Genomic DNA, 57105 nt, shown 5'->3' with positions numbered 1-57105 from the left:
CTCAGGCTGCTGCGTCGCGGGGTCGTAGGCCAGGTGGAACGACCAGCGGGTGGCGTTGTTCATCGCCAGGAACAGTCCGCTGACCACTTCGTTGTGCACCTCGCACTGGCTGAAGGTGCGGTCGGCGACCTGGCGGGTCAGGTCGGCTTCGAAGAACACGTTCAGGTAGTGGCGGTTGGCGTCGATGCCCTGGCGTTCGATGCCCAGGCGCCGGCGGATGTCGCTGCGGCCGCCGTCCGCGGCGAACAGGTAGTCGGCATGCAGGGTGTGTTCCGTGTGGCTGGCGATATCGCGGACCGTTGCGGAGACGCCGTCTGCCTGTTGTTCGAAACGCAGCAATTCCCAGCCGAAGCGCACGTCGCCGCCACGCGCTTGCAGGGCCTGGCGCAGCACGGGTTCGACCAGCGTCTGCGGGCAGGCGGTCAGTTCGCATGGCGACGGATCGGCCAGGGCGTGCAGCTTGGCGATGTCTGCCAGCGGCAGCGATTCGGCTTCCAGCATTGACCGGCCGCGCCGTGCGCCGCCGAATTTGCCTTGCTTCCAGGCGGTCTTGGCGACGGCTTCGATGGCGTCCTGCAGACCAACCGAGCGATAGAGCTCAAGCGTCCTGGCCGAAAAGCCGCGGGCGCGCGGCAGGGGCGAACCCGTCTGGCTGCGTTCGAGGAGGATGAAGGGGACGCGATGGCGTTGCAGGAACAGGGCGGCGGACAAGCCGACGATGCCGCCGCCGACGATCAGGACCGGAACCGTATCAATGCGTTGTGATGTCATGCCGATGGCTCTCAAGCGGGCGTGGGCCCGATGAGCGGCACTATAATTTATCAATGATAAATTTTCAACAATGCAGGGTTGAGGCGGGGCTATCCCGTCATGGCGGCATCCTGTCTATCTCTGGATCGCGACGTTTCTCTCATTCCCGCCGTTCGGCCATATAGCGCCCTGGCGACGTTCCCAGCGCCTTGCGGAACATGGTGACGAAACTGCCCGCGCTTTCGTACCCCAGGTCATTGGCCACGCGCTGGACTGACGCGCCGCTGCCCAGCCATCTCACCGCCAGCATCAGGTGCAGCTGCTGACGCCAGCGGCCAAAGCTCATGCCGGTTTCCTGCGTGAGCAGGCGGGCCAGGGTGCGTTCGCTCAGGCCGACGCGCCGGGCCCAGGTTTGCAGGGTGCCGCGGTCGGCGGGATCGTCCAGAATCAGGTCGACGATCTTGCGCAGCCGGGCATCGGCGGGCATGGGCAGGTGCAGGGTGCCGATGGGGGCAATCGCGATTTCATCGAGCAGCAGCGTGGCCAGGTGCGCCTCGATGCCGTCGTCGGGATACAGCATGGGCAGGTTGGCGGACCGGACCATCAGCTCGCGCAGCAGCGGCGTGGTGACCAGCGCGCAGGCGTGTTGCGGCAGCGCTGTGGCGGCGTCGGGGTCGATGAAGACCACATAGCATTCGATGGTGCCGGCGCCGCTGAACTTGTGCGGCATGCCGCCAGGCACCCAGATGGCACCCTGCGGCGGCACCAGCCAGAAACCGCCCTCGACCTCGCAGGTCAGCACGCCGCGCAGCGCCAGCAGCAGTTCGCCCTTGCGGTGCTGGTGGAAATCCACGGTGTGGCGATGGCGTTGCAGGCGCGGGTCATCGTCATCCATGGCGTCCATGACGATGCCGGCGGCGCCGTAGGTGACGACGGGGCGGGGAACCAGGTCCGGGTCCGTCCAGTCCTCGGCGGACGAGCGATCACTGAAGACAGGCATGAAGGGCAGCCAGGAAAAGGGCGCGGCGTGATTTGGCAGGAATTCCAACTATTTTGGCTAACTTTCCCAATGCCGCCAAATAGCGCGCTCTCTACCATGCCTGGACACGGCGCGCGGAATGTCCCGCCGCCGTGTTTTTCAGTGGTGAGGCTATGGATTCATTGAGCACGGGGCGCATCGCCCAAACCCTGCAACGGCTGTTCCAGGAAGCGGAAGCAGCGGATCGGCCGTTGATGGCGCAGTTCGACGGCGCCGATCTGTCGGAACAAGTGATGACCGACATGGTCGCCCATCACTTCGAGGAAGAACGCCGCGACATCCGCGGGTTCTATCGCGGCTACGCCGATAACTTCCTGAACGTGGCGCCGGAATACGGCCGCTTTCTTTACCAATGCGCGCGGGCCCGCCGGGCGACGCGCATCGTCGAGTTCGGCACGTCGATGGGAATTTCCACGATCCACCTGGCCGCGGCGTTGCGCGACATGGGCGGCGGCCAGGTGATCGGTTCCGAACTGGAGCCCGTCAAGGCGCTGCGCGCGCGCGCCAACCTGGATGCGGCGGGGCTGGCAGACCTGGTGGACGTGCGGGTAGGCGATGCGCGCGAGACGCTGGCCGACATCGAGGGCGAGATCGACCTGGTGCTGCTGGACGGCGCGTTCAGCCTGTACTTGCCGATCCTGAAGCTGCTTGAGCCGCGCCTGAAAACCGGCGCGCTCATCCTGGCCGAAAACGCGTTTGACCACGACAACGAATATCTGGCCTACGTGCGCGACCCGGCCAACGGATATGTGTCGCAGCCGATTCCGATCAGCCCGGGCCGGGGCAATGAGTTCACGGTGGTGACGCGGTGACGTAGCCCGGCGCCGGAATGGCAAGCCGGGCGGTTTCACATCAATTGGGTTGCACTTCAATCGGGTTGCGCGGCGCCGATGGCGTCGCGCGCGCCGGCATCCTTGGACACCAGCTTGCGCCACCACGGCGATCCCGCTTGCGGGGCGGCGATATCCAGGCGTTCGCCCATTTCGGGTGTGGTCAGCGCCACGCCTTGCGCGGCGGCCAGGGCCGTGATGCGTTCGAAGGGTTCCTGCCAGGCATGCATGGCCAGGTCGAAGGTGCCGTTGTGTATCGGCAGCAGCACGCGGCCGCGCAAGTCCAGGTGGGCCTGCAGGGTTTCTTCGGGCTGCATGTGCACGAAGGCCCAGCGCTTGTCGTAGGCGCCGGTTTCCATCAGCGTCAGGTCGAAGGGGCCATAGGCATCGCCGATGGCCTTGAAGCCGTTGAAGTAGCCCGAGTCGCCGCTGAAGAACACGCGCAGGTCGTCATCCTGGATGACCCACGACGCCCACAGGCTGCGGTCGCTGTCGGTCAGGCCGCGGCCCGAGAAATGCTGGGCCGGGGTGGCGGTCAGGCGCAGGTCGTCGACCACGGTGGATTGCCACCAGTCCAACTGTTCGACCTGCTTGGGGTCGATGCCCCAGGCGATCAGCTGGTCGCCCACGCCCAGGGGCGTGATGAAGCGCCCGGTCTTGCCGGCCAGCTGCAGGACGGCGGCATGGTCGAGATGGTCGTAGTGGTTGTGCGAGAGGATCACGCCGGCCAGCGGGGGCAGGTCGTCCAGGCTGATGGGCGGCGCATGAAAGCGCGCCGGCCCGGCCCATTGCACCGGCGACGCCCGCTCGGAAAACACCGGGTCGGTGATCCAGTAACGGCCGCGCAGTTTCATGAGGATGGTGGAATGCCCCAGCCGGTACAGGCTGCGGTCGGGGGCGGCATCCAGGTCGGCGCGGGTCAGGGCGCGCACCGGCACCGGCTGGTCGGGCACCGTGCCGGTGGGCTTGTCGAACAGGAAGGCCCACGTCAGTTTCAGGCCGTTCCACCAGCCCATGGGCGGGCGCGGCGACGGGTTGGTGAAGCGGCCGTCACGGTGCTGAGGGGAATCGGGGTAGCTGGGGTTGCGGCTGCTGCACAAGGCAAGGCTGGTCAGGGCGGTCACGGCAAGAATTCCTAGCAGGAGAGCGGCGAAAGTGCGCTTCATGGATGGCGTCCAAAATTACACTGCACAGTGTAGTTTCGTTTTTCTGAAAAGTACACTGACCGGTGTAAAATCGTTTACATGCCAGCAACCCGTTCATCCCCGCCCCAGACTCCCCGACGCCTGACCGACCGCAAACGCGAAGCCATCCTGCGCGCGGCGGTCGAGGAATTTCGCAGCGCCGGGTTCGACGCCACCAGCATGGACCGCATTGCCGCGGCGGCGGGCGTGTCCAAGCGCACGGTCTACAACCACTTTCCCAGCAAAGACGAATTGTTCGGGCTGACGCTGGAGCATCTATGGGCAAGCAGCGCCGAAAGCGAAGACATGGCTTATCGGGCGGACCTGCCGCTGGACCAGCAACTGCGCCAGTTGCTGATGCAAAAGCTGGCGTTGCTGGGCGACGCCAGCTTCATTGACCTGGCGCGCGTGGCGATCGCCGAGGTCATTCATTCGCCCGAGCGGGCGCAGGCAATGATCTGCCGCATCGGCGAAAAGGAAACCGGCGTCACCGCCTGGATCCGCGCGGCCATGGCCGACGGACGGCTGGTCGAGGTGGATGTGGATTTTGCCGGGCATCAGCTGCAAGGGCTGGTGAAAAGCTTTGCGTTCTGGCCGCAGGTCACGCTGGGCCAGCCGCCGCTGGCGTTGGCCGAGCGGCAGCGGGTGGCGGATTCGGCGGTGGCGATGTTCTTGGGGTGTTATGCGGTGAAAGCGGGCGCGGCCAATGACCCGACCGCGATCGCGATTTTTCCCTGAAGGCCATTGTTGGGACTTTCCAGCCGTGCGTGCGCTTGCGGAATATCGGCCAGCGAATAAACGGCACCGACGTGCGGCCGCAGTTGGCCGCGTTCCACCAACGCCCGCAATTCATCCAGCTTGCCCCGGTTCTGGCGGGTGAAAACGAAGTGATAGCTCGCGTTCTTGCCCCAGGCCTGGATGAGGTTTTGCGGCTGGGCGATATCCACAATGCTGACCACGCGGCCAAGCTGTGCCAGGACGTCGGGACTGCGCGCCAAGGTGCTGCCGCCGATGGTGTCGAATACGACATCGACGCCTTGGCCGTCGGTCAGTCGCGTGATGGCGTCGACATAATCTTCCTTTTCATAGTCGATGACCTCATCGGCTCCCATGCGGCGAACGAATTCGAAGTTGGCTTCGCGTGCGGTGGTGTACACCTTGGCGCCGATGGCCTTGGCCAGTTGAATCGCGACGTGGCCGACACCGCCGGCGCCGCCGTGAATCAGGATGCTTTCGCCCACTCGCAGCCCGGCGCGCACGACCAGCGCTTCCCACGCGGTGCCGCCCACCAGGGTCAGGCTTGCCGCCTCAAGATGGCTGAGCCCCGCGGGTTTCCTGGCGACGATGCTTTCGGCCGCGACGTGATATTCGGCGTAGCTGCCCGGACCATCGAAGATCTGGGGGGTGTACCAGACTTCGTCTCCGGGTGAGAAGGCCGTCACGCCCGGTCCGATCGCTTCGACGATGCCGGATACATCGTGGCCGGTAATGGCGGGCAAGGGCACCAGATCGGGATAGTCCCCGCGGCGGACCTGATAATCCAGCGGATTGATCGATGTGGCCTGAGCCTGGACCAGCACTTGTCCCGCCTGCGGGGCTGGTTTGGGCACATCGCACAGCTCGAACGATTCCGGGCCGCCAAAGGATTTGAGTATCAATGCTTTCATTGCAATTCCTTATTTCTGGAAAAAGGGATATCGAGAATTCTCGATGTTTAGTTATAAAAAGAGATATCGGGATTTATCGATATCAAGGGGCAAAAAAATACGAACCGAAAAATCAAAGCTCTTTGCCGATGGCGTTGGCCAGCGCACGGATGGTGGCTTCGTTGCGCTTGTAATAGGTCCATTGACCGATACGTTTGACTTCGACCAGGCCGGCGCGTTGCAGCGTGGCCAGGTAATCGGACACGGTGGATTGCGACAGCCCGACACCTTCCTGGATGCTGCTGACGCAAACGCCGACCACATCGACGTCCCCTTCGTCCTGCGCGGGGAAGTGCTTGGCAGGGTCTTTCAAGCCTTTCAGGATTTCAAGGCGAGTGCGGTTCGAGAGGGCTTTGAAGATGTCGAGCAGATCCATGGCGTGATGATATCGGGATTTACCGATATGTCAATACAGCATGTTCCGACGAACTTCTGTGGGCGCCAGCATTTTCCCCGCCGAGGCCGTCCGGCCGTGCTATCGCTTCAGAATGCCCGTCGCCAGCAAGTCCTGGTTCCATCTGTTCACTGTCGCGGTGGCGGCTTTGATTCGGTACTGCATGTCGGGGCCGCAAAAGTCAGCAGTTTGCATGGGCACTAGCGCGGACTCCTCGAACGAGTTGGCGTCGCGGCCGTTTTTTTCGTTCATGGTGTTCAGACCGAAGGGGGCAAAGGCCACGTTGCGCTGGGAGGTCTCGCCTTTGTCGTTCTGAAACTCGATGGTGATCCGCAGATTGGCGATTTCACCCATCTGATTGGTGCTGACCGAAAAATGGGGCTCGCATGCCAGGGTGCCCTCGTTGCCGCCGCGAAAGGTTGATTTGTGCTGCAGCGTCAGTATGGGCTGCGTTTGAGCGGCGCGCTTGCGGGATGCCTGATCGAGCTTGCAGGTGCTCAGAAATCGGGGGTCTTTGGAAGGGTTTGCGCCATACCGCATCTGGCGATACTGCAAGGCCTTGTCGCAATCGGCCTGGACTCCCTGGCCGTTGTAGTACATCCAGCTCAGCGGGCTGGCCGCTCTGGGGGAGCCGAGTGTTGCCGCCTGTTGAAACAGCGTGTGTGCTTTGGCGTAATCGACCCGGACGCTTTCACCCTGGTAGTAGATGTTGCCAAGATTGACGATGGCGTCCAGGTTGCCTTGTGCCGCGGACAACTCGAACCAATGCATACCCGATTGCGGATCGGCCTGGATACCCCACTCTCCGTTCGAGTAGAGCTGACCAAGGAGATTCTGCGAGTCAGCATCACCGGCCTGCGCAGCGCGGCGGAACCATTTCAGTGCCTCGACGTCTTTTTTGTCGACGTAGGACCAGCCGAAGTTGTAGAAGTGGCCGACCAGGTAGTTGAGGGTGGGGTCGCCCCCCTGGGCCCAAAGCCTCGCGAGCCATAACGTATGGCTTTTGCCGAAGCCGCTGCGATCGGCCATCACACGCATTTCACTATCGGCCGAGCCGGCCAGGCGATCTGCATACTCGATCAGCGTTGGGCGACTGGTCGCGTCGGCTTCGGCCCTTGCCTTGATGCCGTAAGCCAGACGAATGTCGTTCCTGAGTTCGGCGGCGTAGGCCTTGTCGATGCCGTCCATGTTGAGCAGGCGGTGATAGTGTCTGGCCTGGTCCGGGTCTTTCGCCACGCCGATGCCGTAGTCGTAGAAATATGCGGCATTGCCGCAGCCATAGTAGCCGCCGAGCTCGCAAGCTTGCGCGTAGTAGCGGATGGCTGCTGCGATGTTCTTGGGCACGGTCACGCCGTGTTCCTGGATGAAGCCCAACGCGGCCAGCGCTTGGGCATCCTGTTTTTTCCCCAGCGCCACTAGGGAGTCATATGCCTTGGCATCCTGCTGTTCGATGCGGTCGTAGAGAACGTCGACCTCGCGGTCATTCTGGTCAGCCGCACACAGGGGCATCCAAAGCAGCAGGGCAATGGCCAGGTATTTGGAGGATGAGCGCATGATCGTTGTCCGGGCTAGGGCAGGCACCACCGGGGTCGGTATGCCTGGAAACCGGCGCAACGTATCACGCGAGCGTATGGGGCAGGGGAGCGTCATCGCGCCCGCAACGGCGGCGGGAGGCGTCGTGGATGGCGTTGGAACCAGCTGCCGACCGCCGCGTCATAGGGAGGCGGCATGCCCGGCATTGGGGTCGTGGTTGGTTGTTTTCTGTCGTTTTTTATAACAAAAACGTTTGTGGCCATGAGATGGGTGAGCCGGGCAAGCGCGTGTGCGCCTCAACCCGAGCCTTGATCGTGGAGCAACACCTGGGTCGCTTGGGCAAAACGCTCGATCAGAAAATCCAGCAGCCGTCTCACCCGTGGCGCCATGTAGCGGCTGCCGTGAAACACGGCGTGCACACCCGCTTCGGCGACGCGGTATTCCGGCAGCACGGCGTGCAGGCGCCCGGTGCGCAGGTCTTCGGCGGCGTCCCAGATGGTTTTGCGGGCAATGCCGCGGCCGGCCAGCGCCCAGTTGCGGGCCAGCGCGCCATCGTTGGTTTCCCAGGCGCGTTCCAGCGGCACGGTAATGCTCTGGCGCTGGCCGTCGTGGGCGAAGTGGAACTGGTTCAGGGGGCCTGCGGCGGTGACGAGCACGATGAAGTCGTGGTCGGCCAGGTCGACGGGCGTGCGGGGTTGGCCTCGCTTGGCCAGGTACTCGGGCGATGCGCACAGCACGCGCCAGTTGGGCGCCAGGTAGCGGGCGACCAGCGAGCCATCCTGGGGCTGCCCGAAGCGGATGGCCAGGTCGATGTCGTCCTGCAGCAGGTTGGACAGCGAGTCGGACAGGGTCAGCGCGATCTTCAGGTCGGGGTGGGCGGCGCTGAATTCGTCGAGCCAAGAGCTGAGCAGGTGGCGGCCGAAGTCGGCGGAGGCCGACAGCCGCAGCTTGCCGCGCACGCTGTGCTGGCCGGCCTGCAGCGCGGCTTCGGCGTCATCGATGGCGCGCAGCGCGACTTCGCAATGGGCCAGGTAGACGCGGCCTTCTTCGGTCAGGCGCAGTTGGCGCGTGCTGCGGTGAAACAGCTTGGCGTGCAGTGCGGTTTCCAGCTTGATGAGGCGGGCGCTGGCCGCGGCCGCCGACAAGCCGAGCTTGCGGCCGGCGGCAGACAGGCTGCCCAGGGCCGCTGCCTGCGCGAACAAACGAATGTCACCGAGTCGATCCGTTGCCATCTTGAATCTGGATTTGAAAGTTATTCAAATTCTAGGCCAATTATCAAATTCAATAATGGGTAGCAGACTGGCGTCTTTTCAATCCAGGGCCTTGGCCCACGATGCAAGGGAAGCCAACAATGCGTCAAACCTCTTCTTCGGCGGCGGTGTCTGCTCGCCTGCCGGATGCCCATACGCCGGGCGGTCGTATGCCGGGCGCACGTACGCCGGAAGCCGTTATGCCGGAGGCCCGTACTCCGGAGGCTCGTACGCCGGACGCCCGTATACCGGCTGCCCTCATATCGGCTGCCCATGTACCAACTGCGGCGACTCCTACCTACAGGCAACCCGTCGCGTCACCCAGCCTGCCCATGGCGGCGCTGCTGGCACTCACGATGTGCAGTTTCATCGCGACCGCCAACGAGACCGTGCCGGCCGGCCTGTTGCCGCAGATTGCAGACGGCTTCGGGGTGTCCGAGGCCTGGGCCGGACAGCTGGTGACGCTGTGCGCGCTGGGGTCGGGTCTTGCTGCGATTCCGCTGACGCTGCTGTTGCGGGGCTGTCGGCGGCGCGTGGCGCTGTTGCTGGCGATAGGCGGGTTCTTTGCCTGCAATGCGGTGACGGCGTGGTCGCCCTTTTACGGTTTGACGCTGGCGGCGCGTTTCCTGGTGGGCGTGGCGACGGGCCTGGCATGGAGTCTTCTGGCCGGTTATGCGCGGCGCATGGTGCCGCCCGCGCAGCAGGGGCGGGCCATGGCGGTGGCGATGGTGGGGATTCCGTTGGCGCTGTCGCTGGGGGTGCCGCTGGCGGCGTGGCTGGGCGGCATCGTGGGGTGGCGTGGCATCTTCGGCATCTTGTCGGGCCTGAGTCTGGCGCTGATGGCGTGGGTGTGGTTGAAGGTGCCCGATTACCCCGGCCAGGCCGAGGCGCGGCGCGTGCCGATGCGGCAGGTCTGGACGACGCCGGGCGTGCGGCCCGTGCTGTTCGTGATCCTGGCGTGGATTCTGGCGCACTACACGCTGTACACGTATGTCGCGCCGTTCATGGCGTCGCTGGGAATGGCGGGGCAGGTGGACGTGGCGTTGCTGGTGTTCGGCGTGGCGTCGTTGGCGGGCATCTGGCTCACCGGGTTGATGGTGGACCGCTGGCTGCGCGCGCTGGTGCTGGCTAGTCTGGCCGCGTTTGCCGTGGTGGCTCTGGCTCTGGCGCTGGGACAGGGCCAGGCGCAGGCGCCCTGGGTGTTTGTGGGCGTGGCCGTGTGGGGCCTGAGTTTCAGCGGTGCGCCGACGCTGCTCCAGACGGCCTTGGCCGACGCGGCGGGCGAGGGGGCAGAGGTGGCGCAGTCGATGCTGGTGACGGTGTTCAACCTGGCGTTCGCGGCCAGCGGGGTGCTGGGCGGCGTGCTGTTGGAAACGACAGGGGCGGGCGCGTTGCCGCGGGTGGTAGCAGCGTTGTTGGCGGTGGGGCTGCTGGCGGCGGGGGCGGCGCGGACGCATGGGTTCAAGCCGGGGCGGCGCGCCCCGGGGCAGTGAAGTGGGGGCAATGAATCGGGATCAATGAATCGGGAGCAATGAATCCGAGGCAATGAAGGGATGGCAGTGAATCTGCGACATTGGCTTGCGGCAATCACGGACAGCGCAGATGGGGGCGTCGCGGTACAGTGACCACCTTGGGCGGCAACGAGGCCGCCGGTGCTTTTTCCGGATGATTGCCGTGAATGCTTCGTTTGCCTTGTCCCGATTCGTTGCGGTCTGTGCGACCGGTTTGGCGTTGACGTTACCGTTGCCCGCGCAGGCGCAGGCCAAGCCCGCGGTGCCTGCAACGGCTGGCACGGGCGCAACAGGCGCCAACGCCGCGCCCGCAGCACCCATTTCCGTGCCCGCCGCCGGCACGATCGAAGTCGGTTTTTCCCCCGACCAAGGGGCCGAAACGCTGGTGCTGCGCGTGATCGACTCGGCCAAGACCGAGCTCAATGTGATGGCCTACAGCTTTTCCAGCAAAAGCGTCACCGAAGCACTGGTGCGCGCGGCCAAGCGCGGTGTCATGGTGTCGTTGCTGGCCGACCATAAACGGAACCTGGTCACAGACCGCAGCGGCAAATCCCGCAATGCGCTGGAAACGCTGGCCGAGGCCGGCGTGAATGTGCGCATCGTGTCGGCCTTCAAGCTGCATCACGACAAGGTGCTGATCGCCGACAAGCAGACCGTGGAACTGGGCAGTTTCAATTTCGCCTATTCCGCGGCGCACGAGAATTCCGAGAACGCGCTGGTGAACTGGAACAACCCGGCTTTGGCCAAGGCGTACCTGGCGCACTTCGAGCGCAATTGGGCGCTGTCGCAGCCGTTCCGTTCGGCGGATTGACCGGCGGCGCGACGCCTGTGCAAGCGGTCGATCCAGGTCGGCGCTCAGCCCGGCGTGGCCGGCATGTCCAAGGCGGTGAAGGTTTCGCGCACGCATTCGGCCATGCGCCGGGCCAGCGTGTTGACCGGATGGTGGTCCGACGTGACCGCGTAGCTGTGGAATTCGACCTTCTCTGAAAACGGGATCTCGCGCAGGTCCGGGATGGCGAGCGCGCGCGGCACGACCGGATTGACGATAGAGATGCCCAGGCCTTTGCTGACCATGGTGCAGATGGTGGTGGCGTAGGGCGTTTCGATCGACAGGATGCGGGCGTCGTCGGGAAAGTAGCGGTCGATGGCAGCGCGGTTGAAGCTGCCCGCGGGCAACGAGATGAAGTTCTCGTCGTGAAAGTCGGCCGGGGTCAGCAGGGCTTTGGCGGCCAGCGGATGCGCGGCGGGCACGATGCCGGCGCCGTGGGCGGTGTTGATGCGTTCGTAATGCAGGCCGGGCAGGTCGGTGTGCAGCGAGCAAAAGCCAATGTCGCAAACGCCCGTGGCCAGCCATTTGGCGACGACGTCTGAGCCGCCCGTGTTGACCACGACGGGGATGTCGGAAAACTTCTGGCGAAACAGCCGGATGGCGTCGGGCAGCACGCATTGGGTGATGGACCCCACGGCGCCCACGCGCAGCAAGCCGGTGCCGCGGCGGCGGATCGAACTGGCGCTGTCGTTCAGCGATTCCAGGCCGATGAAGGCGCGCTCGACGTCGGCATAGAAGGCCTCGGCTTCGGGGGTGGGAATGATGCGGGTGCCCACGCGCTGGAACAGCACGAAACCCAGCGTTTTCTCGAGCAGGGCGATCCAGCGGCTGACGTTGGGCTGCGAGGTGTGCAACAGGCCGGCCGCGGTGGTCATCGAGCGCGTCATCATGACGGCGCGAAAGGCCTCGACTTGCTTGAAATTCATGGACGGAAATCCTGGCGGGGCGAAACGGAAACACGCCGCTTGCGCCAGACGGGGCCGGGCGCATGGGCATCTGCCGACCCCGGGGCGGCAAGCGGTTCAAATCATATCATTTTTGTATGAGAAGCCGTAAGAATCTGATTTGACGTATGAATTGGCCCGGCGAGAGACTACGGTTTTCCCTGTTTCCTCCGGACCCGATATGGAATCGAAAGTCAGTACGCGCTTGAAGCAACCCCTGGCCAAAGAGGTGCTGCAGCACCTTTTCCTGCCGCGCCTGAACCGGGAGTTCTTCGCCAATTTCGAGATGCTGACCCAGGTGAACCTGGCGCATCTGCTGATGCTGCACGAGCAGGGCATCCTGGACCACGACGCCTCGCAGCGCCTGGCGCAGGCGCTGCTGGTGATGCAGGCCGAAGGCCCCCATGTGGTCGAGCTGGACGCGGCGCGCGAAGAGGCCTATTTCAACTACGAGGCGCACCTGATCAAGGCGGTGGGGCAGGAATTGGGCGGCCGCCTGCACACGGCCCGCAGCCGCAACGACATCGGCGCCACCATCGACCGCATCCGCGCACGAGATTTCGCGGCCCGCATCGGCGCCGCCCTGATCGGCGTGTCGCAGGCGGCCTTGGCGCAGGCCGAGCGTTATGCGGACTGTGTCATGCCCGGCTACACGCACATGCAGGCGGCGCAGCCGATCACCTATGGCTATTACCTGTCGGCGCTGGTGGACGCCTGGTCGCGCGATATCGGCCGGTTGGCGCACGCGCTGGAAACGGCGGATGCCTCGCCGCTGGGCGCCTGCGCGCTGGCGGGCACGTCGTTTCCCATCGACCGCGACACGACAAGCGCGCTGCTGGGGTTCAGCGGCCCGCTGGCCAACGCGCTGGACAGCGTGGCGTCGCGCGATTTCGCGTTGGAACTGAGCGCGACGCTGTCGATCATGATGATCACGTGCAGCCGCATGGTGCAGGACTTCTATATCTGGTCCACGCCGGAATTTGGCTACCTGACCTTCCCGGACAGCATTGCCAGCACGTCCAGCATCATGCCGCAGAAGAAGAACCCGGCGGTGCTGGAATACCTGCGCGGCAAGACGGGCCACCTGATCGGGCTGACCTCGGCGGCGCTGTCGACGGTGAAGTCGACCCATTTCACGCATTCGGGCGACAGCAGCCGCGAAAGCACGCGCACGTGCTGGGAGTCTTGCGAGGAAGCGCTGAAGGCGCTGGAACTGATGCAGCTGCTGGTCGAGCAGGTGGCGCCCAACCGCGACCGCATGGCCGCACGTGCGGCGGACGACTTTTCCACGGTGACGGACCTGGCCGACCTGCTGGTACGGCGCGCGGATGCGTCGTTTCGAGACGCGCACCACATCATCGGCGCGGTGGTGCGGCAGGCGCTGGAAGCGGGCCTGCCGGCGCGCGCCATCACGCCAGCCATGATCACGTCGGCGGCGGCCGAGCAGTTGGGCCGCCCGGTGACGCTGGACGAGGCGGACATCGCGGCTTGCCTGGACCCGGTGCGCAACGTGGCCGCACGCCAGTCGCTGGGCGGGCCGGCGCCGCAGTCGGTGCGGGCGCACCTGGTCGAGCAGCGCGCACGGCTGGCGTTGCAGCAGGCGGCGATCGACGCGGCGCAGCGGCGGGCGGCCGATGCACGCGGCGCGTTGCAGCGCCAGGCCGCCGCGTTGGCGGCCGCGGAAACGGCGGCGGCGTAGCGATCCGTTCAGACACGCCGCCTGGTCGCGGCAGATTCACATCGATTCAACACACGGCACAAGGCGCGGCATCCTGCGCCGCCGTATAAATCACACCATGCAAGGGGAATTCAATCATGGTCTATGCATTGCCGAAGTTCGCCGCGGCGCTGGTCGCGGCATTGGGAATCAGCGTGGGCGCCCAGGCGGCGCAGACGGGGTATCCGAACAAGCCGATCACGCTGGTGGTGCCGTTCGCGCCGGGCGGCACGGTGAACCTGATGGGGCGCCTGTTGGCCAACCATATGTCGGAAAAGCTGGGCCAGACGGTGATCGTCGAGAACAAGCCGGGCGGGGGCGGCAGCATCGGGGCCAATTTTGTGTCCAAGGCGGCGCCGGACGGCTACACGCTGCTGCTGGCGACGATGGGGCAGCAGTCGATTCTGCCGCTCTTGTCCAAGAACCTGCCGTACAACGCCGACAAGGATTTCGCGCCGGTGGCGTTGTTCTCGACGGTGCCCAATGTGCTGGCGGTGTCCAAGGACGCTCCGGCCACCACGGTGGCGGAATTGGTGGCGTACGGCCGCGCCAATCCGGGCAAGCTGAACATGGCGTCGGCGGGCATGGGCTCGGTCAATCACCTGACCGGTGAGCTTTTCATGTTCCGCTCCGGCGCCAAGTTCGAGCACGTGCCTTACCGTGGGGCGGGGCCGGCCACGTCGGACCTGCTGTCAGGCCAGGTGCAGGTGCTGTTCGCCAATCTGCCCAATGTGCTGCCCTACGTGAAGACGGGCCAGGTGCGCGTGCTGGCGGTGGCCAGCGATAAGCGCAGCGCATCCATCAAGGACGTACCGACGCTGGCGGAAGCGGGCGTGAAGGACGCGGTGGTCGAGTCCTGGTATGGCGTGATGGCGCCGGCAGGCACCGACCCGCAGGTGATTCGCAAGCTGCAGGACACGGTGATTGCGATTGCCAACGACAAGGCGCTGGTGGGGCAACTGGCCGATCAGGGCGCGGTGCCGTACCCGGGCACCAGCGAAGACCTGGCCAAGCTGTCTGCTGAAGAGACCCGGCGCTGGAAGGAAATCATCGACAGCGCGAAGATCCAGCTGGATTGAAGGCGCGTCCGCCTACAGGTCCATCACCATTTCATGCCAGGCCATGCCGCCGTGGTCGGACGGCGACGGCCGCACGTAGCGATAGCCCAGCTTGCGGTAAAGCTCGACGTGGCGTTCCTTGCACATCAGGTGGATGGTCTGCTTGCCCAATTGGCGGGCGTTGTCGACGAACGCGTGCATCAGTCGGGTGGAATAGCCCTTGCCCTGGTGGGCGGGGTCGACCACCACCGACATGATCACCACGTTGGGCGCATCCGGATCGTGGCCGACCAGTTCCTTGAACGCCTCGTCGGACATGACCACGTCGTGGGCGCAGCCGCTGTTGATGAAGCCGACGATCTGGCCGTCGGCCTCCAGCAGCAGGAAGCCCTGGGGATATTGGGCGATGCGGGTGGCGATCTTGGCGTGGGTGGCGGCTTCGTCGCCTTCGTAGGCGGTGGTCTCGATCTGGAAGCAGCGGTCGACGTCGGCGGGTTGGGGCGGGCGAAATACCAGATTGGGCATGGCGGTAGCGGTGCAGCAAAAACGGGCAAAGGCGGTATGGTAGCCGGTTCGCCGGCCGGTGCCCGCGCTGGGGCCCGCCGACCGCGCCGCAGACAAAAAAAGCGCATTCCCCGGGGAGGGGGAATGCGCGAAATAGCTGTGTGGCGTCGCACGAGAAACCTGCTTGCGGCGCCCCGCCGGCTTGCGGTACTTCGGCCCGAGTCCGCGAACTGCTGCGGGAACTCGCGGCCAGATTAGATACTGTTGGTCGCACGGCTATACCGTGCGTCTCAGTTTCAGGGTAATCCTCGGGGTATTTACTTTTTGTTATGCTCGGGACAGCCCAGCCTGCAGCCCACCGCGCAGCGACCTTCGAGCATGAACTCAAATGCTTCCCTGGCCGGCCCGCCGCCGTCCACCTCGTCCGATATCGTCCACCATCATTTCGATGTCGCGGCGCAGGCCCCCGAACGCCGTTTGCTGGCCTGGCGGGAACAGGTCGGCCACGTGGTCGACGTGCTGCCCACGCGTGATGCGCTGCAACAACCCTTCAATGCCTCGATCGACCGCTTTCGGGTCGGCCCCCTGATGTTCACGGATTGCCGTTCCGACGCCATGCGGCTGGAACGGTCGCTGGTGCGCATTTCGCGCGACAACATCCGGGATTTCGCCTTCCATGTGTTCCTGGAAGGCAGTGTGGACGGCGTTGCCGTGCGCAACGGGCCGCGCACGCAGGACGAGGGCGGCGGGGTACGGGTGCTGGCGGTGGACCTGGGCCAGCCGGTGCGGATGCGCCGCCATGCCTGCCGCATGCTGACGTTTTTCGTGCCCGCGGACATGGTGCTGGAGGTGTTTCCGGACCCGCAGGCGCTGCATGGCCGGATGCTGCGGGACGCCACGCCGCTGACCCGGCTGGCGCTGCGGCAGGCGGGGGCGCTGGGGCAGGCGGTGCGCGGCTTGAGCGCGGCACAGGCCCAGGACGACATCACCGCCTGCGTGCGGCTGCTGCTGGCCGCGTTCGGCAAGGATGCGCGCCTGTCCGGCAATGCCCGGGCGGCGGCGCGGGCCGCGATGTTCGGCGAGGTGCGGCGCTACATCCAGGCCAACCTGCACCAGGCCGGGCTGACCCCGGAATCCGTGGTGCAGGCGCTGCAATTGCCGCGGCCCACGGTGTACCGGATGTTCCAGCACGAAGGCGGGCTGGGCGCCTACATCCGCCACCTGCGGCTGCAGCTGGCAGCCGAGGAACTGGTGCGCTATCCGCACCTGACGGTGATGGAAATCGCGTACGGACTGGGGTTCGGCAGCGCATCGGACTTCACCCGGGCGTTTCGGCGCGCCTACGACATGGCGCCGCAGGAATTTCGCGAGCAATCGTGGCGGTGGCCGGAACCGGCGAAGCAGCCGGCTTAGGGAAGTCCCGTCCTATTGCGCGCAGACCTGCCGCACGCATTCCCTCAACCAGCGGTGCCCGGGGTCGGCGTCCATGCGCGGATGCCACAGCATGGACACGGTGATGCCGGGCGTGTCGACGGGCAGCGCGAAGCTGTGCATGCCGGCGCGCAGGTTGCCGGTGTGGCGCTCGGGCACGCTGGCGACGAGATCGGTACCGCGGGCCAGGGTCAGCGCGTCTGAAAAACCGGCCACGATGGTGGCGATCTGGCGGGTCAGGCCCAGGGACGCCAGGGCCTCGTCGATGGGACCCTTGTCCAGCCCGCGCCGCGATACCAGCACGTGCTGGCCGGCAGCGTAGCGGGCCGGCGTGATCTTGCCTTTGGCCAGCGGATGATCGGCGCGCACGGCGCCGATGAACCTGTCGCGGAACAGCGCGCGCGTGCGGATTTCGGGGCTGCTGGCGGCGCCGACCACGCCGGTTTCCAGATCCACGGTGCCATCGCGCAGCGGCGCGCTGTTCTTGTCGGACTTGGCGACAAAGCGCAGCGTGACGCCGGGCGCCTCGCGGCCCGCCAACGCGATGAGGGCGGCGCCGAAATTCTCCACGAAGCCGTCGCTGGTGCGCAGCGTGAACGTGCGCGCCAGCCGGGACGGGTCCAGCAATTCGGCGGGGCGCAGCACGGCGTGGGCTTCCTGCACCAGGCGGGCCACCTGCTCGCGCAGTTCGATGGCGCGCGGCGTGGGCACCAGCCCGCGGCCGGCCCGCACCAGCAAGGGATCGCCGGTGGTGTCGCGCAGGCGGGCCAGCGCCCGGCTCATGGCCGACGGGCTCAGGTGCAGGCGGCGCGCGGCGCGGGCGACGTTGCCTTCGGCCAGCAGCACGTCCAGCGTCAGCAGCAGGTTGAGGTCGGGGCGGGACATGGCGCGACGTTATCACGGCAGGCGCATCAGATGGCGTTTGGTGCACGTATAAAGTGCAAATGCTGCGTCTTCCGCCAGGGTTCGGGCGGCCATAAGCTGGCGGTCACGGTCGGCCCGGCGTACACAGGGCGGCCTTTTTCGATGCCAGCCTTCGCAGAAAACCATGCCGCACACTTTGTCGAACCCGAACCCGAACCCGAACCCGAACCCGAACCCGAACCCGAACCCGCCGGCCGCCGCTGCGCCGCGCACCTCCTGGGCCCTGGTCAGCCTGGCGCTGTCCTTGCTGCTGGCGTCCCTGGGCACCAGCAGCGCCAACGTGGGTTTGCCCGCATTGGCGCAGGCCTTCTCCGCGCCGTTCCCGCAAGTGCAGTGGATCGTGCTGGCCTACCTGTTGGCGATCACGGTCTGCGTGGTCGGCGCCGGCCGCCTGGGGGATCAATGGGGGCGCAAGCGCCTGTTGCTGGCGGGTATCGCGGTGTTCACCTTGGGGTCGGCGCTGTGCGGCCTGGCGCCCACGCTGGGGCTGCTGATCGCGGCGCGGGCCGTGCAGGGCGCGGGCGCGGCGGTGATGATGGCGCTGTCGATGGCCTTCGTGGGCGACATCCTGCCCAAGCACCGGACGGGTAGCGCGATGGGGCTGCTGGGCACGATGTCGGCGGTGGGCACCGCGCTGGGGCCGACGCTGGGCGGCGTGCTGATCGCCGCGCTGGGCTGGCGCTTTGTTTTCCTGGCAAACCTGCCGCTGGGCCTGCTGGCCATCATCCTGGTGGCGCGCTTTCTGCCGGCGGATCGCGCCAGGACGCCGGGCGCGGGCTTCGATGTGGCCGGCACGATGCTGCTGGGCGTCACGCTGGCGGCCTATGCGCTGGCGATGACGCTGGGACGCGGCGCGTTCGGCGCCTGGAACATTGGCCTGCTGCTGGCCGCGGCGGCGGGCACGTGGCTGTTCCTGCGGGTCGAATCCCGCGTAGCGGCCCCGCTGATGCACCCGGCCATGCTGCGTGAACGCGGGCTGGGGGCGGGCCTGGCCATGAACGCGCTGGTGTCGACGGTGATGATGGCGACGCTGGTGGTCGGCCCGTTCTACCTGACCCAGGCGTTGGGCCTGGGCGCGGCCGAGGCGGGCCTGGTGATGTCCGTGGGGCCGCTGATCAGCGCGGTATGCGGCGTGCCGGCCGGGCGCCTGGTGGACCGCCTGGGTGCGGCGCGGATGGCGCGGCGGGGCCTGGCCGCCATGGTGGCGGGCGCGGCCTTGCTGGCGGCGCTGCCCGCCACGCTGGGGGTGGCCGGTTACCTGGGGCCGATCGTGGTGCTGACGATCGGCTACGCGGTGTTCCAGGCGGCCAACAATACCGGCGTCATGGCCGATGTGGACGCGCGCCAGCGCGGGCTGGTGTCGGGCATGCTGAGCCTGTCGCGCAACCTGGGGCTGGTGACGGGCGCGTCGGCCATGGGCGCGGTGTTCGCCCTGGCGGCGGGGGCGGCGGACCTGGCTGCGGCGCCGCCCGCGGCGGTGGCGGGGGGAATGGGCGTGGCTTTTGGCGTGGCCGCGGCGCTGGCGGCCTGCGCCTGGGGCATCGGCGGGCGTGTGCAGCGGGGCTGAGCCTGGCGTTACCGGTTTGAACAGGTGCCGTGACCGGGCCCCGGCCGGGCCGGGCCGGATTGGCCGTGCCCCGGCGCTATCGGCGCGTGCGCTTGGGCCGCCCCACCAGCCGTTCGATGGCGGCGTCGTCGACCCCATCGGACGCGCCGTCAAAGGTATCGGCCTCGCGCAGCGCCTGCGGAAACACCAGGCCGGTGGCGCTTTCGATCCAGCTGATGGGCTTTTGCTGCAGCTTGAACAGCTTGTCGAAATGCAGCACTTCGAAGTCGATGCCGTCGACCAGCTTTTCCTGCGACAGGCGAAAACCCGTGGCCCGCAGCGCACCGCCCGCGTCGAACCAGGCGACCACCTTGAAGTTGCTCAGCGCCACCTGCACCGAGCTGTAGACGGGGTCGCTGCTCAGGAACAGCGGGCCGCTGTAGACGCAGATGCGTGCGCTTTTGCCGGCTTCGCCTTCCACGCCCTGTTCCAGCAGCAGTTGTTCCAGCCGGCCCCATTGGCCGTGGTAGCCCATGACGGCGCGGTTGAAGGCCGGCACCTGCGGCACGGCATTGGCATACGAGCAGGTCATGTCCGCGGCGGTCTTGGCAGCCTCCATGGTCGGCCCCCACTCGGCGTCTTCGCGGCGCGACAGGTGGCCGCGGTCAAAGCCGCTCTTGGCATACCAGGCGTCGTCCAGCTGGGCGGCGTAGTCGATGCGGTTGTCGCGCAGCCAGCGGTCCTTGCGGGTGCTGTTGTCCAGCTCGGCATAGCGCTGCTTGCCGTTGACGTTGAGGGCGCTGAGCACCGGCACGCGCCGCACGGCGTGCTGGATCGTGCTGAAGTGGTGGTACTTCAGCACGTAGTCGTTGGGGGCGTTGCCCTGCATCGCCAGTTTCTTGCGCAAGGCGGCGCTGGGGGCGGGCAGGGCAAGGCGCAGGCCCATGAACTGGTCGTCGTAGCCCAGGCAGGCCGAATAGTCCTGTTCGTCTTCGCGCTTGGTCTCGAAGGCTTGCGGCAGGGCCGTGGCCGGGTCGACCAGGGTCTGCACCGAGACCGGCTGGCCGGCGCTGACCACGATGCGGATTTCGACGGGGGCGGGATTCGGGGCGGCGGCCGGCGTCGGAACCGAAACCGGAGCCGAAACCGCAAGCGGGGCAAGCCCGAGTTCCTGCGCGGCCAGCACCGGCAACGACACGGCGGTGAAGGGCCGGGCGTTGGTATAGGCGGGGCTGCGCAGGGTCTGGATCAAGGGGTGCCGGTCGACGCCGCTGGCCGGCGACAGCAGGTAGCCGACGATGGCGCTGACACGAAAGCCGCGATTGCTGATCCACACCACGCGGGATTCATCGACGCGGCCGTTTTCGACGGGAACGGGCTGGCCGTCGCGGTCCAGGTAGTTGCCCGCGGCGTCTTTCTTTGCCACGCCCGCGCTGTGCAGGGCGATGACCTGCCATTCGTTGTTGAAGACGGCCGCGCCGCTGCTGCCCGGCGCGGTGTCGCTCTGGTAGATCAGCGCATCGGGCAGGCTGTTGTCGACGATTTCGTTGTTGCGCAACGCCACTTGCTTTTCGCGGCCGTCGGGGTGCTGCACGATGGTGGCGTAGTCGCCGGCGCCGGCCTTGCCCAGCGTGCCATCCAGCACCAGGTAACCCTGGTCCGACAGGCGCCGCTGGCCGCTCACGTCCCGCGGTTTGACCGCCACCAGCGCCAGGTCCAGCGCGGCGTAGGTGTGCAGGAGAGTCTCCGGGTCCAGGGCATGGGCCACGGGTTCCTGGCGCCGGCCCAGCACGTCGTATTCGTAGCCGAATTCGATCGCCGCGTCGTCGGCAAAGGCCGCGAATTCGGCGGCCGTGGCGACCGGAAAGACGTGGTGGTTGGTCAGCATCAGTTCGGGCGTGACCATGAAGCCGGTGGCGTAGGCGGCCCTGCGCGTGGTCTTGTCCAGATAGCGGACCCGCCCGACCGAACGCGCATGCAGGTAGCCGGACAGCAGGTAATTGCTGGGCAACAGGTCGTTGGTGCCGATGTAGCGTTCAAAGGCCAGGTCGGCGCTTTCGCGGGCGGTGGCCGACAGCATGGCGCGGCGCCGCTCGAAATGCACCGCGCCGTCCAGCTCGCGGGCCGACGCGGCCGCATTGCGCTGGCGCAGCGCGGTGACATCGTCGGCGCCGATGGGATACGCCGCTTCGGCTTGGGCAAGCAGTTCGACCGGCAGCTTCATGGAGGGTCTCCGCCAGGGTGGCGAAGCGGGGCTTCGCCTGGGTAGCGTCGAGCGTAGCGTGCGGTTGATGACAACTCTATTGCCGAAAAGGCGGAGGTCGGGTGGACGAGACCTGGGGCAAGAACCGCCGTGCCGGCGGCTCGGCCACCCCTTATCGGCTACCCGTCTCGTAGATGTCCCAGGCCTGCCCGGCATCTGCGTTGTCGTGAATCATCGCCATCAGCGCCCGCACCACCGCCGACGGATCGGCATGCTGGTAAACGTTTCGGCCGTACACCAGCCCCACGGCGCCCTGGTCCAGCAGTTCACGCGAGCGGCCAAAGACCTGGCGCAGGTCTTCCCGGCCTCCGCCGCGCACCAGCACCGGGCAGCGGGCGGCTTGCACGACGCGGTGAAAGTCCTGCGTGTGCGTGGTGGGGTCGGCCTTGACGATGTCGGCGCCCATTTCGCGCGCCAGCCGCACCAGCGTCACGATCTTTTCGGCGTCGCCATCGACCATGTAGCCGCCGCGCTCGGTGTGCGGCGCCATGACCAGCGGCTCGATCATCAGGGGCATGCCATAGCGGTCGCAGTCGGCGCGTACGCGGGCGATGTTGGCCACGCATTGGCGAAACAGGTCGGGTTCGCCGGGCAGCATGAACAGGTTGACCACGACGCAGGCCGCGTCCATCTGCACGGCCGGCAGCACGGGGTCTTGCTCGTTCTGCAGCACCGCCCACATGACGCGGTGGACGGTGGCGTTGTAGGGGTTGCCCATGTCCAGGCGCATCACCAGGGCGGGCTTGTCGCGGCCGGGCTGCTGCTGCAGCAGGTCGGCCTGGCCGTAGTTCAGCTGGATGGCGTCGGGGCCGGCGGCCAGCAGCTGGGCCATCACGGCGGGCATGTCTTCCAGCCCCGATAGAAAGCTGGGCTCGTTGCAGACGCCATGGTCCACGGCGATGTCCAGGCAGCGGCCGGCGTTCAGCAGGCGGTTCAGGCGGGCTTGTTTGAGGGACGGCATGAGGGCTCCGGGGTCAGTCCAGCGGGTTCAGTCCAACGCTTGCAGGTGGCGCTGGGCCGCCGCGTCGATGGTGGCGATGTGAGGGGGATCCAGGCGCAGCGCGGCGGCGCGCGCGTTCTGGGTGGCCTGGCGGGCATCGCGGGCGCCGCACAGCGCCGTGGTGACGCCGCCGGGCCGGGTGGTCCAGGCGATCATCAACTGCGCCAGCGTGCAGTCCAGTTGTTGGCGCAGCGGTTCCAGGTCCTGGAAAAACGCGTGCAGCCGGGTGCGGTTGGCGGTGGAAAAGCGCGGGTTGCCGGCGCGCTGGTCGTCGCCGCCGAACTGGCGCGCCGGGTCGATGGGGCCGGCCAGCAAGCCCAGCGCCAGCGACGAATAGCCCAGGATGCCGACGCTGTGCTCGCGGCACAGCGGCATCAGGGTGGATTCGATGTCGCGGTCGATCAGGCTGTAGCGTTCCTGTATGGCATCGACGGGGCCGTGGCGCAGGTATTCGGCCAAGGTCGCGGCTTCGACGTTGCTGACGCCGATGCCGCGGATCTTGCCCTGGCGCTTCAGGTCGAGCAGGGCGTCCATGGTTTCGGCCACTGGCGTGGTGTCATCCTGCCAGTGGGTGATGTACAGGTCGATATAGTCGGTGCGCAGCCGCGCCAGGCTTTGCTCGACTTCATGGAAGATCGACGCGCGCCCCAGGTGGCGGTGCACGGCATGGCCCTCTTCGTCAAAGAAGTGGCGGCCCTGGCGGGTGTGCCAGACCAGGCCGCACTTGGTGGCGACCACGGCCTGCTGGCGGCGGCCTTCCAGGGCGCGTCCGACCAGGTCTTCGGCGTGGCCCAGGCCGTAGGCCGGGGCCGTGTCGATCAACTGCACGCCGGCATCGAGCGAAGCGCGAATGGCGTCGATGGCGGCCGCGTCGTCGTTGCCGCCCCACATCCAGCCGCCCATGGCCCAGGTGCCCAGGCCCACGGTCTGGCAGCGGATGCCGGAAGTGCCCAGCGTGATGGTGTTCATCGGTGTCCTTTCTTGACGTTCATGAGATGGTCGACGGTGACGGCGCCGAGCAGAATCAGGCCCTTGACCACGTCCTGCCAATACGGCGATACGTCCAGCAGGATCAGCGAGCTGGTCACCACCGACAGCAGCGCCAGGCCCAGCACGGCGCCCAGCACGGTGCCCGAGCCGCCTTTCAGGCTGGCCCCGCCGATGACGACGGCGGCGATGACGTTCAGTTCCATGCCGACGCCGAACGTGGGCGTGGCGGCGCCGAAACGCGCGGTGTACACCACGCCGGCCAGGCCGGCCAGCGCCGAGCACAGCACGGTGACCCAGAACTTGACGCGGCCGGTGCGGATGCCGGCATACAGCGCGGCCTTTTCGTTGCTGCCGGTGTAGAACACCTTGCGCAGCAGGGCCGAGCGGCGCAGGGCGAAGTCGCTGATGGCGACGATGGCGCCGAAGATCAGGATCACGGCGGGGATGCCCGCAATGGTGCCCTGGCCGATGAACTTGAACTGCGCCGGCAAGGAAAACAGCGACTGCGGCGTGCCCTGGGTAATGGCCAGGCACAGGCCGCGCACGATCACCATGAAGGCCAGTGACGCAATGAAGTGGGACAGACCGATGCGCGTGACGCAGCCGCCGATCATGGCGCCCACTGCGGCGCTGGCGGCAATGGCCGCCAGGCCCGCCGTCCAGGGGTCCAGCCCCATCAGGAACAGCTTGCCGGTCACCACCATCGCCAGGCACACCACCGAGCCCACCGACAGGTCGATGCCGCCGACGATGACCAGGAAGGTCATGCCGACCACCACGATGCCTTCAATGGAAAACGACAGCAGCATCGCCCGCACGTTTTCCCAGGTCAGGAAGTGGGGCGAGGCGAAACTCATCACGATGCACAGCGCGGCAATGATCAGCAGCAGGCCGGCTTCGCGCAGGCTGGCCAGCCGGTGGCGCAGGCGCGGCGGCGCGTCGGCGGCCCGGGCAGGGGGCGCCAGCGCGGCGCTGGCCGATGGCGGGGAGGGTAGGTTCGTCATCATGCCGTCTCCTGTGCACCCAGGCCCGAGGCCAGCCTGAGCAGCTTTTCTTCTGTCATGTCGGCGCGGGCCAGCTCGCCGGCCAGCCTGCCGTTGCGGATCACCAGCGCGCGGTCGCACAGGCCGATGATTTCGGGCAATTCCGAAGAAATCACCACCACGCCCACGCCCTGGTCGGCCAGTTCGCGCAGCAGGTGGTGGATTTCAGACTTGGCGCCCACGTCGACGCCGCGCGTGGGTTCGTCCATCAGCAGCACGGCGGGGCGGGTGGCCAGCAGCTTGGCGATGGCCACCTTCTGCTGGTTGCCGCCCGACAGGCAGGCCGCGTCCTGGCCCACGCCGGCCGCCTTGAGCTTGAGCCGCGTGCCCAGGTCGACGGCCAGCTGGCGTTCTGCCGTGCGCCGCAAGAGGCCGAAGCGGCTGCTGATGCGCGCCAGCGCCATGGACGACACGTTCTGTTCGATCGGCATGTCCAGGAACAGGCCGGCGGCCTTGCGGTCTTCGCTGAGGTAGGCGATGCCATGGCGTAGCGCATCGGCGTAACGCCGCAGCCGCAGGGGCTTGCCGCGCAGGCTGACCGTGCCCTGGCGCGCGCGCCGCAGGCCGCAGACGGTTTCGGCCAGCTCGCTGCGGCCGGCGCCCATCAGCCCGGAAATGCCCAGGATCTCGCCGCGCCGCAGGCTGAACGAAATGCCATGCACGCGCGCGCCGTCGTCGATGTCCTGCACGTCCAGCAGGGTCTCGGGCGGCTGGGCGGTATCGGCCTGCCCGGGCGGGTAATAGTTGCCCAGGTCGCGTCCGACCATGCTGCGCACCAGGGCGTCCGGCGTCATGTCGGCAATGGCGGCGCAATGCACGTCGCGGCCATCGCGCAGCACGGTGACGCGGTCGCAGTGTTCGAAGATCTCGGCCATGCGGTGGCTGATGTAGATGATGCCGATGCCCTGCGCCTTCAGGCCGTGCAGCACGCGAAACAGCGCGGCCGATTCCACTTCGGTCAGCGCCGCGGTGGGTTCGTCCAGGATCAGCACCTTGCAGTCCAGCATCAGCGCGCGGGCAATCTCGACCAGTTGCTGGCGCGAGATGCCCAGTTGGTCCACCCGCAGCGCCGGGTCGATGTCCTGGCCCAGCCGGCGCAGCACCTGCGCGGCGCGGCGGTTCAGGTCGGCGTAGTCCATCCAGGCGCCGGGCTGCGTGTTGATGTGCGGCATGAACAGGTTTTCGGCCACGGTGGCATCGCCGCACAGCGCGATTTCCTGGTGCACCAGGCCGATGCCCAGCCGCATGGCATGGGCCGGCCCGTCGATGGCCACCCGCTGGCCTTCGAGCAGGATGGCGCCGGCGTCGGGCGCATGGATGCCGTCGATGATCTTCATCAGCGTCGACTTGCCGGCGCCGTTCTCGCCGCACAGAGCATGGATTTCGCCCCGCTGCAGCGAGAAGCACACGCCGGCCAGCGCCTGCGCCGCGCCGAAGCGCTTGCTGATGCCCTGCAGTTCCAGCAGGGGCGCGGCGGGCGTCATTCGTTGATGCCCTTGGTGCCGCGGCGCGCCAGGTACTTGTCCCAATAGAAGTCGTCGGCGTTGGCCTTGCTGACGATGGACAGGCCGTTGTCCAGGAACGGCACCGCCATGGGGTTGCTGCCGTTGCGCTTGGCGTCGTTCATGGGGTCGATCAGTTGCTGGTTGCGCGCCAGGAACAGCAGCATCATGCCCATGTAGCCCTGCACGCCCTGGTTGGGGTTGACCGAACCGTAGACCTCGCCGGACTTGATCATGTCCAGGATCTTGGCGTTGACGTCGCAGCACAGCACCTTGATGTTCTTCTTGGTTTCGATGCTGGCCTGCGCCGCGCCCAGCGCGGAATTGGCCTCGGGCATGAACAGGGCGCCCAGGCCGGGGTTGGCCTGCGCCAGGCTCAGCGTGGCCTGGTAGGCCTTGTTCGGGTCCTGGTTGCTGGCGGCGCGGCCCACCAGCTTCATGCCGGGGTGCTTGGTCTTCATGCGGTTGATGAAGGCGGCGATGCGGCGGTCGTGGTTGTCCTGGCCGGGGTTTTCCAGCACGGCGTATTCGCCCTTGCCGCCCAGGGCCGCGGCGATCGCGTCGGCCGCCTGCGCGCCTTCGCGGTCGTTATCCGACGTCACGAACGACACGCGCTTGGAGTTGGGCGAATCGGCCGCGAAGGTCACCACCGGAATGCCCATGGCCGCGGCGCGGTTGATGGGCTCGATGAAGGGGTCGGGGTTCATCGGATGCAGCAGGATGCCGGCGGGCTTGCGCGCCAGTTCCTGCTCGAACGAGGCCAGCTGCTTGTTGACGTCGTATTCGGGCGTGCCCGAATAGCGGGTGCGTACGCCCAGCGACTGGCCCAGCTGCTTCATCATTTCGTACACCGGGAACCAGTACTCCACGCCCGACACCATCACGTTCATCACGTAGACGTCATTGGCGTTGCCGCGCAGCCCGGGGGCTTGCGGCGCGGCCTGCGCAAAGGCATTGGCGCTGGCCAGGCCCGCGCCCGCCGCCGCCACGGTCTTCAGGAAATCTCGTCTCATGTCTCCGCTCCTTTTTTTGCATGGATGCAACCATCGGCCGTCTGGCCCGGGGAACCTGCCGATCGACCTGATTCGATCGATTCGTTGTTATGACATCGACAGCACTATAGGGCAGCCGAAATTTTTAGATTACTAGGGGAAACACTGCTATTCTGCCGAAAATTTCCGTAGACAATGTTATGACATGAGAACAGACATCTACCTCGGGATAGACATGGGCTCCACGGGCTTGAAGGCGGTTGCCTTCGAAGCCGGGAGCGGAGCCACCCTGGCGGCCGCGGGCGGGGCGCTGCCGTATCGGCAACTGCCGCAGGGCGGGTGCGAGCTGGCGGCCGACGCCATCGCGTCCGCGCTGGCACACGCCCTGCAAGGCGTGGCGCAGCAACTGGGCGAACGCCTGCGCGATCTGCGCGCGCTCAGTTGCACGGGCCACGGTGCGGGCCTGTATCTGCTGGACGAGGGCGGCCGCTTGCTGGGCGCCAGCGCAGTCGCGTCCACTGACCAACGCGCCGCGGCCCGCGCCCGCGCGCTGGGGCAGCGGCTGGGCGATGCGCTGTATGACGAGGTGGGCTGCCGGCCGTGGTCGGGGCAGTCATCGCTGATCGCGGCCGAGCGTTTCCAGGCCGATCCGGCGCTGCGCGGCCGCGTGCGGCACCTGCTGTTCGCCAAGGACTACCTGGCGTTCCTGCTGACCGGCCAGGTCGCCACCGATGCCAGCGACGCCAGCACGGCGGGCCTGTTGAATCTGAAGACCGGCGCCTGGTCGGCCATGGCGTTCGAAGCCGCCGGGGTGGCCGACCTGCATGCGCAGGCGGCGCCCCTTTTGGCTGCCGGATCGGTGGTCGGGCAGGTGTCGGCGTCCGCCGCGGCGGCCTTCGGCCTGCCGGCGGGCGTGCCGGTGGCGATGGGCGCGATCGATCTGCTGGCATCGTTGCGGGCCGTGGGCGCCGAGCGCGTAGGCCACGCGGTGGCGGTGCTGGGCACCTGGTGCGTCAATGCCGTGGTGGCGCCCGCGCGCGAACCCAAGCCGCAGGTCGGCGCCATCGTCCGTTTCGGCGACCCCGACCGCCGGCTGTATCTTGAGAACAGTCCGTCGTCGATGGCCAATGTGGCCTGGGCGGCGCGGGCGCTGCAATTTCCCGATGCGGCCGCGGTGGTCGACAGCGCGATGTCGGTGCCCCTGGGGGCCGAGGGCCTGCGCTTTCTGCCGTTCATCAACGGCGGCAACTGGCCACCGGGCGCCAGCGCGGGGTTCGTAGGGTTGCAAGGCCACCATAGTCGCGCCCATATGGCGCGGGCTGTGGTGGATGGCGTGGCGGCCTGGCATGCCTGGCACCTGAAGCGCCTGGCGGATCAGGGGCTGGGCGTGGCGGGCAGGGTGGCCGCACTGGGCGGCGGTGCTCGCGACCGCCGCATGGCGCAACTGCTGGCCGGCCTGCTGGGCCACGCGGTCGAGCGTTGCGGTGACGATGAAACCGGCGCGCGCGGTGCTGCGGGGTATGCGGCGCTGTCGCAGGGCGCCGATGATTGCCTGCCGGCGCCGTGCGAGCGGGTCGAGCCGGACCCGGGGCAGCAGTCGGCGCATGCCGATTTCTACGCGCAATTCCATGCGCTGGTGGACAGCATGGCGCCGGTTTTCGCGCAGGTGACGGGAGCCGCGCGATGAGCGCCGCCGGTACGTCCACAGCCGGCACGCCCGCCGCCGGTACGCCCGCCGCCGGTACGCCCGCCGCCGGTACGCCCGCCGCCGGTACGCCCGCCGCCGGTACGCCCGCAGCCGGTATGCCCGCCGCCGACACCCCATACTTGCGACCCGCCCAGCTCGCCGGCCGCCATTTTTCCACTGTGATCGTCGGCGCCGGGGTCAACGGTGCGGGCGTCTTTCGCGACCTGTGCCTGCAAGGCGTGGACTGCCTGATCGTGGACAAGGGCGACATCGCCGCGGGCGCCAGCAGCGCGCCGTCGCGCATGATCCACGGCGGCCTGCGCTACCTGGAAAGCGGCGCGTTTTCTCTGGTGGCCGAGGCCACGCGCGAACGCAACCTGCTCTTGCGCAACGCCGCCCACTTGGTGCGGCCGCTGGAAACCGTGGTGCCGCTGTCCAGCCGCTTCGGCGGGCTGGTGGGTAGCGTGCTGCGTTTTGCGGGCCTGCGCGCTTCGCCGGGCGCGCGCGGGCTGTGCGTGGTGGGGCTGGGGCTGCGCCTGTACGACCGCCTGGGCCGGCGCCAGCGCGTCATGCCGGAACACCGCATCGCGCGCGTGCCGGCCGCTGACGGCGCCTTGTTCGGCGCCGCGGTGCGCTGGACGGCCACCTACTACGACGCCTGGATCCGCCACCCGGAATGGCTGGTGCTGGAACTGATTCGCGATGGCCATCGCGACCAGCCCGCGTCCGCGGCGTCCAACTATTGCAGCGTCACGGCGTGCCAAGGGCGCACGGTGACGTTACGCGATGGCCTCACCGGCGAATCGGTGCAGGTCACGGCCGACACCGTGGTCAACGCCACCGGTGCGTGGCTGGACCGCTCTGCCGGCGCGCTGCAAGGCCAGGGTTCGCGCGTGATGGGTACCAAGGGTTCGCACCTGATCCTGGATCATCCGGCGCTGCGCGATGCCTTGCGCGGCCGCATGGCGTACTTCGAGGCGTCCGATGGCCGAGTCTGCATCGTCTATCCTTTCCTGGACCGCGTGCTGGTCGGGTCCACCGACATTCCGGTGGACGATCCCGACCAGGCGGCCACCGATCCGGCCGAGATCGACTACCTGCTGGACGTGCTGCGCGAGGTGTTCCCGCGGCTGGATTTTGGCCGCGGCGACGTGGTCTACACTTACGTCGGCGTCAGGCCTTTGGCCCATTCGGATGCCGACAAGCCGGGCCAGATCTCGCGCGACCACGCGGTGGTGATCGACCCGCCGAACGCTTCGCGCGACGTGCCGCTGATCTGCCTGGTGGGCGGCAAATGGACCACCTTTCGCTCGTTGGCGCAACTGGCGGCCGATGCGGTGCTGGCGCAATTGGGCCGCGCCCGCGCGCATTCCACCGAACAGTTGGCCATCGGTGGAGGCGCCGGCATGCCGGCCGATGCGCCAGGGCTGGACCGTCTGCTCGATGCCATCCAGGCGGCCAGCGGCCTGGGCCGCGCGCGCGTGGCCGAACTGGTCAGCCGGTATGGTTCCGGGGCGCAGGCGCTGGCGCGGGGCTTTGCGCACGAAGGCGATGCGCCGCTGCGGCACGCGCCGGAATATTCGGCGCCGGAAGTGCGTTTCCTATGCCGCGACACCGCCGTGCAGCATCTGGCCGATCTGGTCATCCGCCGCACGCTGCTGGCCATTCGCGGCCGCATGACCGCCGCGCTGGCGGCCGAGCTGGCCGGCATTGCCGCGGCCGAGCTGGGCTGGAGCCCCGCGCGCCGCGACGCCGAATTGCAGGCCTGCATCGCCACCTTGCGCGATCGGCACTTTGTTTTGTTTCCCGTTTCGATTTCCAGTCCCGTCACGATATGAGCAGCTCGACCCCGACCGAAGACACCGTACTGGACCGCAGCGCCGGCGCCCCGTTGTGGGCGCAGTTCCGCGATGTGGTGCGCGGCAAGATCCTGCAAGGCGAACTGGCCGTGGGCGCCAAGCTGCCGACCGAAGCCGAGTTCGGCGAGCAATACGGCATTTCGCGCATCGTGGTGCGCGAAGCCCTGGCCGACCTGGTGCGCAATGGCCTGATCTACAAGATCCGAGGGCAGGGCGCCTTTGTGTCGGCGCGCGAACGCGACGAGGATTTCGTCTCGACGGTGCTGGGCTTCTCGGATGAAATGGAACGCAAGGGCCGCACGGTGCGCACCCAGGTGCTGCTGCAGGAACTGCGTGCGCCCACCGCGCGCGAGGCCACGTCGCTGGGCCTGGCCGACGACGCGCAGGTGGTGGCGCTGAAACGCCTGCGCAGCGTGGACGGCGAATTGCAGCTGCTGGTGGAAACCGCAGTGCCCGCGGACCTGGCGCCGGGGCTGAACCGCACCCGGCTGGAAAATCGTTCGCTCTACGACGTGCTACGCCGCCAGTACGGCCTGCGCATCGTGCGCGCCGAGCGCTGGATCGACGCGGTGCTGCCCGACGCCGAGACCTGCGCGTTGCTGGGCATGACCGAGCCCGAGCCGCTGCTGCGCATCGAGTCGATTGCGTACGGCGCCAATGGCCGGCCGCTGGAACACTACCGCGCGCTGCACCGCTGCCAGACCAGCCGCCTGCACGTGCAGACGACGACCTAGCCGGTTGCGTCGCTTACGCGGGCGGGCACCCCCATCTTGCCTGTCCCGCCGTTTGCACGGGCAGGTGAGCGCTTGACGGGACGGCGCCTGCGCCGCGGCGGGCGCGGTGCCGGGGTCACACCACGTTCATCAGCCGCAGCACCCACCAGGCCAGGCCCACGGCCACCACCACCAGCACGATGCGCAGCAGGCCGCTGCCGCTGCGCGGCACGGCGCCTGGCGCCGGCGCGTCGGGCGACGACGCGCTTGCCGGAAATGCTTGCGCCTGCGGCGCGCCACGCTCGGCAGGCGCCGCGCTACGCACGTCGGGAATATCCGTTTCGATGATGAATTCGGGCTTGTCCGGATCACGCTTGTCCGGTGCGCCCGCCAGGCCGCCGATGTCGATGCCGGCGTCCTTCAGCATGTTCCACAGCCCGCCATCGGCCAGGCCGCCGCGCAGCGCCTCGATGCGCTCGCGCTCGGCGCGCGGCACCTCTTCCAGGCTGTTGTAGCGCTGGCCGTTCACCGTGACCGCGCCATCCTTGATTTCCACGTTGAACGGGCCGTCGTCGCCGCTGCTGGCGTAGCTCCATTGCTCGCTGACGCGCACGCCAGGGCCGCCCAATTGGCCGTCGAGCAGCGATTCGATGCTGGCGCGTTGTTCGTCGGACAGGCCTTTCGTGGTGCTCCAGCTGGTCGTGGTGGTCGAGCTGCGCCAGGTTTTGTTTTTCTCTGTCATCGATTGGTGTCCGTGAGTAACTTTTATTAGCAGGTTGTGCGCCTGTCTGGCCACCGAACAAAAGGGGCCTCTGCACTATACAGAGCCGTCGTTCCGTCAGTGTCTTCTTACAGAGTCCTTAATGCAAAACTGAATCCCAAGTCAAGAAATACGAACTGATCCGGTCAAACGAGCGGATCAGATGCGGCAAAAAGCGCATAATGGGGACCGCTTTCCCTTGCGTCCCTTTTCAAGGGAAGGCTGTTTTTCTGTAACGAAAAGCGTGTTGTTTCTAGCTCGGCAGTTCGTGTTTCCAGGGTTCATGTTCGGTAGCGCGCTAGGACAACTTGGAATTCTCACGGAGATGTCTATGACAGAAGACGCAAAGCCGCGCAGGCGGTTTCTGCAGGCGTTGGCCATCGTGCCAGCGTCGACGCTGGCGGTCGGCACGCTGACCACCGCCTGTACCAACGCGTCGGAGGGCGGCGCGGCCAGCGCGGCCAAGGCTTACGAGCCTACCTACTTCACCAAGCCCGAATGGAACTTCATCGTCGCCGCGGTCGATCACCTGATCCCCGCTGACCAATATGGTCCCGGCGCGATCGAAGCCGGCGTGCCCGAATTCATCGACCGCCAGATGGAAACGCCGTTCGGCCACGGCAAGCTCTGGTACATGCAGGGCCCGTTCCATCCCGATGTGGCGCCTGAACTGGGCTACCAGATCAACCAGAATCCGCGCGAGGTCTATCGCCACGGCATCGAGGCCTGTGATGCCTGGTGCAAGAAGACCCACGGCAAGGTCTACGCCGAACTGGACAAGCCCCTGCAAGAGCAGATCCTGAAAGACCTGCAAGGCGGCAAGATCGAACTGGACAGCGTGCCTGCCAAGACGTTCTTCAGCTTCCTCCTGTCCAACACCAAGGAAGGTTTCTTCGCCGACCCGATGTACGGCGGCAACAAGAACATGGTGGGTTGGAAGATGGTGGGTTTCCCTGGCGCGCGCGGCGATTTCATGGACTGGGTCGACCAGCCCAACGTCAAGTACCCCTATGGGCCTGTATCGATTTCCGGGGAAAAGGGGTAAGCCATGGCAATCAAGAAAGAAAAAGTCGATGCCGTGCTGGTCGGGTTCGGCTGGACCGGCGCCATCCTGGGCCAGGAACTGACCGAGGCCGGCCTGCACGTGCTGGCGCTGGAACGCGGCGTCATGCAGGACACGCCCAAGGACGCCGAATACCCCAAGGTGCTGGACGAGCTGGCGTACTCCGTGCGCGGCAAGCTGTTCCAGGACCTGTCCAAGGAAACCGTCACGATCCGCCACGGCGTGGACGACGTGGCCGTGCCTTACCGCCAGAACGGCTCGTTCCTGTTGGGCACGGGCGTGGGCGGCGCGGGTTTCCACTGGAACGGCATGCACTACCGCACGCTGCCCGAAGAGCTTGAACTGCGCACGCGCTACGAAACGCGCTACGGCAAGAAGTTCATTCCCGAAGGCATGACCATCCAGGACTTCGGCGTCACCTACGACGAACTGGAACCGTACTTCAGCAAGTTCGAGTACGTCTGCGGCACGTCGGGCAAGGCCGGCAACCTGAACGGCAAGATCGTCGAAGGCGGCAACCCGCTGGAAGGCAAGCGCAGCAAGGAATTCCCGCTGCCGCCGCTGGCCAATACCTACGGCGCCCAGCTGTTCGAGAAGGCCGCGCGCGAAGTAGGCTTTCACCCGTACCCCGCGCCGGCCGCCAACGCGTCCGGCCCGTACACCAACCCGTACGGCGTGCGCCTGGGCCCCTGTAATTTCTGCGGCTTCTGCGAAAACTACGGCTGCTATATGTATTCGAAGGCCTCGCCGCAGACCACGATCCTGCCGGTGCTGCTCAAGAAGCCCAATTTCGAACTGCGCACCCAGTCGCACGTCATCAAGGTCAACCTGGATTCGACCGGCAAGAAGGCCGTCGGCGTGACCTACATCGACGCCGAGGGCCGCGAGATCGAACAGCCCGCCGACCTGGTGATTTTGTCGGCCTACCAGATGCACAACGTGCGCCTGTTGCTGCTGTCGGGCATCGGCAAGCCCTACGATCCCAAGACCAACGAAGGCGTGGTGGGCAAGAACTACGCCTACCAGATGAACGGCGCGGTCAACGTGCTGCTGCCCAAGGGCACCCAGCTCAATCCCTTCGTGGGCACGGGCGCGGGCGGCGTGGGCATGGACGACCTGAACGGCGACCAATTCGACCACGGCCCGCTGGGCTTCGTGGGCGGCGCCAGCATCCGCCACGTGCGCTACGGCGGCCGTCCCATCAAGACCACGCCCACCATGCCGGGTACGCCCAGCTGGGGCACGGCCTGGAAGGCCGGTGTGCAGGACGCCTACCAGCGCTACATGACCATCGGCATTTCCGGTTCGGTCATGTCGTACCGCGACGCCTACCTGTCGCTGGATCCGACCTACAAGGACAGCTTCGGCCAGCCCTTGCTGCGCATGACATTCGATTGGCACGACAACGAATTCGACATGCTCGGCTACATGGGCGGCCGCATGGACGAAGTGGCCAAGGCCATGAAGCCCGAAAAGCACTTCGTGGCCGTGCGCAAGAAGGGCGCCCGCTACGACACCCGGGTGTACCAGAGCACGCACAACACCGGCGGCGCCATCATGGGGTCCAACCCCAAGGAAAGCGTGGTCAACAAGTACCTGCAAAGCTGGGACGTGTCGAACGTGTTCGTGATGGGCGCCTGCGCCTTCCCGCAGAACATGGGCTACAACCCGACCGGGCTGGTCGGCGCCTTGGCGTACTGGGCCGCGCAAGCGATTCGCGACCAGTACCTGAAGAACCCCGGCCCGCTGGTCCAGGCCTAAGGAGCCCACAATGATGAAGAAAACCATTGTTGCGGCGCTCTCGATGCTGGTGTGCGGCGCCGCCTGGGCGGCCGATGGCACCCCGGCCGCCGCGGATGCGCAGCTGATCAAGCAGGGCGAATACCTGTCGCGCGCCGGCGACTGTATCGCCTGCCACACCGCCACGAACGGCAAACCGTTCGCCGGCGGCCTGGGCATCGAATCGCCGCTGGGCACCATCTATTCCACCAACATCACGCCCGACAAAGACACGGGCATCGGCAACTACACCTACGAGGACTTCGACCGGGCCGTGCGCCACGGCGTGGCCAAGGACGGGCATTCGCTGTATCCGGCCATGCCGTATACCGCCTACGCCAAGGTGACGCCGGATGACGTCAAGGCCCTGTATGCCTACTTCATGCACGGCGTCGAGCCGGTCAAGCAGGCCAACAAGGACACCGACATCACCTGGCCGCTGTCGATGCGCTGGCCGCTGGGCGTATGGCGCTGGATGTTCGCGCCGGACGTCGTGACGGCGCCCGCCGCCAACGCCGCCGCGGTGGCCGATGCGGACAAGCAGGCATTGCTGCGCGGCCAGTACCTGGTCGAAGGCCTGGGCCATTGCAGCACCTGCCACACGCCGCGCGGCGTGGCCTTGCAGGAAAAGGCGCTGAGCGACGCGGACGGTTCGGCCTTCCTGTCGGGCGGCGTGGTCGAAGGCTGGCTGGCCAAGAACCTGCGCGGCGACATGACCGACGGCCTGGGCAGCTGGAGCAAGGAAGACATCGCTGCCTTCCTGAAGTCCGGCCGCAACGGCCATTCGGCGGCGTTTGGCGGCATGGCGCAGGTGGTGCAGGACAGCACGCAGCACCTGACCGATGCCGACCTGAACGCCATCGCGGTGTACCTGAAGAGCTTGCCGCCGGTCAACAAGGACGCGACCAAGCCGCTGGCCTACAACGAGACGGTGGCGCAGGCGCTGCGCACCGGCACGGACAAGGGCGACGGCGCCATGGCGTTCCTGAACAACTGCGCGGCGTGCCACCGCAGCACCGGCAAGGGCTACACGGAAACGTTCCCGCAGCTGGCGCTGAGCTCGACCGTGAATTCGGCGGACCCGACCTCGCTGATCCACATCGTGCTCAAGGGCGCGCAGATGCCGGGTACGACGGCGGCCCCCACGGCCTACGCCATGCCGGGCTTTGACTGGCGCATGACCGACAAGGAAGTCGCCGACGTGGTGACCTTCGTGCGGTCCAGCTGGGGCAACCAGGGCGCCAAGGTCAGTGCGTCCGACGTGGCCAAGGTGCGCAAGGACGTGGGCGCGGCGCCGCAGCCCAAGCGCTAGCTTCACGCGTTTTGCATGCGGCCAACGGCGCCGCGTTGCCTTCGGGCGGCGCGGCGCCGTTTTCATTGGAAGTCATCTTTGGCGGCTTGCCCGGACGTGTCCTGTGGGCAGCGACAACAGCTGCAACAGTCTTGCCGCGACCCTGCCGGGGCCCTATAGCGGCCGCTCGTAGCGCCGTGCCTGCGCCGTGATGCCGCCGATCTGGTCGGTTTCCGTGCCGGCATATTGCCAGCCCTGGCGTTCATAGAAATCGATGGCGCGGGTGTTGCCTTCCAGCGCATACAGGTACAGGTGCGAGGCGCCGCGGGCGCGGGCCCAGGCTTCGGCCTGGGCCACCATGCGCTTGCCCGCGCCCGTGCCCTGGTAGGCGGGCAGCACGTGCAGGTTGTCCAGCAGCACGCCGTCCGGCTGGTCGTGTTCCTGTTTCACGCAGACAAAGCCGATGGGTTGGCCATCCTGTTCGGCGATGAACACGGCCTGCGCGTCGGCATTGGCGTCCTGCATCTTGTCTTGCCAATGCACCATGCGTTCGCTGGCCAGGTTCGTGTCGAGAAAGCCATCGGGCAGCAGGCCGCGATAGGTGACGGCCCAACTGGCCGCGTGCATCTGCGCGATGGCGTCGGCGTCGCGGGCGGTGGCTTGTCGCAGGGTCACGGTGGGAGAGGGCATGGGATCCTTGTTGACAGCGTCGGTGGGCGCGCGCATCATCTTCGCATGAACCGCCCGCAGCTTTCGTTCGCTTCGATTATTACCACCATTGGGCCAATGGTGGGTTAGCGCGCGTCGGATCATCGCTACATCAACCCGCCACTGGCGGGTTTTTTGTTGGCCCGCCGGTTGGTTTCTTTCCTGAAGGCAAGCCATGCAAACCACGCTTTCCCGCGATACTCCCACGCCGACATTGCATTTTCTGTGCGGCAAGATCGGCGCCGGCAAATCCACCCTGGCCGCGCAACTGGCGTCGCAGCCGCGCACGCTGCTGATCAGCGAAGACGCCTGGCTGGCGGCGCTGTACCCGGGCGAGATCCTGGACGTGGCCGACTATGGCCGCTGTGCCGGCCGGCTGCGCAATGCCATGGGCAGCCACGTGGCCGCGCTGGTGCAGGCCGGGCTGTCGGTGGTGCTGGATTTTCCCGCCAACACCCGCCGCAGCCGTGAATGGCTGCGCGAGGTTGCCACGGCCGCCGGCTGCCCTCACCAGCTGCATTTCCTGGACCTGCCTGACGAGGTCTGCAAGGCGCGGCTGCGGGCGCGCAACGCATCGGGCACGCATCCCTTTACCACCAGCGAGGCGCAGTATGACGCTATCACTGCGTATTTCGTGGCGCCGCAGGATGATGAGGGATTCGAGATCGTGCGGCATGGATAAATCCGCGTCACAGGGCAGGGGCCGCGGCACACGGAGGTAGCCCGGCCTGCTATGATTACTGGATAAATAACCAGTCATCCGGCCCCGCCGATGCTTGCCCCGCACCGCTACTACTACCTGCACAATTTCCAGCGCGCCCTGGCCTGGGTCGGCGAACGCTATGCCGACCTGCTGGACGACCGCGAACGCCGCTTCATGGCGGATTTCGCGGCGTTGCCGCAGGCATCGCAGGCGTTGCTGGTGCGCATGCTGATGCGGCGTGGGCCCTGGTTTCGGGCCAGCCGCCTGGTCTACGAAGAAATCCCCGATACGGTGGACGCCGCGGCGCCGTTGCTGGCGCTGAGCTGGCTGGATGCCGATTCCCCCATGACGCTGGACGAACTGTTCGGGCTGCATACGCGGCCCGAACTTGACCGCATGTTCGCCGGGGCGGTGGCGCGGGGCGCGCGCAAGGCCGACTGGCTTGAAACCTTGCGGGCCACCCAGCCCGATGCCCAAGCCTATGCCGACTGGACCGACCTGGCCGACCCCGCCTGGCGCGTCGACGTGGCCGACCTGTGCGAGCGCCTGCGCCTGATGTTCTTCGGCAACCTGCACCAGGATTGGTCCGAATTCGTGCTGGCCGACCTGGGCGTGTTCCAGTACGAAGCGGTGCCGCTCGATGCGGCCTCGCGCGCTTTCCAGTCGCGCGACGACGTCGACCGCTACCTGGCGCTGCACGCTTGCCGCCGCGCGCTGGACGATGTGCCATACGACCTGTTGGACCTGGACGCCCTGTTGCAGGCGGTGGCCGATTGCGCCAGCGCCAATGCCTGGCTGGAAAAGCGCCGCGCCAAGGTACTGCTGCGCATCGGCCAGGCGTGCGAGCGCGCTCAGGACTGGCCCGCGGCCCAGCGGGTCTATGCCCAGTGCGCCTATCCCGGCGCGCGGCACCGCCGCATTCGCGTGCACGAACGCATGGAACGCTTCGACGACGCGCTGGCGCTGGCCTTGCAGGCCCAGGCCCAACCCGAAAGCGAAGAAGAAACCCAGCGCCTGGCGCGCATGCTGCCGCGCCTGCGCCGCAAGCTGGGCCACGGCGCACCGCGCGGCGCGGCGGCGGCGCCGGTGGTGCGCATCGATCTCGAACTGGACCGGCCCCAACCGCCCGCGCCCGTGGAATTCGCCGCGCGCGACTACCTGCATCGCGATGATTCGCCCGTGCACTACGTGGAAAACACGCTGATCAATTCCTTGTTCGGCCTGTTGTGCTGGCCGGCGGTGTTCGCGCCATTGCCCGGGGCGTTCTTTCACCCGTTCCAGCGTGGCCCGGCCGACCTGGACGCGCCGGATTTCCACGCGCGGCGCCAGGCGCTGTTCGCCGAATGCCTGGCGCAACTGGATACCGGCCAGTACCGCGCCACCATCCGCCAGCGCTACGCCGACAAGCAGGGCGTGCAGTCGCCGTTCGTGTTCTGGGGCGCCTTGTCCGATGCCCTGCTGGACCAGGCGCTGGATTGCCTGCCGGCGGCCCACCTGAAATTGTTCTTCGAACGCTTGCTGCGCGACGTGAAGGCCAACCGCTCGGGCCTGCCCGACCTGATTCGTTTCTGCCCCGATGCGCCGGGCTATGAACTCATCGAAATCAAGGGGCCGGGCGACAAGCTGCAAGACAACCAGATCCGCTGGCTGGCGTATTGCGCGGCGCACGGCATCCCGGTGCGCGTGTGCCATGTCACGTGGCGCGAGGCCGCGGCATGAGCTACGCGGTGGCGGTGCGCGCGCTGTGTGAATTCACCGCCCGCGAGGGCGACCTTGACCTGCGCTTCACGCCGGCGCCCAGCGGGCTGGAAGGCATGGCCGGCCATGCCGTGGTCACCGGCAGGCGCGGGCCGGCCTACGAAACCGAAGTCGCGCTGTCGGGCCAATACGACACGCTGCTGGTGCGGGGCCGCGCCGACGGCTACGACCCCGTGGCCAACCGCCTGGAAGAAATCAAGACCTACCGCGGCAGGCTCGACAGCGTGCGCGACAACCACCGCGCCGCGCATTGGGCGCAGGCGCGGGTCTATGCGCACCTGCTGTGCCAGGCGCGCGGTCTGGCCCAGGTGCAGGTGGCGCTGGTGTATTTCAACGTGGCCACCGAAGAAGAAACCGTGCTGGCCGAAAGCCGCGATGCGGCCTGGCTGGCGGCGTTTTTCCAGGAACAATGCAGCCGCTTCCTGGCGTGGGCGGGCACCGAACTGGCGCATCGCCAGGCGCGCGATGCGGCGCTGGAAAAACTGGCGTTTCCGCATGGCGAATTCCGTAGCGGGCAACGCGAGCTGGCGGTGTCCGTGTATCGCACCGCCCGCGACGGCCGCTGCCTGATGGCGCAGGCGCCCACCGGCATCGGCAAGACGTTGGGCACGTTGTTCCCGTTGCTCAAGGCCAGCCCGGGCACGGGGCTGGACAAGGTGTTTTTCCTGGCGGCCAAGGGCTCGGGGCGAGGCTTGGCGCTTGACGCCCTGGATACCTTGAACGCGCAGCCGGCAGCGCCCGGGCTGCGGGTACTGGACCTGGTGGCGCGAGACAAGGCCTGCGAGCATCCCGATAAGGCCTGCCATGGCGATTCCTGCCCCTTGGCGCAAGGGTTCTACGACCGCCTGCCGGCCGCGCGCGAGGCGGCGCTGGCGGTGATTCAAGATGAACCTCACGGCCGCCTGGATGCGCCCACCGTGCGCGCCGTGGCCCGCGCGCATCAACTTTGCCCCTACTACCTGTCGCAGGAACTCATCCGCTGGAGCGATGTGGTCGTGGGCGACTACAACTACTACTACGATTCCACGGCCATGCTGCATGGCCTGACGCAGGCCAACCAATGGAAAGTGGCGGTGCTGGTGGACGAGGCGCACAACCTGGTCGAACGCGCCCGCCGCATGTACACCAGCGAACTCGACCAGCTGACCTTGGCTGCCGCCCGCCAGGCCGCGCCCAAGCCGCTAAAGAAAGCGCTGGACGGCCTGCAGCGTTCGTGGACGGCGCTGAACAAGAAGCAGGCCGACGCCTACCAGGCCTACGACGCCGCGCCGGCCGGGGTGTTGGCAGCCGTGCAGAAGGCCGTGGCGGCCATTACCGAGTACCTGGGCGAATCGCCGCTGGCGCAGGATGATCCTGTGCTGGCGTTCTATTTCGAGGCGCTGCATTTCATGCGGCTGGCCGAGCAGTTCGGGTCGCACGCCTTGTTCGATGTGACACGCGCCGATGGGCGGGGGCAGGGCGCCAAGACGCCGCCGTCGACCCTGTGCGTGCGCAACGTGATACCCGCGCCGTACCTGGCGGCCCGCCATGCGGCGGCGCATGCCACGGTGCTATTTTCGGGCACCTTGAGCCCGCAGCAGTTCTATCGCGATACCTTGGGGTTGCCGGCGGATGCCGCCTGGATCGACGTGGCCGCACCCTTCCAGGCCGAGCAACTGGCGGTGAAAGTGGTGGGCAACGTGTCCACCCGCTATCGTGACCGCGAACGCTCGCTGGTGCCCATCGTCGACCTGATCGCGGCCGAATACGCGCGCCGGCCGGGCAACTACCTGGGGTTCCTGAGCAGCTTCGATTACCTGCGCCAGGTTTCCGACCTGATGCGCCAGCGTCATCCGCAGGTGCCGATCTGGCTGCAGACGCCCGGCATGGGGGAAGCCGACCGCGCGGCGTTCCTGGCGCGCTTTACCGAAAGCGGGCAGGGCGTGGGGTTTGCGGTGCTGGGCGGCGCGTTTTCCGAAGGGGTGGACTTGCCGGGCAAGCGCCTGATCGGCGCCTTCATCGCCACGCTGGGGCTGCCACAGGTGAATGCGGTGAACGAAAACATCAAGCGGGCCATGGACTTGCGCTATGGCGAGGCGCAAGGCTACGACTACACCTATCTGTACCCCGGCATGCAAAAGGTGGTGCAGGCGGCCGGCCGGGTGATTCGCACCGAGCAGGACGTGGGCACGGTGCACCTGATCGATGACCGGTATCGGCGGGCCAAGGTGCGCAATCTGCTGCCCAGCTGGTGGCGGGTGGACTAGGGCCTGGGGCAGGCCCTTACGCCGAGCGCAGTTCCGTCAGCGGCTGGTTCGGGTCACGGCTCAGCTGGTAGCCGTACCACAGGCTGCGCGCCATGCGTTGGGCCATCTCACCCGCGGCCTCGGCCAGGGCGCGGTTGGGCAGCGCGGCCAGGGTTTCGCCCCACAACGCCAGCCAGCGTTCGAACAATTCGGCGCTCAGGTGCGGCATGGCCACGTGCTTGGGCATGGGCATGCCCGTGAAGCGCCGGGTGCCGCGCAACACGGCCGACCAGAAGTCCGACAGCGTGGCCAGATGCTCGTCCCAATCGTGCACCTGGGCCTCGAATACCGGGCCCAAGGCGGCATCGGCGCGCGCCTTGGCGTAGAAGGTATGCACCAGGTCGCGGATTTCGGCTTCGGTGCAAAGGTCGGATTCGGACAAGGGCGTCTCCCGGGCGGCGGCAAAAAAAGATGCCGTAGATAGTAGGGCGCGGGGTGGGGCCGGCAGGTTGATCTGGCGCAAACCGCTGTGATCCGGCGGTATCAGGATGCCTGCGTGCGCACGGCTGCGACCGCTATCGTGCGTGGCCGCCCCAGCAGCGCGTACACCAACACGGCCAGCAGCAGTGCAATGCCCGCCAACACATACAACACGTGGCCGAAGGCCGTGTCGTAGGCCTGGTGCAGCAGTGTGCCGGCGCCGGGCAGCACCTGCGCCGCCTCGGCCAGTTGCCCCAGGGCGGCGCGGTTGGCGGCTTGCAGCAGCGCCAGGGCATCGGCGCCGGGTAGCGCGCTGGCCGTCTGCGCGTGGATCAGTGTGGCCAGCAGGGCGCTGACCACGGCGATGGCCACGCCGTCGGCGGACACGCGCACGGTATTGAAGATGCCAGTGGCCATGCCCACCCGATCGCGTTCGACCACGCTGACCGCCATGGCGTCCATCAGGCCCCAGGGCAGGCCGATGCCGATACCGATCAGGCCCATGGGCAGCCACAGCGCGTCCGCTCCGCCAGACAGGTCGCGGGCCAGCCAGGCCAGGCCGGCCGCTACCGCCACCAGGCCTACGCTGGACAGCGCGCCCGGGCTGGCCCAGCGCGTCAGCAGTGCCGCCAGGAAGGGCACGACCAGCAAGGGCGCGGCCAGGCCGATCATCAGTTGCCCGGCCTGCAAGGCGCTGTAGCCGTCGATGCCGATGAAGCGACCCGGCAGGATGGCGATCAGCACGATGAAGAGAAAAGCGGGCGACGCCGCCAGCACCTGCACGCCGACGAAGCGCGCGCTGCGAAACAGCGACAGGTCCAGCATCGGATGCGACGTGCGCAGTTCGGCCACGATGAAGGCGGCGGCCAGCAGTACAGAGGCGATCAGCGATCCGGCCACGGCGGCGTCGGTCCAGCCGTTTTCCGGGGCCAGCAGCATGCCGTAGGTGAACAGCCCCAGGGCGCCCGTGAAGCTGAGCGCGCCGCGCCAGTCGAAGCGGCCGTGCGCCACGCCGGGCGTGGCGCGCACGCTGGCGGCCACCAGCGCCAGGCCGATCAGCCCCACCAGACCGGTGCCATGAAAGACCCAGCGCCAGCCGGCCGTCTGCACCAGCCAGCCCGAGATCAGCGGGCCGAACGACAGGCCGATGCCGAAGGTCGTGCCCAGCAGGCTGAAGGCACGCGCGCGGGCCGCGCCATGGAACAGGGGCGCCAGCGATGACATGGCCGCGGCAAAGGCCGCCGCGCCGCCCACGCCCTGCATCAGCCGCAGAAAGTCGATCCAGCCGGCCGACGGCGCCCAGGCGACCGGGAAGGTAAAGGCGCAGAACCACGCCAGCCCGCCCAGCCAGACGCGGCGCGGGCCATACAGGTCGGTCAGGCTGCCGGACACCATGATGACGCTGCCGTAGGCCAGGATGTAGCCGTTCAGGATCCAGTTCAATTGCACCGGCGTGCCGCCCAGCGCCTGGCTGATCGAAGGCAGCACCACGGCGGGGCCGGTGAAGCATAACGGGATCAATACGGCGGTCAGGCAGGCGGCCAGCAATTGCAGCCAGCGGTTGGGGGCAGGGGAAAGGTCGGACGATGTCATGGTCGGAATACGCGGCGCGGCGCCGCAGGGGAAGCAGGAACAGGGGCGTGATGGGGCGGCAATCACGACACGCCACCCACGCGGTGCCCGCAGAATAAGCAGCCGGAGATAAAAGAAAAATAGGCTAGGATTCCGAATATTCCGGACATGAAAGTCCGTATTGAAATGGCGCAAGGTGGCTCAATGGATGGCAGGGCAACCACATCGCGAGGGCAGGCAAGGGAATGGCCAGGCAATGAAGGGCGAGGGCAAGGCAATGAACGGCGAGGGCAAGGCAATGAACTGCGAAGCACGGCAAATGAATAGCAAGGTCACGCAAATGAATAGCAACGCCACGCAAATGGATAGCGAGGCAACGCAATGGATAGCAAGGCAACGCAATGGATAGCCTGAGCGGCATCGGCGTGTTCGTGCTGGTGGCCGACACGCGCAGCTTTGCCGAGGCGGGCCGCGTGTTGGGCGTGTCGGCGTCGGCAGTGGGCAAGAGCGTGGCGCGGATGGAAGCGCGGCTGAAGGTGCGGCTGTTTCATCGCAGCACCCGCCACATTGCACTGACGCCCGAAGGCGAAAAATTCCTGGAACGCTGCCGCCGCATCCTGTGCGAGGTGGAAGCCGCGGAACTGGAATTGTCCGAAGCCAGCGGCACGCCCAGCGGTCGGCTGCGGGTCAGCCTGCCGCGCTACAGCGGTTTGTTCGAGTCGGCCCTGGCCAGTTTCCTGAAACGCTATCCGCAGGTCGAACTGGACCTGGATTTCACCGACCGCATGGTCGATGTGATCGGCGAGGGCTACGACGCCGTGGTGCGCACCGGCGAGATGGACGATTCGGGACTCAAGCGTCGGCGCCTGGGGCCGTTTCGGCGCGTGTTGGCCGCCTCGCCCCAGTATCTGGAAAAGCACGGCACGCCCAAGCGCGCGGCCGATCTGCTGCGCCATTGCTGCCTGCATTACCGCTACCCCAGCACCGGCAAGCTGGAAAAATGGCCGTTGAAGATGGGGCCCACGGCGCAGGCGCCCGAGTTGCCGCTGACCCTGGTGTGCAACAGCGTCGAGATGCGGATATTCCTGGCGCTGAGCGGGCTGGGCATCGTCTGCCTGCCGGACTTCACCATCCGCAACGAACTGGCCTCGGGTCGGCTGCAGATCGTGCTGGATGAGCGCACGCGGGGCAATGGCACGATGTGGGCGCTGTGGCCCGCCAGCCGGCATCCTTCGCCCAAGCTCAGGGTGTTCGTGGATCACCTGGCGCAGCATCTGTTTGCGTAGCGCGTCCCCGATGGGGACGGCTTTGAATACGTCTGGTAAACGCGTTGCACGGATGAGACAGGCGTCCAATCGCCACATCTTTCAGGTAATAATGATACTTATTCCTATTAAAGTGATGTCGATTCCATGCCGTTTCCGCCCACTGACGCCGCCGCGTTGTACAGCGACCACCACGGGTGGCTGCAGCGGTGGCTGAAGTTCCGCCTGAACAACGCCTATGACGCGGCCGACCTGGCCCACGATACCTTCGTGCGGGTGCTGGCGCGGCCGCGTGGCATCGAGGGCGGCGAAGGCGGGCAGCGTGCTTACCTGACCACGATCGCGCGGGGCCTGCTGGTGGACCACTGGCGCCGCCAGCGGCTGGAACAGGCTTATCTGGAAGCGCTGGCAGCCCGCCCCGAGGCCGTGGCGCCGTCCGAGGAAGCGCGCGCCATCATCCTGGAAACCCTGTTCGAGATCGACGCCATGCTGGACCGGCTGCCGCCCAAGGTCAGCCAGGCCTTCGTGCTGGCGCAACTGGAAGGCGTGGGCTATGCGGATATCGGCGCGCAATTGGGCGTGTCGGAACGCATGGTGAAGAAATACATGGCGCAGGCCATGCTGCATTGCATTGCCCTGGCGGCGGGCGCCGTCGGCGTGCCGCAGGGGCGCTGAATGCCGCCGGCCTTGATGGAAAGTCCGGCAGCGTCGGCGGGCCCCGTGCCCGATTTCGACAGCCTGCAGCAGGCCGCCGAATGGTATGCGGTGCTGCGCGACCACGGTTGCACGGCTGCCGACCGGCAGCGCTGGACGCGCTGGGTGCAGGCGCGCGAGGCGCATCGCCAGGCCTGGTCGTATGTCGAGCAGGTCAGCGGCCGCTTCGATGTGCTGGCGGGGCAGGCGGGGGCGGCGCTGGGGGCGGGGGTGTTGCGGGCCTCGGGCCAACGGCGGCGCCGCGTGCTGCGGTTGTGTCTGGCGTGGGGGGCGGCGGGCGCGGCCGGACTGTTCACGGTGCGCGGCGCGGCCTGGCGGCCGTGGCAAGCCGGCCTGCGCACGGGCGTGGGCGAGGTACGCGAAGAAGCGCTGGCCGACGGCACCCATCTCTGGCTGAACACCGGCACCGTGGTCGAGCCCCGCTACGACGACCATCGCCGGCTGCTGCGCCTGTATGCCGGCGAGATTCTGGTGGACACTGCGGCCGATCCGCGTCAGCGCCCCTTTCTGGTGTGCACCGACCAGGGCCTGCTGCGGGCGGTGGGCACGCGCTTTTCGGTACGCTGCGGCGACAGTGCCAGCACGCTGGATGTCTTCGACGGCGAAGTCGAACTGAGCTGCGCCGATACCGGCGAACGGCGCCGGGTGGCGGCAGGTGAACGGGCGGTGTTCACGCGATCGGGCATTGCCCCCGAGGCGCCGGCCGATCCGGCGCGGCACGCCTGGGCGCGCGGCGTGCTCTTGGCCGACAGCCTGCCGTTGGCCGATTTCCTGGCGGAACTCGGGCGTTATCGGCGCGGCTACCTGGGCTGTGACCCTGCGGTGGCGAGCTTGCGCGTGATGGGCAATTTCCCGTTGGCGGATACCGACCATGCGCTGGCCATGCTGGAAACGGTGTTGCCGGTCAAAGTCAGCCGCACCTTGCCCTGGTGGGTGGTCGTCCGCGCGGTTCCCTTTTCGATTCCTGGTTCGGTATAGGCAGTGCAGGCCTGTGCTTGCACAACCCGAATTCAGGAGCTTTCATGTCGATCCCCCACGCGCCCGCGCCTCGTCCGGCCTTGCGGCGGGCCTGGCTATCCCGGCAACTATCGGCCGCGGCCGCTACCGTGGCGTTGGCGACCGCCTTCGCGTCACCGTGCGCGGCGGCCGATCCGTCGGCCCCGGCCGTCACCGTTCATAGCGTCGATGTCGGCCCGGGCCGATTGACCGATGTGCTGAACCGCTATGCCTTGCAGGCCGGCGTGCTGCTGGCCGGCGACAGCCGCTTGACCGATGCGCTGCATAGCGACGGCCTGCGCGGCGCCTACACGGTGGAAGCGGGGTTTGCCGCGCTGCTGGCGCGTCACGGTTTGCAGGCGCAGCGCGGCGCGTCGGGCTCCTGGTCGTTGCGTACCGTGCCGCAAGGCATCAGCACCTTGGCGCCGGTGACGGTGGATGGGCGTACCGAAAGCGCCACCGGTCCGGTCGACGGCCTGCTGGCGCGGCGCAGCGCGGGCGGCACCAAGACCGATACGTCAGTCATGGAAACGCCGCAGGCGGTGTCAGTCATCACGCGTGACCAGATGCAGGCACAGGATGTGCAGTCGGTATCGCAGGCGCTGCGTTATTCCAGCGGCGTGTTCACCGAATACCGCGGTTCATCGAACCAGAGCGACGAAATCTTCATGCGCGGCTTCGGCTATGCGCCCAAGTTCCTGGACGGCCTGGCTTATGGTTCTGCGTCCAAGGGCCAGATCGACCCCTGGCTGCTGGAACGGGTGGAAGTGGTGCGCGGCCCGTCGTCGGTGCTGTATGGCCAGGCCAGCCCGGGCGGCATCCTCAACCTGGTCAGCAAGCGGCCGCAGGCCGAGGCGCTGCGCGAGGTCCAGTTCGATGTCGGCAACCACGAGCGCGCCTCGGCGGCGTTCGATGCCGGCGGCAAGATCGACGAGGACGGCAAGCTGCTGTACCGCCTGAGCGGGCTGGCGCGCACGCAGCACAACGACGTGGACGGCGTGCGCGACGAACGCGTGGCGCTGGCGCCGGCCTTCACCTGGCTGCCCAACAGCGACACGCGCTTCACGCTGCTGACCAGCTACCAGAACGAGCCCGAGGCGGGCTATCGCAACTTCCTGCCGGCCATGGGGCTGGTGTATGGCGGCAGCAATGGCTACGGCCACATTCCGCGCAGCTTCAACGGCAGCGATCCCGATTACGACAAGTCCTGGCGCGAGCAGGGCTCGGTGGGGTATGAACTGGAACACCGGCTGAACAGCACCTTCACGTTGCGCCAGAATCTGCGCTATTCGACCATCAGCCAGCGCTATCGCAAGCTGGTGTTCGGTGTGCTGCTGCCCGACCAGGCGACGTTCACGCGTACGGCCAGCGACGAGCACGAGAAGATCCGCCAGGTCGTGGTGGACAACCAGGCGCAGGCCGACTTCGACCTGGGCCCCACGCGCCACACCGTGCTGGCCGGGGTGGACTATCGTCAGACGCGCACCGACTACCAGCTGCTGCGAGGCAAGGGCCCGACGCTGGATTGGCGCAACCCGGTCTACGGCCAGCCCGTGGGGCCGCTGGCGCTGATGACCGATCAAATGCAGACGGCCTCGCAACTGGGCGCGTACTTGCAGGATCAAGTGCGCATCGGCCAACTGAACGTGGTGCTGGGCGGCCGCAAGGATTGGTCGCGCACGCGTACCGAAAACCGCCTGGGCGCCGACAGCCGCCAGGACGATGACGCGTTCACGGGCCGCGTCGGCGCGATCTACAACTTCGACAATGGCCTGGCGCCGTATGCCAGCTATTCGACGTCGTTCGAGCCTGAACTGACGCGCGGCGCGCCAGGGTCGGACCCGTTCAAGCCCACCACCGGCAAGCAATGGGAAGCCGGCTTGAAGTACCAGCCGCCCGGCACCGATGCGATGTTCACCGCGTCGTATTTCGACCTGCGCCAGCGCAACGTGGCTACCTACGACAGCACCATCGGGTTCAACGTGCAGACGGGCGAGATCGCCTCGCGCGGGGTCGAACTGGAGGCTCGCGGCAACCTGACGCGCCAGCTGGAAGTGGTGGCGTCCTACACCTATGTGGACCCCAAGGTGCGCCAGAGTTCGCAGGCCGGCGTGCAGGGCAAGCAGCCGGCGCGCCAACCGGGTCACCTGGCGGCGCTGTGGGGCATGTATACCGCCGCCGAGGGGCCGCTGGCCGGCCTGGGTCTGGGCGCGGGGGTGCGCTATGTGGGCACCAGCTACGGCGATCCGCTCAATACCTTCAAGGTGCCGGCCGTGACGCTCTACGACGCCGTGCTGCGCTACGACCTGGCGCAGGTGTCGCCGCGACTGGCCGGCGCACGCCTGCAACTGAATATCAACAATCTGTTCGACAAGACCTACGTGGCCTCGTGCGCCGGTGAAACCGCGTGCTTCTACGGCACCGGCCGCACCGTGTCCGCAAGCCTGAACTACCGCTGGTAAGGAAAACGAAGATGCATAGCAGCAAGATGAATCCGTGGCGGGCCGCTCCCTTGGCATTGGCGCTGGCCTTCGCGTTGGGCGGCCCCGGCGCCGCCCGGGCGCAAAGCGCCCAGGGCCAGGTCGCGCCCGGTACGCCGGCGGACACGGCGCTGACCTTGTCCAAGGGCGAATTCCTGGCGGGCGACTGGGAGGCCGCACGCGGCGTCACGTTGGACCTGCTGGACGCCGACGGCCGTCATGTGCGTCGGCTGAGCGACGATGAGCGTCCCGCCGGCGGACTGATGCTGGTGGCGCCGGCCGATGGCCGCTACATCGTGCGCGCGGCCGGGCAGGGCGCCTACCGCTGGACGGTGGCCGAACGCGTGCCGCTGGCGGCGCAGCGCGCGCCCGCACCCGTCATCGACAGCCCGCGGTTGGCGGCCTTGGCGGGCACGCTGGCGCAGGGCGGCAGCACCGATGCATTCTGGCGCGAGGTCGCCGAGCGCGGTGCGCCGCTGGTGGAACCGGTGGATGCCACGCACGACCGCGTGACCTTCCTGTGGCGCGGCGCCGAGCGCAACGTGCGGCTGTTCGGCAGCCCGTCTTCCGACCATGCCCAATTGCAGCGGCTGGGCGCGTCCGACGTCTGGTACAAGAGCTTCGTGCTGCCCCGGTCGGCGCGGCTGTCCTACAAGATGGCGCCCGACGTGCCCGAGCTGCCGGCGTCCGATACCGCCCGGCGCCGCGCCATCCTGGCCACGGCCCAGGCCGACCCCTTGAATCCCAAGGCTTATCCCGAACGTGGCATCGATGCGTTCCAGTACTCGTCGGTGCTGGAACTGGCCGAGGCGCCGGCCCAGCCCTGGGTGGCGCCGCGCGCGGGCGTCGAGCCGGGTACGGTGCAAACCCACGTGCTGGCCAGCGCCATCCTGGGCAACACCCGGGATATCCAGCTGTATCGCCCGGCCGGCTGGCGTCCGGGCGGGGCCGACAACCACGTGCTGGTGCTGTTCGATGCCGGTCCTTACCTCAGCCGCGTGCCCACCCCGACGATTCTGGACAACATGATCGCCGCGGGCGTGATTCCGCCGACGGCCGCGGTGCTGATCTCGAACCCCACGGCCGATTCGCGTGCGGCCGAGCTACCGCCGAATCCCGATTTCGCCGACTTCCTGGCACGCGAGCTGATGCCGTGGGCGGCCCGGCAGGGCATTGCTGCGCCGGCCGCGCGCACGGTCATCGGCGGGTCCAGCTACGGCGGCCTGGCGTCGTCTTACGCGGCGCTGCGCCATCCCGAGGTGTTCGGCAACGTGTTGAGCCAGTCGGGTTCGTACTGGTGGGGCCAGCCGGGCCAGGAAGACCAATGGCTGACGCGCCAGTTTGCCGCGCGGCGCACGCTGCCGGTGCGCTTCTACCTGGTGGCCGGACTGTTCGAGATGGGTCGCGCGGGCCAGCCGGGCATCGTTGAAACCAACCGCCATCTGCGCGACGTGCTGCAGGCCAAGGGCTATCGGGTCACCCACGAGGAAGTGGCGGGCGGGCACGACTACCTGAGTTGGCGGGGCACGCTGTCGGATGGGCTGATTGATCTGATCGGTACGGGCAAGACGGGACGCTGACCGGCTCGACACGGGCATGGGCAGGATAGGGGGCGGACTCTGCCGGGGCAGGCCGGCGCCCCGGAATGCTTGCCATATGATGATCGTCATATTAGGATCGTGAACATGTTCAGCGGGTGCCGGGGTCGTGTGCGTCGCGGCGCCGCCCGGCCCGTTCCCATCCCCTTCCGGAGCCCTTCGCATGACTTCCGATTCCACCCCGTCCGTCCGCGCTTCCTCCGCCTTGCAACGCGAGCCCAGCCTGGTCGACCAGACCGGGGCCGGCTTGAGCGGCCTGGAGCAATTGCGCGCCCTGTTGGCCTCGGGCCGCAAGCCGGGCATTCTGGTGTCGCTGGATTTCGATTTCGTCGAGGCCGAGGAAGGCCTGGCGGTGTTTGCCGGTACGCCCGGCCCGCACGCCTACAACCCCATCGGCACGGTGCACGGCGGCTATGCCGCCACCTTGCTGGATTCGGCCTGCGGCTGCGCAGTACATTCGCGCCTGTCGGCCGAACAGGCCTACACCACACTGGAACTGAAGGTGGCCTATCACAAGGCCATCACGCGCCACAGCGGCTTGTTGCGGGCCGAGGGCCGGGTGCTGTCGTTCGGCCAGCGGGTGGCGTATGCCGAAGCCAAGCTGACCGATGCGCAGGGGCGCTTGCTGGCGTCGGCGACGTCCACGCTGCTGGTGTTTGCCCGTCCGTCCGTCTGATTCCGTGCGTGGCCTGTGTGGCCGTCCGGCGCGGTGACGCCGGAATGTCCCACTTGGTGCCTGCGCACCCCGCGACACGGCGTAGTATTGTCGGCGTGCCAATAGCGGCCCGATCACTAGCCTGATCCCAAGCCGCACAGCAGGCCAGACAGCCGGCGCAACAGCCGCCCCAAGAGGAGACAACGATGCAACACCGCACCCCCCCGACCGCGCCCCTGGGCCGATTGAACGATATCGTCGCCATGCCCGCACATGCGCTGTCGGACGCGATCCGTCAGCGCCGGGTGTCTTGCCGCGAGGTCATGTCGGCCTATCTGCAGCACATCGACGCGGTCAACCCGCAGCTGAACGCCATCGTGGCGCGGCGCGATGCCGACGAGCTGCTGCGTGAAGCCGACGAGCGCGACGCACAGCTGGCGGCGGGGCAGTGGCTGGGCTGGCTGCATGGCCTGCCGCAGGCGCCCAAGGACCTGACCGCCGTGCGCGGCATGGTCACGTCGATGGGGTCGCTGGTCTACAAAGACCATGTGTCGCCGCATGACTCCATTCTGGTCGAACGCATGCGCGCGGCGGGCGCGATATTCATCGGCCGCAGCAATGTGCCGGAATTCGGCCTGGGGTCGCACACCTACAACCAGGTCTATGGCACCACCCTCAATCCCTACGACCGGTCCCGCACGGCCGGCGGCAGCAGCGGCGGCGCGGCGGCGGCCCTGGCCGCGCGCCTGCTGCCGGTGGCCGATGGCAGCGATTTCGGTGGATCACTGCGCAACCCGGCGGCGTTCTGCAACGTCTACGGCATGCGGCCGTCGGCCGGGCGCGTGCCTTACGGGCCGTCCAACGAGGTGTTCCTCAAGCAGCTGTCTTATGAAGGCCCCATGGGCCGCACGCCGCGTGATGTGGCGCGCATGCTGTCGGTGATGGCCGGACCCGATGCGCGGGTGCCGCTGTCGCTGGGCGACGATCCGGCCGTGTTCGCGCAGCCGCTGGATGCCGACCTGCGCGGCACGCGCATCGGCTGGCTGGGCGACTGGAACGGCTATCTGCCGATGGAGCCGGGCATTCTTGGACTGTGCGAACAGGCGTTGTCTGGCCTGCAAGCCGTGGGCTGCGAGGTCGACGCTTACCGCGTGCCGTTCGACCCGGCGCGGCTGTGGCGCATCTGGCTGGCGCATCGCCACCTGATGGTGGGCGGGCAGTTTCACGGCCTGGTGCGCGATCCCGAGACGCGCAAGCTGGTCAAGCCCGCGCTGATCTGGGAAGTCGAAGGCCTGGACGGCATGACGGCGCACCAGGTGTTCCAGGCCACCGAAGAACGCAGTGCCTGGTACCAGACGGTGCTGGCCATGTTCCAGGATGTCGATTTCCTGGCGGTGCCCACGGCCCAGGTGTTTCCGTTCGACGCGCAACTGGACTGGCCCAAGGAAATTGCCGGGCGCAGCATGGACACCTATCACCGCTGGATGGAAACCGTGACGCCCTGGACGCTGGCCGGCTGCCCGGTGATCAGCGTGCCGGTGGGCTTTGGCGCGGCCGGGCTGCCCATGGGCATGCAACTGATCGGTCCGCCGCGCGGCGACCTGGCGGTGCTGCGGCTGGCGCACGCCTATGAGCAAGTGCGCGACTGGGTGGGCGAGCGATCGCCGCAAGGGTTGTGGGAGTAGGCAGTAGGCATATACACTTTGGCATATGTAACCTCAGGGCGAGCAATGCCATGGCGATTCCCAAACCGGCCTCCCGGCCCCGCGAGGCCAAGCTGTTTCGCAACAACCGCAGCCAGGCGGTGCGCATCCCGGCTGAATTCGAATTGCCAGGCGATCGCGTGCTGATCCGGCGCGATGGCGCGCGGCTCATCCTTGAACCGTTGGCGGGGCCGACCAACCTCGTGGAACTGCTGGCGCAGTGGCGCCAGGAAGCGCCGCTGGGGCCGGACGATCAACTGCCAGAGATCGACGACACACCGCCTCGCCCCGTGGACTCGCTGTGAGCGGCTATCTGCTGGATACCGACATCATCAGCGCGCTCTTGCGCGAGCCCGACGGGCGGGCGGCCCGGCACGTCGCCCGGGTCGGCCACCATGACCTGTGCACCAGCGTCATCGTGGCAGCCGAATTGCGCTATGGCTGCGCCCGCAAAGGGTCTGCCCGGTTGCAGGCGCGCGTCGAGCGCTTGCTGGACACGATTCCCATCCTGCCCGTGGATGCGCCGGTCGACACTGAATACGGCGGCATCCGCGCCGAACTGGAAGCGGCCGGGCACACCCTCGGCGGCAACGACCTGCTGATCGGCGCTCACGCCCGCGCGCTGGGCCTGACGCTGGTGACCGGCAATACTCGTGAATTCGCGCGTATCCGCGGCCTGGCGCTGGAAAACTGGCTGCTCTGACAGCGCTTGGCCAGGCGCCAGCGGCTCGGCTCGGGCCCCGGACTCAAGTTTTTTCGCGGGAAGTTTCACGCGTACAGCCCGACGCCAATTGCCAGGCGCCGGGTACGCGTTGTCACAGTAAAAGACAAGCCCTTGTAAGAGGGCTTTGCTTTTTTCCGACGAACCGCGCCAAGATGGCGGGGTTTTCCCTGTTTTTTCGTGGCTGACTGGCCGCGCCTTTGCAATAATTGTTGATTATTCCCACATCCCGTCATGAACGGGCGGCCGGCGCGCCGACAACGTGCGCCGCCAGCATCGACCGCGCCGACCCGGGCGTTGGCGAGCCGATACTGCACAAAGGTCCTGGTATGAAGAATCTGACACTACGCGAACGCATCATCGCCAGCTTCCTGGTCATCCTGGCCATCATGGCGCTGATGGTGGTGGTCGACTACCAACGGCTGCTGCAGGTCGAGGCCGAGGCCAAGTCGATCAACACCGATGCCGTGCCGGGCATCTACTACAGCACCTCGATCCGCTCGTCGTGGTTTGCCGGCTTCGTGGCGGTGCAGGATGCGTTCAATAGCGACACCGACCAGGAACGCCGCGCCGGCCTGGCCGCGCTGCCCAAGAACGATCAGCAGCTGCAAGAAAATATCGAGCAGTACCGCCGCACGGTCGTGCGCGGCGACGACGAGCGCATGTTCAACGAGTTTGAAAAGGCGCTGCAGACCTACATGCGCATCCGCGCCGAAATCCTGGACCCGGCGATGCAGAACGACCCGGTGCGCGCGCAGGCCAAGATCAAGTCCGACCTGCGCCCGGCGTTCTATCTCGGCCGCGATGTGCTGGCCCAGATGGTGGCGGCCAACAAGCTGCAGGCCGACGAGTCCGCGATCAGCATCCAGAAGGCCGTGGACAAGGCCGAGGTCGGCATGCTGGTGTCGCTGGGGCTGGCCGTCGTGGCCGCGATCATCTGCGGCATTCTGCTGCTGCGCGCCATCGTCAACCCCATGAGCGCCATCGTCAAGACGCTGGAAGCCACCGGCGGCGGCGACCTGACGCGCCGCCTGACGCTGGCCCGCAAAGACGAATTCAACGCCATCGAAGGCGGCTTCAATGGCATGGTGGACGAGCTGACCGGGCTGGTCGGCAAGACCCAGCGGTCGGCCGTGCAGGTGGCCACGTCGGTGACGGAAATCGCGGCGACGTCCAAGCAGCAACAGGCCACGGCGTCGGAAGTGGCGGCGACCACCACCGAGATCGGCGCGACTTCGCGTGAGATCTCGGCGACCTCGCGCGAACTGGTGCGCACCATGACGGAAGTGTCCAGCGCCGCCGAGCAGACGGCCTCGCTGGCCGGCAGCGGCCAGGTTGGCCTGGCGCGCATGGAAGACACGATGCGCAATGTGGTCGGCGCGGCCGGCTCGGTCAACGCCAAGCTCGCCATCCTGAACGAGAAGGCCGGCAATATCACGCAAGTGGTCACTACCATCACGAAGGTGGCTGACCAGACCAACCTGCTGTCGCTGAACGCGGCCATCGAAGCCGAGAAGGCCGGCGAGTACGGCCGCGGCTTTGTGGTGGTGGCGACCGAGATCCGCCGCCTGGCGGACCAGACGGCCGTGGCCACCTACGACATCGAACAGATGGTGCGCGAGATCCAGTCGTCGGTGTCGGCCGGCGTGATGGGCATGGACAAGTTCTCGGAAGAAGTGCGCCGCGGTATGGCCGACATGCAGCAGGTGGGCGACCAGCTGTCGCAGATCATCCAGCAGGTGCAGACGCTGGCGCCGCGGGTGCAGATGGTCAATGAAGGCATGCAGGCGCAGGCGACCGGCGCCGAACAGATCAACCAGGCGTTGCAGCAACTGAGCGACGCCGCCCAGCAGACGGTGGAATCGCTGCGCCAGTCCAGCCTGGCGATCGAGGAATTGACGCTGGTGGCCAACGACCTGCGCAGCGGCGTATCGCGCTTCAAGGTCTGAGGCGGCCATGCCCGACCTTGCTCCGATCCCGCCCGCGGCGGCCGGCCATGCCGGCGCCCGGCGCCGCTTGTACCTGCTGTTTCGCATCGGCGCGGACCGCTATGCGCTGGATGCGGCCGACGTGGTCGAGGTGCTGGGCATGCGCGCGTTCAAGCAGGTGCCCGGCACGCCGCCCTGGGTGGCCGGCATGTTCGATTGCCGCGGCGCGGCCGTGCCGGCCATCGACCTGAGCGCCTTGGCGGGCGCGGGCGACGCGGTGATGGTGACCAGCACCCGGCTGGCGCTGGTGCGCTACCGGCCCGACGGCCAGGGCGAGGCGCGCCTGTTGGGGCTGATCCTGGAGCAGGCGACCGAAACCGTGCACTATGATCCGGCCGCGTTCCAGCCCGCCGGGCTGGATACGCCGGCCGCGCGCTATCTGGGGCCGGTGTTGAGCGATGCGCGCGGCATGGTGCAGGCCGTGAGGGTGGCGGACCTGTTGCCCGAGCCGGTGCGCGCGTTGCTGTTTCCCGCCGATGCGGCGCGGGCCGGAGCCCAGCCATGATGCTGGTCGACGATTTCAGCGTGGTGCTCAAGCGCAAGATGGGGCTGGACAGCGGCTCGATCGGCAAGGCGGCCGTTGAGCGCGCGGTGCGCCTGCGCATGCAGGCCGTGGGCACGGACGACGAGCAGGACTACCTGATGCGAGTGCAGACCTCGCCGGCCGAGATGCAGCAGCTGATCGAGGCCGTGATCGTGCCGGAGACCTGGTTCTTCCGCTATCCGGAATCGCAGGCCGCGATGGCGACGCTGGCGCGCGAGCGGCTGTTCGGGACGGGGGGCGCGGCGTCAGCGGCCCAGGCTGCGGCGGCCGCGCTGGCGGCGTCCGTTCCGGCAGCAATGGCGGCCGGCGCGCCTTCGGACGCAAGGGTGCTGCGCGTACTGAGCGTGCCCTGTTCCAGCGGCGAAGAGCCGTATTCCATCGCCATGGCGCTGCTCGATGCCGGCGTGCCGGCCGCGCGTTTCCAGGTCGATGCGGTGGACATCAGCGAACGCATGGTCGAGTTTGCCCGGGGCGGGCGCTATGGGCGCAATTCGTTCCGGGGCGACGACCTGTCGTACCGCGACCGCTATTTCACCGAAACCGCCGACGGCCACCAATTGGCCGCCCATGTCATGGGGCGCGTGCGCTTCCTGGCGGGCAACCTGTTCGATGCCCACCTGCTGCAGCACACGGTGCCCTACGATTTCGTGTTCTGCCGCAACCTGCTGATCTATTTCGACGCCGCCACGCAGGAACGCGCCGTGGCGGTGCTGCGCCGTTTTGCCCGGCGCGACGGCATCCTGTTCGTCGGGCCGGCCGAAACCAGCCTGCTGACGGCGCGGCGCTTGCCCGCGGTGCCGATGGCGCGGGCGTTTGCGTTCCGCGCCGAACCCGCGCCGCCCGTTGAAAACGCCGCGCCCGCTTCGCCGGCCTGGACGGCGCCGCCACCGGCGCCACGGCCCG

The 57105-nt window shown here is 67.3% G+C and carries 50 protein-coding genes (1 of these 50 only partly in view); 30 read left to right on the top strand and 20 right to left on the bottom strand.

The genetic code is table 11. From position 1 onward, the window contains the following. Nucleotides 1-771 carry the 5' portion of an FAD-dependent monooxygenase gene (locus HV798_RS13650; protein WP_175192175.1) on the bottom strand. It extends 711 nt beyond the left edge of the window, so the window shows 771 of its 1482 coding nt (coding positions 1-771); the start codon lies at nt 769-771; its stop codon lies beyond the left edge, outside the window. A 139-nt stretch (nt 772-910) separates the two neighbouring features. Next, the gene (locus HV798_RS13645; protein ID WP_175192176.1) at nt 911-1750 is read right to left on the bottom strand and encodes an AraC family transcriptional regulator; all 840 of its coding nucleotides are present in this window, start codon (nt 1748-1750) and stop codon (nt 911-913) included. 152 nt (nt 1751-1902) lie between these two features. Between HV798_RS13645 and HV798_RS13640 the strand changes: the two genes are divergently transcribed. Then, nucleotides 1903-2601, top strand: coding sequence for an O-methyltransferase (locus HV798_RS13640; RefSeq protein ID WP_175192177.1), 699 nt, complete (start codon nt 1903-1905; stop codon nt 2599-2601). Nucleotides 2602-2657: 56 nt separating this feature from the next. Here HV798_RS13640 and HV798_RS13635 read toward each other — a convergent pair whose 3' ends face one another. After that, nucleotides 2658-3785: an MBL fold metallo-hydrolase gene (locus tag HV798_RS13635; protein ID WP_175192178.1), complete on the bottom strand. Its 1128-nt coding sequence runs from the start codon at nt 3783-3785 to the stop codon at nt 2658-2660. 78 nt (nt 3786-3863) lie between these two features. On the opposite strand from HV798_RS13635, the gene HV798_RS13630 reads away from it, so the two are divergent. Continuing rightward, on the top strand, nt 3864-4541 hold the full coding sequence (locus tag HV798_RS13630) for a TetR/AcrR family transcriptional regulator (protein WP_175192179.1): 678 nt from the start codon (nt 3864-3866) through the stop codon (nt 4539-4541). On the opposite strand, the gene HV798_RS13625 is transcribed toward HV798_RS13630, so the two are convergent. The 4 genes from HV798_RS13625 to HV798_RS13610 all read right to left on the bottom strand — a co-directional run bounded on the left by HV798_RS13625 (nt 4484) and on the right by HV798_RS13610 (nt 8668). Then, nucleotides 4484-5470 carry a zinc-dependent alcohol dehydrogenase family protein gene (locus HV798_RS13625; RefSeq protein WP_175192180.1) on the bottom strand — a complete coding sequence of 329 codons (987 nt, stop codon included), beginning with the start codon at nt 5468-5470 and terminating at the stop codon, nt 4484-4486. The two genes, HV798_RS13630 and HV798_RS13625, sit on opposite strands and share 58 nt — an antisense overlap. Nucleotides 5471-5582: 112 nt before the next feature. Further along, entirely contained in the window at nt 5583-5885 is a 303-nt protein-coding gene (locus HV798_RS13620) for an ArsR/SmtB family transcription factor (RefSeq protein WP_175192181.1), read from the bottom strand. A 99-nt stretch (nt 5886-5984) separates the two neighbouring features. Further along, nucleotides 5985-7457 carry an SEL1-like repeat protein gene (locus tag HV798_RS13615; protein WP_175192182.1) on the bottom strand — a complete coding sequence of 491 codons (1473 nt, stop codon included), beginning with the start codon at nt 7455-7457 and terminating at the stop codon, nt 5985-5987. Between the two features lie 275 nt (nt 7458-7732). Then, complete coding sequence (locus HV798_RS13610) at nt 7733-8668, bottom strand: LysR family transcriptional regulator (protein ID WP_175192183.1); 936 nt, start codon at nt 8666-8668, stop codon at nt 7733-7735. Nucleotides 8669-9018: 350 nt separating this feature from the next. On the opposite strand from HV798_RS13610, the gene HV798_RS13605 reads away from it, so the two are divergent. Both HV798_RS13605 and HV798_RS13600 read left to right on the top strand, forming a co-directional pair. Further along, nucleotides 9019-10179: an MFS transporter gene (locus HV798_RS13605; RefSeq protein WP_175192184.1), complete on the top strand. Its 1161-nt coding sequence runs from the start codon at nt 9019-9021 to the stop codon at nt 10177-10179. Nucleotides 10180-10417: 238 nt separating this feature from the next. Further along, complete coding sequence (locus HV798_RS13600; protein ID WP_246288786.1) at nt 10418-11008, top strand: phospholipase D family nuclease; 591 nt, start codon at nt 10418-10420, stop codon at nt 11006-11008. Between the two features lie 44 nt (nt 11009-11052). Here the strand turns inward: HV798_RS13600 and HV798_RS13595 are convergent, their stop codons facing one another. Further along, nucleotides 11053-11952 (bottom strand): LysR substrate-binding domain-containing protein, encoded by a 900-nt coding sequence (locus HV798_RS13595; protein ID WP_175192186.1) that lies wholly within the window; start codon nt 11950-11952, stop codon nt 11053-11055. Between the two features lie 199 nt (nt 11953-12151). On the opposite strand from HV798_RS13595, the gene argH reads away from it, so the two are divergent. After that, nucleotides 12152-13669: an argininosuccinate lyase gene (gene argH, locus HV798_RS13590; protein ID WP_175192187.1), complete on the top strand. Its 1518-nt coding sequence runs from the start codon at nt 12152-12154 to the stop codon at nt 13667-13669. Between the two features lie 116 nt (nt 13670-13785). Beyond that, complete coding sequence (locus HV798_RS13585) at nt 13786-14766, top strand: Bug family tripartite tricarboxylate transporter substrate binding protein (RefSeq protein WP_175192188.1); 981 nt, start codon at nt 13786-13788, stop codon at nt 14764-14766. A 12-nt stretch (nt 14767-14778) separates the two neighbouring features. Here the strand turns inward: HV798_RS13585 and HV798_RS13580 are convergent, their stop codons facing one another. Further along, nucleotides 14779-15270: a GNAT family N-acetyltransferase gene (locus tag HV798_RS13580; RefSeq protein ID WP_025140700.1), complete on the bottom strand. Its 492-nt coding sequence runs from the start codon at nt 15268-15270 to the stop codon at nt 14779-14781. A 357-nt stretch (nt 15271-15627) separates the two neighbouring features. On the opposite strand from HV798_RS13580, the gene HV798_RS13575 reads away from it, so the two are divergent. Beyond that, nucleotides 15628-16662: an AraC family transcriptional regulator gene (locus HV798_RS13575; RefSeq protein ID WP_175192189.1), complete on the top strand. Its 1035-nt coding sequence runs from the start codon at nt 15628-15630 to the stop codon at nt 16660-16662. A 12-nt stretch (nt 16663-16674) separates the two neighbouring features. Here HV798_RS13575 and HV798_RS13570 read toward each other — a convergent pair whose 3' ends face one another. After that, nucleotides 16675-17565, bottom strand: coding sequence for a LysR family transcriptional regulator (locus tag HV798_RS13570; RefSeq protein ID WP_175192190.1), 891 nt, complete (start codon nt 17563-17565; stop codon nt 16675-16677). Nucleotides 17566-17728: 163 nt separating this feature from the next. Between HV798_RS13570 and HV798_RS13565 the strand changes: the two genes are divergently transcribed. Further along, nucleotides 17729-19171: an MFS transporter gene (locus HV798_RS13565; protein ID WP_175192191.1), complete on the top strand. Its 1443-nt coding sequence runs from the start codon at nt 17729-17731 to the stop codon at nt 19169-19171. 76 nt (nt 19172-19247) lie between these two features. On the opposite strand, the gene HV798_RS13560 is transcribed toward HV798_RS13565, so the two are convergent. From HV798_RS13560 to HV798_RS13535, 6 genes are all read right to left on the bottom strand, one after another. Then, a complete protein-coding gene (locus tag HV798_RS13560; protein ID WP_175192192.1) occupies nt 19248-21374 on the bottom strand; it encodes a DNA/RNA non-specific endonuclease in 2127 nt (708 codons plus the stop codon). Between the two features lie 151 nt (nt 21375-21525). Then, a complete protein-coding gene (locus HV798_RS13555) occupies nt 21526-22374 on the bottom strand; it encodes a class I fructose-bisphosphate aldolase (protein WP_175192193.1) in 849 nt (282 codons plus the stop codon). A gap of 27 nt (nt 22375-22401) precedes the next feature. After that, nucleotides 22402-23382, bottom strand: a complete 981-nt coding sequence (locus HV798_RS13550) for an aldo/keto reductase (RefSeq protein WP_175192194.1) — start codon at nt 23380-23382, stop codon at nt 22402-22404. Continuing rightward, nucleotides 23379-24410, bottom strand: a complete 1032-nt coding sequence (locus HV798_RS13545; protein ID WP_175192195.1) for an ABC transporter permease — start codon at nt 24408-24410, stop codon at nt 23379-23381. The genes HV798_RS13550 and HV798_RS13545 overlap by 4 nt, the downstream gene beginning before the upstream one ends. Then, the gene (locus HV798_RS13540; RefSeq protein ID WP_175192196.1) at nt 24407-25930 is read right to left on the bottom strand and encodes a sugar ABC transporter ATP-binding protein; all 1524 of its coding nucleotides are present in this window, start codon (nt 25928-25930) and stop codon (nt 24407-24409) included. The genes HV798_RS13545 and HV798_RS13540 overlap by 4 nt, the downstream gene beginning before the upstream one ends. Continuing rightward, entirely contained in the window at nt 25927-26961 is a 1035-nt protein-coding gene (locus HV798_RS13535) for a substrate-binding domain-containing protein (RefSeq protein WP_025140691.1), read from the bottom strand. Before HV798_RS13535 ends, HV798_RS13540 begins: the two co-directional genes overlap by 4 nt. A gap of 184 nt (nt 26962-27145) precedes the next feature. On the opposite strand from HV798_RS13535, the gene HV798_RS13530 reads away from it, so the two are divergent. From HV798_RS13530 to HV798_RS13520, 3 genes are all read left to right on the top strand, one after another. After that, nucleotides 27146-28627 (top strand): FGGY family carbohydrate kinase, encoded by a 1482-nt coding sequence (locus HV798_RS13530; protein ID WP_175192197.1) that lies wholly within the window; start codon nt 27146-27148, stop codon nt 28625-28627. A 116-nt stretch (nt 28628-28743) separates the two neighbouring features. Next, complete coding sequence (locus HV798_RS13525) at nt 28744-30465, top strand: glycerol-3-phosphate dehydrogenase/oxidase (protein WP_175192235.1); 1722 nt, start codon at nt 28744-28746, stop codon at nt 30463-30465. Further along, nucleotides 30462-31220: a GntR family transcriptional regulator gene (locus HV798_RS13520; protein WP_175192198.1), complete on the top strand. Its 759-nt coding sequence runs from the start codon at nt 30462-30464 to the stop codon at nt 31218-31220. Before HV798_RS13525 ends, HV798_RS13520 begins: the two co-directional genes overlap by 4 nt. A gap of 115 nt (nt 31221-31335) precedes the next feature. Here the strand turns inward: HV798_RS13520 and HV798_RS13515 are convergent, their stop codons facing one another. Continuing rightward, entirely contained in the window at nt 31336-31941 is a 606-nt protein-coding gene (locus tag HV798_RS13515; protein WP_175192199.1) for a hypothetical protein, read from the bottom strand. 349 nt (nt 31942-32290) lie between these two features. Between HV798_RS13515 and HV798_RS13510 the strand changes: the two genes are divergently transcribed. From HV798_RS13510 to HV798_RS13500, 3 genes are read left to right on the top strand one after another with little or no spacing between them, the layout of a single operon-like run. Beyond that, nucleotides 32291-33004, top strand: coding sequence for a gluconate 2-dehydrogenase subunit 3 family protein (locus tag HV798_RS13510; protein WP_025140686.1), 714 nt, complete (start codon nt 32291-32293; stop codon nt 33002-33004). Nucleotides 33005-33007: 3 nt separating this feature from the next. Further along, nucleotides 33008-34783: a GMC family oxidoreductase gene (locus HV798_RS13505; RefSeq protein ID WP_025140685.1), complete on the top strand. Its 1776-nt coding sequence runs from the start codon at nt 33008-33010 to the stop codon at nt 34781-34783. Nucleotides 34784-34793: 10 nt separating this feature from the next. After that, nucleotides 34794-36113, top strand: a complete 1320-nt coding sequence (locus tag HV798_RS13500; RefSeq protein WP_175192200.1) for a c-type cytochrome — start codon at nt 34794-34796, stop codon at nt 36111-36113. Nucleotides 36114-36266: 153 nt separating this feature from the next. On the opposite strand, the gene HV798_RS13495 is transcribed toward HV798_RS13500, so the two are convergent. After that, nucleotides 36267-36782 (bottom strand): GNAT family N-acetyltransferase, encoded by a 516-nt coding sequence (locus tag HV798_RS13495; RefSeq protein ID WP_025140683.1) that lies wholly within the window; start codon nt 36780-36782, stop codon nt 36267-36269. A 193-nt stretch (nt 36783-36975) separates the two neighbouring features. Here HV798_RS13495 and HV798_RS13490 point away from each other — a divergent pair, with 193 nt between their 5' ends. The 3 genes from HV798_RS13490 (at nt 36976) to HV798_RS13480 (ending at nt 41507) form a co-directional block, all read left to right on the top strand. Then, entirely contained in the window at nt 36976-37482 is a 507-nt protein-coding gene (locus HV798_RS13490) for a P-loop nucleotide/nucleoside kinase family protein (RefSeq protein ID WP_175192201.1), read from the top strand. 90 nt (nt 37483-37572) lie between these two features. Beyond that, entirely contained in the window at nt 37573-39222 is a 1650-nt protein-coding gene (locus tag HV798_RS13485; protein ID WP_175192202.1) for a VRR-NUC domain-containing protein, read from the top strand. Then, on the top strand, nt 39219-41507 hold the full coding sequence (locus HV798_RS13480) for an ATP-dependent DNA helicase (RefSeq protein ID WP_175192203.1): 2289 nt from the start codon (nt 39219-39221) through the stop codon (nt 41505-41507). Before HV798_RS13485 ends, HV798_RS13480 begins: the two co-directional genes overlap by 4 nt. A gap of 16 nt (nt 41508-41523) precedes the next feature. Here HV798_RS13480 and HV798_RS13475 read toward each other — a convergent pair whose 3' ends face one another. Then, a complete protein-coding gene (locus tag HV798_RS13475; RefSeq protein ID WP_175192204.1) occupies nt 41524-41928 on the bottom strand; it encodes a group III truncated hemoglobin in 405 nt (134 codons plus the stop codon). 101 nt (nt 41929-42029) lie between these two features. After that, nucleotides 42030-43559: an MFS transporter gene (locus HV798_RS13470; RefSeq protein ID WP_175192205.1), complete on the bottom strand. Its 1530-nt coding sequence runs from the start codon at nt 43557-43559 to the stop codon at nt 42030-42032. 160 nt (nt 43560-43719) lie between these two features. On the opposite strand from HV798_RS13470, the gene HV798_RS13465 reads away from it, so the two are divergent. The 13 genes from HV798_RS13465 to HV798_RS13405 all read left to right on the top strand — a co-directional run. Then, entirely contained in the window at nt 43720-43947 is a 228-nt protein-coding gene (locus tag HV798_RS13465) for a hypothetical protein (protein WP_175192206.1), read from the top strand. Next, a complete protein-coding gene (locus HV798_RS13460; protein WP_175192207.1) occupies nt 43940-44824 on the top strand; it encodes a LysR family transcriptional regulator in 885 nt (294 codons plus the stop codon). The genes HV798_RS13465 and HV798_RS13460 overlap by 8 nt, the downstream gene beginning before the upstream one ends. A 126-nt stretch (nt 44825-44950) precedes the next feature. Beyond that, the gene (locus HV798_RS13455) at nt 44951-45478 is read left to right on the top strand and encodes a sigma-70 family RNA polymerase sigma factor (RefSeq protein WP_175192208.1); all 528 of its coding nucleotides are present in this window, start codon (nt 44951-44953) and stop codon (nt 45476-45478) included. Then, entirely contained in the window at nt 45479-46495 is a 1017-nt protein-coding gene (locus tag HV798_RS13450) for a FecR domain-containing protein (protein WP_246288782.1), read from the top strand. A 44-nt stretch (nt 46496-46539) separates the two neighbouring features. Continuing rightward, entirely contained in the window at nt 46540-48975 is a 2436-nt protein-coding gene (locus HV798_RS13445) for a TonB-dependent siderophore receptor (protein ID WP_175192209.1), read from the top strand. A gap of 11 nt (nt 48976-48986) precedes the next feature. Next, nucleotides 48987-50573, top strand: a complete 1587-nt coding sequence (gene fes, locus HV798_RS13440) for an enterochelin esterase (protein ID WP_246288778.1) — start codon at nt 48987-48989, stop codon at nt 50571-50573. Nucleotides 50574-50754: 181 nt separating this feature from the next. Beyond that, nucleotides 50755-51267 (top strand): PaaI family thioesterase, encoded by a 513-nt coding sequence (locus tag HV798_RS13435; RefSeq protein ID WP_175192210.1) that lies wholly within the window; start codon nt 50755-50757, stop codon nt 51265-51267. A gap of 185 nt (nt 51268-51452) precedes the next feature. Beyond that, nucleotides 51453-52931: an amidase gene (locus tag HV798_RS13430; protein ID WP_175192211.1), complete on the top strand. Its 1479-nt coding sequence runs from the start codon at nt 51453-51455 to the stop codon at nt 52929-52931. Nucleotides 52932-52981: 50 nt separating this feature from the next. After that, on the top strand, nt 52982-53254 hold the full coding sequence (locus HV798_RS13425; protein WP_175192212.1) for an antitoxin: 273 nt from the start codon (nt 52982-52984) through the stop codon (nt 53252-53254). After that, nucleotides 53251-53652: a type II toxin-antitoxin system VapC family toxin gene (locus HV798_RS13420; protein ID WP_175192213.1), complete on the top strand. Its 402-nt coding sequence runs from the start codon at nt 53251-53253 to the stop codon at nt 53650-53652. The genes HV798_RS13425 and HV798_RS13420 overlap by 4 nt, the downstream gene beginning before the upstream one ends. Before the next feature lie 347 nt (nt 53653-53999). Continuing rightward, nucleotides 54000-55619, top strand: coding sequence for a methyl-accepting chemotaxis protein (locus tag HV798_RS13415; protein WP_175192214.1), 1620 nt, complete (start codon nt 54000-54002; stop codon nt 55617-55619). A 7-nt stretch (nt 55620-55626) separates the two neighbouring features. After that, on the top strand, nt 55627-56163 hold the full coding sequence (locus HV798_RS13410; protein WP_175192215.1) for a chemotaxis protein CheW: 537 nt from the start codon (nt 55627-55629) through the stop codon (nt 56161-56163). Continuing rightward, on the top strand, nt 56160-57105 hold a 946-nt coding region (locus HV798_RS13405), incomplete at its 3' end, for a CheR family methyltransferase (RefSeq protein WP_175216461.1). The genes HV798_RS13410 and HV798_RS13405, both read left to right, overlap by 4 nt.

Source organism: Achromobacter deleyi, from assembly GCF_902859705.1.
GTDB classification, from domain to species: Bacteria; Pseudomonadota; Gammaproteobacteria; order Burkholderiales; family Burkholderiaceae_B; genus Achromobacter; species Achromobacter deleyi.
The sequence above is the reverse complement of the archived record's forward strand: the minus strand, read 5'-3'. Positions and strand labels throughout refer to the sequence as shown.

Bases quoted from the DNA above. Each gene is read 5' to 3' on its own strand.
- HV798_RS13450 (WP_246288782.1), top strand. From the start codon at position 45,479: ATGCCGCCGGCCTTGATGGAAAGTCCGGCAGCGTCGGCGGGCCCCGTG.
- HV798_RS13605 (WP_175192184.1), top strand. From the start codon at position 9,019: ATGGCGGCGCTGCTGGCACTCACGATGTGCAGTTTCATCGCGACCGCC.
- HV798_RS13645 (WP_175192176.1), bottom strand. From the start codon at position 1,750: ATGCCTGTCTTCAGTGATCGCTCGTCCGCCGAGGACTGGACGGACCCG.
- HV798_RS13630 (WP_175192179.1), top strand. From the start codon at position 3,864: ATGCCAGCAACCCGTTCATCCCCGCCCCAGACTCCCCGACGCCTGACC.
- HV798_RS13635 (WP_175192178.1), bottom strand. From the start codon at position 3,785: ATGAAGCGCACTTTCGCCGCTCTCCTGCTAGGAATTCTTGCCGTGACC.
- HV798_RS13640 (WP_175192177.1), top strand. From the start codon at position 1,903: ATGGATTCATTGAGCACGGGGCGCATCGCCCAAACCCTGCAACGGCTG.
- HV798_RS13435 (WP_175192210.1), top strand. From the start codon at position 50,755: ATGACTTCCGATTCCACCCCGTCCGTCCGCGCTTCCTCCGCCTTGCAA.
- HV798_RS13470 (WP_175192205.1), bottom strand. From the start codon at position 43,559: ATGACATCGTCCGACCTTTCCCCTGCCCCCAACCGCTGGCTGCAATTG.
- HV798_RS13570 (WP_175192190.1), bottom strand. From the start codon at position 17,565: ATGTCCCGCCCCGACCTCAACCTGCTGCTGACGCTGGACGTGCTGCTG.
- argH (WP_175192187.1), top strand. From the start codon at position 12,152: ATGGAATCGAAAGTCAGTACGCGCTTGAAGCAACCCCTGGCCAAAGAG.
- HV798_RS13485 (WP_175192202.1), top strand. From the start codon at position 37,573: ATGCTTGCCCCGCACCGCTACTACTACCTGCACAATTTCCAGCGCGCC.
- HV798_RS13545 (WP_175192195.1), bottom strand. From the start codon at position 24,410: ATGATGACGAACCTACCCTCCCCGCCATCGGCCAGCGCCGCGCTGGCG.
- HV798_RS13410 (WP_175192215.1), top strand. From the start codon at position 55,627: ATGCCCGACCTTGCTCCGATCCCGCCCGCGGCGGCCGGCCATGCCGGC.
- HV798_RS13585 (WP_175192188.1), top strand. From the start codon at position 13,786: ATGGTCTATGCATTGCCGAAGTTCGCCGCGGCGCTGGTCGCGGCATTG.
- HV798_RS13615 (WP_175192182.1), bottom strand. From the start codon at position 7,457: ATGCGCTCATCCTCCAAATACCTGGCCATTGCCCTGCTGCTTTGGATG.
- HV798_RS13425 (WP_175192212.1), top strand. From the start codon at position 52,982: ATGGCGATTCCCAAACCGGCCTCCCGGCCCCGCGAGGCCAAGCTGTTT.
- HV798_RS13415 (WP_175192214.1), top strand. From the start codon at position 54,000: ATGAAGAATCTGACACTACGCGAACGCATCATCGCCAGCTTCCTGGTC.
- fes (WP_246288778.1), top strand. From the start codon at position 48,987: ATGCATAGCAGCAAGATGAATCCGTGGCGGGCCGCTCCCTTGGCATTG.
- HV798_RS13520 (WP_175192198.1), top strand. From the start codon at position 30,462: ATGAGCAGCTCGACCCCGACCGAAGACACCGTACTGGACCGCAGCGCC.
- HV798_RS13510 (WP_025140686.1), top strand. From the start codon at position 32,291: ATGACAGAAGACGCAAAGCCGCGCAGGCGGTTTCTGCAGGCGTTGGCC.
- HV798_RS13530 (WP_175192197.1), top strand. From the start codon at position 27,146: ATGAGAACAGACATCTACCTCGGGATAGACATGGGCTCCACGGGCTTG.
- HV798_RS13535 (WP_025140691.1), bottom strand. From the start codon at position 26,961: ATGAGACGAGATTTCCTGAAGACCGTGGCGGCGGCGGGCGCGGGCCTG.
- HV798_RS13565 (WP_175192191.1), top strand. From the start codon at position 17,729: ATGCCGCACACTTTGTCGAACCCGAACCCGAACCCGAACCCGAACCCG.
- HV798_RS13610 (WP_175192183.1), bottom strand. From the start codon at position 8,668: ATGGCAACGGATCGACTCGGTGACATTCGTTTGTTCGCGCAGGCAGCG.
- HV798_RS13625 (WP_175192180.1), bottom strand. From the start codon at position 5,470: ATGAAAGCATTGATACTCAAATCCTTTGGCGGCCCGGAATCGTTCGAG.
- HV798_RS13480 (WP_175192203.1), top strand. From the start codon at position 39,219: ATGAGCTACGCGGTGGCGGTGCGCGCGCTGTGTGAATTCACCGCCCGC.
- HV798_RS13445 (WP_175192209.1), top strand. From the start codon at position 46,540: ATGTCGATCCCCCACGCGCCCGCGCCTCGTCCGGCCTTGCGGCGGGCC.
- HV798_RS13495 (WP_025140683.1), bottom strand. From the start codon at position 36,782: ATGCCCTCTCCCACCGTGACCCTGCGACAAGCCACCGCCCGCGACGCC.
- HV798_RS13595 (WP_175192186.1), bottom strand. From the start codon at position 11,952: ATGAATTTCAAGCAAGTCGAGGCCTTTCGCGCCGTCATGATGACGCGC.
- HV798_RS13505 (WP_025140685.1), top strand. From the start codon at position 33,008: ATGGCAATCAAGAAAGAAAAAGTCGATGCCGTGCTGGTCGGGTTCGGC.
- HV798_RS13620 (WP_175192181.1), bottom strand. From the start codon at position 5,885: ATGGATCTGCTCGACATCTTCAAAGCCCTCTCGAACCGCACTCGCCTT.
- HV798_RS13550 (WP_175192194.1), bottom strand. From the start codon at position 23,382: ATGAACACCATCACGCTGGGCACTTCCGGCATCCGCTGCCAGACCGTG.
- HV798_RS13525 (WP_175192235.1), top strand. From the start codon at position 28,744: ATGCCCGCCGCCGACACCCCATACTTGCGACCCGCCCAGCTCGCCGGC.
- HV798_RS13580 (WP_025140700.1), bottom strand. From the start codon at position 15,270: ATGCCCAATCTGGTATTTCGCCCGCCCCAACCCGCCGACGTCGACCGC.
- HV798_RS13540 (WP_175192196.1), bottom strand. From the start codon at position 25,930: ATGACGCCCGCCGCGCCCCTGCTGGAACTGCAGGGCATCAGCAAGCGC.
- HV798_RS13575 (WP_175192189.1), top strand. From the start codon at position 15,628: ATGAACTCAAATGCTTCCCTGGCCGGCCCGCCGCCGTCCACCTCGTCC.
- HV798_RS13455 (WP_175192208.1), top strand. From the start codon at position 44,951: ATGCCGTTTCCGCCCACTGACGCCGCCGCGTTGTACAGCGACCACCAC.
- HV798_RS13560 (WP_175192192.1), bottom strand. From the start codon at position 21,374: ATGAAGCTGCCGGTCGAACTGCTTGCCCAAGCCGAAGCGGCGTATCCC.
- HV798_RS13430 (WP_175192211.1), top strand. From the start codon at position 51,453: ATGCAACACCGCACCCCCCCGACCGCGCCCCTGGGCCGATTGAACGAT.
- HV798_RS13555 (WP_175192193.1), bottom strand. From the start codon at position 22,374: ATGCCGTCCCTCAAACAAGCCCGCCTGAACCGCCTGCTGAACGCCGGC.
- HV798_RS13490 (WP_175192201.1), top strand. From the start codon at position 36,976: ATGCAAACCACGCTTTCCCGCGATACTCCCACGCCGACATTGCATTTT.
- HV798_RS13460 (WP_175192207.1), top strand. From the start codon at position 43,940: ATGGATAGCCTGAGCGGCATCGGCGTGTTCGTGCTGGTGGCCGACACG.
- HV798_RS13515 (WP_175192199.1), bottom strand. From the start codon at position 31,941: ATGACAGAGAAAAACAAAACCTGGCGCAGCTCGACCACCACGACCAGC.
- HV798_RS13500 (WP_175192200.1), top strand. From the start codon at position 34,794: ATGATGAAGAAAACCATTGTTGCGGCGCTCTCGATGCTGGTGTGCGGC.